Annotated in this window: 53 protein-coding genes (2 of these 53 running past the window's edge); 30 read left to right on the forward strand and 23 right to left on the reverse strand. The window is 57.7% G+C overall.

Annotation, left to right across the window (positions count from 1 at the left end; translation table 11 throughout):
* Positions 1–810, forward strand: the end of a protein-coding gene (locus tag ACFSE1_RS04185; protein ID WP_377396903.1) for a hypothetical protein. The gene continues 1041 nt to the left of window position 1, outside the view; the window shows 810 of its 1851 coding nt (coding positions 1042–1851); the start codon falls outside the window, past its left edge; the stop codon is at positions 808–810.
* 443 nt (positions 811–1253) lie between these two features.
* Positions 1254–2864 (forward strand): exodeoxyribonuclease VII large subunit, encoded by a 1611-nt coding sequence (gene xseA, locus ACFSE1_RS04190; protein WP_377396905.1) that lies wholly within the window; start codon positions 1254–1256, stop codon positions 2862–2864.
* Here the strand turns inward: xseA and ACFSE1_RS04195 are convergent.
* Positions 2861–3349 carry a MarR family winged helix-turn-helix transcriptional regulator gene (locus ACFSE1_RS04195; RefSeq protein ID WP_377396907.1) on the reverse strand — a complete coding sequence of 163 codons (489 nt, stop codon included), beginning with the start codon at positions 3347–3349 and terminating at the stop codon, positions 2861–2863. The two genes, xseA and ACFSE1_RS04195, sit on opposite strands and share 4 nt — an antisense overlap.
* Positions 3350–3428: 79 nt before the next feature.
* On the opposite strand from ACFSE1_RS04195, the gene ACFSE1_RS04200 reads away from it, so the two are divergent.
* On the forward strand, positions 3429–4283 hold the full coding sequence (locus ACFSE1_RS04200) for an EamA family transporter (protein ID WP_377396909.1): 855 nt from the start codon (positions 3429–3431) through the stop codon (positions 4281–4283).
* Between the two features lie 36 nt (positions 4284–4319).
* On the opposite strand, the gene ACFSE1_RS04205 is transcribed toward ACFSE1_RS04200, so the two are convergent.
* The 3 genes from ACFSE1_RS04205 to ACFSE1_RS04215 are packed head-to-tail and all read right to left on the reverse strand — an operon-like array spanning position 4320 to position 6466.
* Complete coding sequence (locus ACFSE1_RS04205; RefSeq protein WP_377396911.1) at positions 4320–5573, reverse strand: aminopeptidase; 1254 nt, start codon at positions 5571–5573, stop codon at positions 4320–4322.
* Positions 5574–5621: 48 nt separating this feature from the next.
* Positions 5622–6101, reverse strand: a complete 480-nt coding sequence (ybaK, locus tag ACFSE1_RS04210) for a Cys-tRNA(Pro) deacylase (protein WP_377396913.1) — start codon at positions 6099–6101, stop codon at positions 5622–5624.
* 14 nt (positions 6102–6115) lie between these two features.
* The gene (locus ACFSE1_RS04215; protein ID WP_377396915.1) at positions 6116–6466 is read right to left on the reverse strand and encodes an ArsC family reductase; all 351 of its coding nucleotides are present in this window, start codon (positions 6464–6466) and stop codon (positions 6116–6118) included.
* A gap of 166 nt (positions 6467–6632) precedes the next feature.
* On the opposite strand from ACFSE1_RS04215, the gene ACFSE1_RS04220 reads away from it, so the two are divergent.
* Entirely contained in the window at positions 6633–6797 is a 165-nt protein-coding gene (locus ACFSE1_RS04220; RefSeq protein ID WP_377396917.1) for a hypothetical protein, read from the forward strand.
* Positions 6798–6954: 157 nt separating this feature from the next.
* On the forward strand, positions 6955–8379 hold the full coding sequence (locus tag ACFSE1_RS04225) for a methyl-accepting chemotaxis protein (protein WP_377396919.1): 1425 nt from the start codon (positions 6955–6957) through the stop codon (positions 8377–8379).
* Between the two features lie 5 nt (positions 8380–8384).
* Here ACFSE1_RS04225 and ACFSE1_RS04230 read toward each other — a convergent pair whose 3' ends face one another.
* Positions 8385–9431 (reverse strand): LacI family transcriptional regulator, encoded by a 1047-nt coding sequence (locus ACFSE1_RS04230; RefSeq protein ID WP_377396921.1) that lies wholly within the window; start codon positions 9429–9431, stop codon positions 8385–8387.
* A gap of 40 nt (positions 9432–9471) precedes the next feature.
* Here ACFSE1_RS04230 and ACFSE1_RS04235 point away from each other — a divergent pair, with 40 nt between their 5' ends.
* From ACFSE1_RS04235 to ACFSE1_RS04325, 19 genes are all read left to right on the forward strand, one after another.
* Complete coding sequence (locus tag ACFSE1_RS04235; protein WP_377396923.1) at positions 9472–9792, forward strand: hypothetical protein; 321 nt, start codon at positions 9472–9474, stop codon at positions 9790–9792.
* A gap of 37 nt (positions 9793–9829) precedes the next feature.
* A complete protein-coding gene (locus ACFSE1_RS04240; RefSeq protein ID WP_377396925.1) occupies positions 9830–11065 on the forward strand; it encodes an ABC transporter substrate-binding protein in 1236 nt (411 codons plus the stop codon).
* A gap of 146 nt (positions 11066–11211) precedes the next feature.
* Entirely contained in the window at positions 11212–12114 is a 903-nt protein-coding gene (locus tag ACFSE1_RS04245) for a carbohydrate ABC transporter permease (protein WP_377396927.1), read from the forward strand.
* Positions 12107–13048 (forward strand): carbohydrate ABC transporter permease, encoded by a 942-nt coding sequence (locus ACFSE1_RS04250; RefSeq protein ID WP_377396929.1) that lies wholly within the window; start codon positions 12107–12109, stop codon positions 13046–13048. The genes ACFSE1_RS04245 and ACFSE1_RS04250 overlap by 8 nt, the downstream gene beginning before the upstream one ends.
* Before the next feature lie 5 nt (positions 13049–13053).
* The gene (locus ACFSE1_RS04255) at positions 13054–14142 is read left to right on the forward strand and encodes an ABC transporter ATP-binding protein (protein WP_377396931.1); all 1089 of its coding nucleotides are present in this window, start codon (positions 13054–13056) and stop codon (positions 14140–14142) included.
* 10 nt (positions 14143–14152) lie between these two features.
* Positions 14153–16597: a beta-mannosidase gene (locus ACFSE1_RS04260; RefSeq protein WP_377396933.1), complete on the forward strand. Its 2445-nt coding sequence runs from the start codon at positions 14153–14155 to the stop codon at positions 16595–16597.
* 37 nt (positions 16598–16634) lie between these two features.
* Positions 16635–17396 (forward strand): sugar phosphate isomerase/epimerase family protein, encoded by a 762-nt coding sequence (locus tag ACFSE1_RS04265; RefSeq protein WP_377396935.1) that lies wholly within the window; start codon positions 16635–16637, stop codon positions 17394–17396.
* Positions 17397–17422: 26 nt separating this feature from the next.
* Positions 17423–18556 carry a Gfo/Idh/MocA family protein gene (locus tag ACFSE1_RS04270; protein ID WP_377396937.1) on the forward strand — a complete coding sequence of 378 codons (1134 nt, stop codon included), beginning with the start codon at positions 17423–17425 and terminating at the stop codon, positions 18554–18556.
* A 63-nt stretch (positions 18557–18619) separates the two neighbouring features.
* Complete coding sequence (locus ACFSE1_RS04275; RefSeq protein WP_377396939.1) at positions 18620–20233, forward strand: glycoside hydrolase family 43 protein; 1614 nt, start codon at positions 18620–18622, stop codon at positions 20231–20233.
* 280 nt (positions 20234–20513) lie between these two features.
* The gene (locus ACFSE1_RS04280; RefSeq protein WP_377396941.1) at positions 20514–21644 is read left to right on the forward strand and encodes an 8-amino-7-oxononanoate synthase; all 1131 of its coding nucleotides are present in this window, start codon (positions 20514–20516) and stop codon (positions 21642–21644) included.
* On the forward strand, positions 21641–22282 hold the full coding sequence (gene bioD, locus ACFSE1_RS04285) for a dethiobiotin synthase (protein ID WP_377396943.1): 642 nt from the start codon (positions 21641–21643) through the stop codon (positions 22280–22282). The genes ACFSE1_RS04280 and bioD overlap by 4 nt, the downstream gene beginning before the upstream one ends.
* On the forward strand, positions 22282–23550 hold the full coding sequence (locus ACFSE1_RS04290; RefSeq protein ID WP_377396945.1) for an adenosylmethionine--8-amino-7-oxononanoate transaminase: 1269 nt from the start codon (positions 22282–22284) through the stop codon (positions 23548–23550). Before bioD ends, ACFSE1_RS04290 begins: the two co-directional genes overlap by 1 nt.
* Positions 23547–24536, forward strand: coding sequence for a beta-ketoacyl-ACP synthase III (locus tag ACFSE1_RS04295; protein ID WP_377396947.1), 990 nt, complete (start codon positions 23547–23549; stop codon positions 24534–24536). Before ACFSE1_RS04290 ends, ACFSE1_RS04295 begins: the two co-directional genes overlap by 4 nt.
* Before the next feature lie 458 nt (positions 24537–24994).
* Complete coding sequence (locus ACFSE1_RS04300; RefSeq protein ID WP_377396949.1) at positions 24995–25573, forward strand: type 2 periplasmic-binding domain-containing protein; 579 nt, start codon at positions 24995–24997, stop codon at positions 25571–25573.
* Positions 25574–25788: 215 nt separating this feature from the next.
* On the forward strand, positions 25789–26424 hold the full coding sequence (locus tag ACFSE1_RS04305; protein WP_377396951.1) for a LysE family translocator: 636 nt from the start codon (positions 25789–25791) through the stop codon (positions 26422–26424).
* A 130-nt stretch (positions 26425–26554) separates the two neighbouring features.
* Positions 26555–29002, forward strand: coding sequence for a non-ribosomal peptide synthetase (locus tag ACFSE1_RS04310; protein WP_377396953.1), 2448 nt, complete (start codon positions 26555–26557; stop codon positions 29000–29002).
* 111 nt (positions 29003–29113) lie between these two features.
* Positions 29114–29896, forward strand: coding sequence for an alpha/beta fold hydrolase (locus ACFSE1_RS04315; protein WP_377396955.1), 783 nt, complete (start codon positions 29114–29116; stop codon positions 29894–29896).
* Positions 29897–29921: 25 nt separating this feature from the next.
* A complete protein-coding gene (locus tag ACFSE1_RS04320) occupies positions 29922–30623 on the forward strand; it encodes an RraA family protein (protein ID WP_377396957.1) in 702 nt (233 codons plus the stop codon).
* Between the two features lie 13 nt (positions 30624–30636).
* Positions 30637–31896 (forward strand): cytochrome P450, encoded by a 1260-nt coding sequence (locus ACFSE1_RS04325; protein WP_377396959.1) that lies wholly within the window; start codon positions 30637–30639, stop codon positions 31894–31896.
* A gap of 101 nt (positions 31897–31997) precedes the next feature.
* Here the strand turns inward: ACFSE1_RS04325 and guaA are convergent, their stop codons facing one another.
* The 13 genes from guaA to ACFSE1_RS04390 all read right to left on the reverse strand — a co-directional run bounded on the left by guaA (position 31998) and on the right by ACFSE1_RS04390 (position 45447).
* On the reverse strand, positions 31998–33575 hold the full coding sequence (guaA, locus tag ACFSE1_RS04330) for a glutamine-hydrolyzing GMP synthase (protein ID WP_377396961.1): 1578 nt from the start codon (positions 33573–33575) through the stop codon (positions 31998–32000).
* 40 nt (positions 33576–33615) lie between these two features.
* Entirely contained in the window at positions 33616–34254 is a 639-nt protein-coding gene (locus ACFSE1_RS04335) for a 5'-methylthioadenosine/S-adenosylhomocysteine nucleosidase (RefSeq protein WP_377396963.1), read from the reverse strand.
* On the reverse strand, positions 34251–34700 hold the full coding sequence (locus tag ACFSE1_RS04340) for a PaaI family thioesterase (RefSeq protein ID WP_377396965.1): 450 nt from the start codon (positions 34698–34700) through the stop codon (positions 34251–34253). The genes ACFSE1_RS04335 and ACFSE1_RS04340 overlap by 4 nt, the downstream gene beginning before the upstream one ends.
* A gap of 64 nt (positions 34701–34764) precedes the next feature.
* A complete protein-coding gene (locus tag ACFSE1_RS04345; RefSeq protein WP_377396967.1) occupies positions 34765–35217 on the reverse strand; it encodes a TspO/MBR family protein in 453 nt (150 codons plus the stop codon).
* Between the two features lie 63 nt (positions 35218–35280).
* A complete protein-coding gene (locus tag ACFSE1_RS04350) occupies positions 35281–36360 on the reverse strand; it encodes a DUF1513 domain-containing protein (RefSeq protein WP_377396969.1) in 1080 nt (359 codons plus the stop codon).
* Between the two features lie 5 nt (positions 36361–36365).
* A complete protein-coding gene (locus tag ACFSE1_RS04355) occupies positions 36366–37472 on the reverse strand; it encodes an imelysin family protein (protein WP_377397235.1) in 1107 nt (368 codons plus the stop codon).
* Complete coding sequence (locus ACFSE1_RS04360) at positions 37472–39013, reverse strand: di-heme oxidoreductase family protein (RefSeq protein ID WP_377396971.1); 1542 nt, start codon at positions 39011–39013, stop codon at positions 37472–37474. The genes ACFSE1_RS04355 and ACFSE1_RS04360 overlap by 1 nt, the downstream gene beginning before the upstream one ends.
* A 48-nt stretch (positions 39014–39061) precedes the next feature.
* Entirely contained in the window at positions 39062–40336 is a 1275-nt protein-coding gene (locus ACFSE1_RS04365) for an imelysin family protein (protein ID WP_377396973.1), read from the reverse strand.
* A gap of 251 nt (positions 40337–40587) precedes the next feature.
* Positions 40588–41868 carry an RsmB/NOP family class I SAM-dependent RNA methyltransferase gene (locus ACFSE1_RS04370; RefSeq protein WP_377396975.1) on the reverse strand — a complete coding sequence of 427 codons (1281 nt, stop codon included), beginning with the start codon at positions 41866–41868 and terminating at the stop codon, positions 40588–40590.
* An 88-nt stretch (positions 41869–41956) separates the two neighbouring features.
* The gene (locus ACFSE1_RS04375) at positions 41957–42280 is read right to left on the reverse strand and encodes a septal ring lytic transglycosylase RlpA family protein (protein ID WP_377397238.1); all 324 of its coding nucleotides are present in this window, start codon (positions 42278–42280) and stop codon (positions 41957–41959) included.
* 433 nt (positions 42281–42713) lie between these two features.
* A complete protein-coding gene (locus tag ACFSE1_RS04380) occupies positions 42714–43586 on the reverse strand; it encodes an SDR family oxidoreductase (protein ID WP_377396977.1) in 873 nt (290 codons plus the stop codon).
* A complete protein-coding gene (gene queG / locus ACFSE1_RS04385) occupies positions 43587–44774 on the reverse strand; it encodes a tRNA epoxyqueuosine(34) reductase QueG (protein WP_377396979.1) in 1188 nt (395 codons plus the stop codon).
* Positions 44755–45447: a glutathione S-transferase family protein gene (locus ACFSE1_RS04390; RefSeq protein WP_377396981.1), complete on the reverse strand. Its 693-nt coding sequence runs from the start codon at positions 45445–45447 to the stop codon at positions 44755–44757. Before ACFSE1_RS04390 ends, queG begins: the two co-directional genes overlap by 20 nt.
* A 158-nt stretch (positions 45448–45605) precedes the next feature.
* Here ACFSE1_RS04390 and ACFSE1_RS04395 point away from each other — a divergent pair, with 158 nt between their 5' ends.
* On the forward strand, positions 45606–46412 hold the full coding sequence (locus tag ACFSE1_RS04395) for an undecaprenyl-diphosphate phosphatase (protein ID WP_377396983.1): 807 nt from the start codon (positions 45606–45608) through the stop codon (positions 46410–46412).
* Positions 46413–47067: 655 nt separating this feature from the next.
* On the opposite strand, the gene ACFSE1_RS04400 is transcribed toward ACFSE1_RS04395, so the two are convergent.
* The 5 genes from ACFSE1_RS04400 to dnaN all read right to left on the reverse strand — a co-directional run bounded on the left by ACFSE1_RS04400 (position 47068) and on the right by dnaN (position 51164).
* Positions 47068–48048 carry a complex I NDUFA9 subunit family protein gene (locus ACFSE1_RS04400; protein WP_377396985.1) on the reverse strand — a complete coding sequence of 327 codons (981 nt, stop codon included), beginning with the start codon at positions 48046–48048 and terminating at the stop codon, positions 47068–47070.
* Positions 48049–48199: 151 nt separating this feature from the next.
* On the reverse strand, positions 48200–48487 hold the full coding sequence (locus ACFSE1_RS04405; protein WP_377396987.1) for a DUF1330 domain-containing protein: 288 nt from the start codon (positions 48485–48487) through the stop codon (positions 48200–48202).
* 47 nt (positions 48488–48534) lie between these two features.
* The gene (gene pyrF, locus ACFSE1_RS04410) at positions 48535–49233 is read right to left on the reverse strand and encodes an orotidine-5'-phosphate decarboxylase (RefSeq protein ID WP_377396989.1); all 699 of its coding nucleotides are present in this window, start codon (positions 49231–49233) and stop codon (positions 48535–48537) included.
* A gap of 101 nt (positions 49234–49334) precedes the next feature.
* Positions 49335–49928, reverse strand: coding sequence for a phospholipid N-methyltransferase PmtA (gene pmtA, locus ACFSE1_RS04415; RefSeq protein ID WP_377396991.1), 594 nt, complete (start codon positions 49926–49928; stop codon positions 49335–49337).
* Positions 49929–50045: 117 nt separating this feature from the next.
* Positions 50046–51164 (reverse strand): DNA polymerase III subunit beta, encoded by a 1119-nt coding sequence (dnaN, locus tag ACFSE1_RS04420; RefSeq protein ID WP_377396993.1) that lies wholly within the window; start codon positions 51162–51164, stop codon positions 50046–50048.
* Positions 51165–51495: 331 nt separating this feature from the next.
* Between dnaN and ACFSE1_RS04425 the strand changes: the two genes are divergently transcribed.
* The 5 genes from ACFSE1_RS04425 to ugpA all read left to right on the forward strand — a co-directional run.
* Entirely contained in the window at positions 51496–53430 is a 1935-nt protein-coding gene (locus ACFSE1_RS04425) for a S9 family peptidase (RefSeq protein ID WP_377396995.1), read from the forward strand.
* An 85-nt stretch (positions 53431–53515) separates the two neighbouring features.
* Complete coding sequence (gene rsmI / locus ACFSE1_RS04430; protein WP_377396997.1) at positions 53516–54430, forward strand: 16S rRNA (cytidine(1402)-2'-O)-methyltransferase; 915 nt, start codon at positions 53516–53518, stop codon at positions 54428–54430.
* Positions 54420–54782: a YraN family protein gene (locus ACFSE1_RS04435; protein WP_377396999.1), complete on the forward strand. Its 363-nt coding sequence runs from the start codon at positions 54420–54422 to the stop codon at positions 54780–54782. The genes rsmI and ACFSE1_RS04435 overlap by 11 nt, the downstream gene beginning before the upstream one ends.
* Positions 54783–54906: 124 nt before the next feature.
* Positions 54907–56229 (forward strand): sn-glycerol-3-phosphate ABC transporter substrate-binding protein UgpB, encoded by a 1323-nt coding sequence (gene ugpB, locus ACFSE1_RS04440; RefSeq protein WP_377397001.1) that lies wholly within the window; start codon positions 54907–54909, stop codon positions 56227–56229.
* Between the two features lie 110 nt (positions 56230–56339).
* Positions 56340–56903, forward strand: the 5' portion of a protein-coding gene (ugpA, locus tag ACFSE1_RS04445) for a sn-glycerol-3-phosphate ABC transporter permease UgpA (protein ID WP_377397003.1). The gene runs 321 nt beyond the window's last position; only the first 564 of its 885 coding nucleotides appear in the window; its start codon is at positions 56340–56342; its stop codon lies beyond the right edge, outside the window.

Genomic DNA, 56903 nt, shown 5'->3' on the forward strand with positions numbered 1-56903 from the left:
GAAGCGCAACCTGCATTGTCGCAATTGCGGGTGGCGCCCGATACGTTTGGCGGCTTTTATGCGGTCGGTTTCTTCGCCATCATGGTGTGCATTTTCCGGATTCAGGATCGCGAACGGGTGGAAACGCATCTGGTGCTGCTGGCTCTGGTGGCGACCGCCTGGGCCATCTCGCTCATTCAGGTGCGCGGTGCTTTCATTTCTAATGCGCTCGCCATCCTGCCGCTCTCCCTCATCATCACGGATCTCAAGCGTAACTCGAACGCTGAGCCGGAAAACATGAATGCCGGCTTTGCCTATATCATCACGGTGCTGTGCGCAGTGCCTGTCGTTTGGGTCTTCTTCGGTGCAGTCAGCACGAAAGGTATTGGCAACGCGCTGACGCTGCGGGCTCTCACCAATGCAACGGCCACTGCTTCGGACACCGGCAGTTCCTGCCGGGATGTTGCCGATATGCGGGTGCTGGCAGCCATTCCGCCCGTTGTGGTGGCGGCCCCTTCGGACAGCGGCGCACAGATCTTGCGTTACACGCCGCACCGCGTTCTGACGGCGCCCTATCATCGCAATCAGTCGGGAATGCTGACGGAGCTACATATCGGCCTTGCCCAGCCAAAGGAGGCAGAGGCCTTCCTGCGCGGAGCGAAAGTGTCCGTTCTGGCCTTTTGCCCGAACGACGTGCAGACGATGAACCTTGCGCAGATGAAGCCGGATGGGCTCTATGCTCAGCTGGAAAAAGGAAATGTGCCAGCCTTTCTGCAACCGCTGCCAGCCGTTGAGGGACAGCGTTTTCAGCTTTATCGCGTCATACCGTGAGAACGAGGCAGGTCTCGGGTGTCTCTTCGCATCCCGCCTTTGCTGTGGAATACCACCAGCAGCAGGAGGACGCAAATGATTGCCCCATTGAAGCCTGCGATGGCCACCAACAGGCTCACAAGATTGAAGGATGCCTGTAAGACACTGGCCAGCACAAACACCCCAACGATACCAAGGCCGCTTGCCAACAGAGCCGCGACCGAACGACATAGAAGGGCAGAGCAGGCCAGTAGGGCGGCGAGAAAAAATAGCACATTAAGCTCCCTGGTGGCAAAAGATCATGCCATGCAAGATGCATAAGTCTCGCTGTATTTAAGAAGTTTCAAACCTGTATTGGCCGGCCGCATATCTTTCGCAGCAGGTTTAAGGAGCGGTGAACACGACAGGGCGATATGAGGAATTGCGCAGATGAAACTGCGAGGAAAATGCGGTAAGAGGAGTCCATGAACAGGCCTTTCTTCAGCGAGCAGCAAACCAATCTTGCCGAAATTTCGGTGTCAGAGCTTTCCGGTTCGATCAAACGAACTGTCGAGACAGCGTTTGACCATGTGCGGGTTCGCGGCGAGATTTCCGGTTATCGCGGTCCTCACTCCTCCGGCCATGCCTATTTTGCCTTGAAGGACGAGAAGGCGCGAATTGATGCCGTGATCTGGAAGGGCAGTTTTTCCAAGCTCAAATTCCGTCCTGAAGAGGGCATGGAGGTGATCGCCACGGGTAAGGTCACCACCTTTCCGGGGTCCTCCAAATATCAGATTGTCATCGAGACGCTGGAGCCCGCCGGTGCAGGCGCGCTGATGGCGCTGATCGAGGAGCGGAAGAGGAAACTCGCGGCGGAAGGGCTTTTCGATCCGGCCCGCAAGCGTCGTCTTCCCTTCATGCCGCAGGTGATCGGCGTGGTGACGTCTCCGACGGGCGCCGTCATCCGCGACATCCTGCATCGCATCACCGACCGCTTTCCGGTTCATGTGGTCGTATGGCCTGTGAAGGTGCAGGGCGAAGGCTCTGGCGATGAAGTGGCAAACGCCATTCGTGGCTTTAATACGCTGGATCCCCTGGGGCCTGTCCGACGTCCGGATATGTTGATCGTCGCCCGCGGCGGCGGCAGTCTTGAAGATCTCTGGGGCTTCAATGATGAGGCCGTTGTGCGGGCCGCGGCGGAAAGCGTCATTCCGCTGATTTCTGCTGTTGGCCACGAAACCGACTGGACGCTGATCGACTACGCAGCCGATGTGCGCGCACCAACGCCAACCGGCGCTGCAGAGATGGCCGTGCCGGTGAAGGCGGAGCTTGATGCCCAACTGGCAAATCTCACCGCACGTTTGCGTGGCTGCGCCTCCCGTCAGATGGATAATCGTCGCCAAGGTTTGCGCGCTCTTGTTCGTGCGCTGCCGTCGCTTGATCAGCTTCTGGCGCTTCCGCGTCGCCGTTTCGATGAGGCAAGTGCCGGATTAGGCCGTGGTCTGGAACGGACGGCGGTGGCCAAGCGTCACCATCTGGAACGGGTGCAGGCCGGTCTCCGGCTTGAGCTTCTCGTCAACCGCATAGCCGATAATCGCCGCCGGATTGCTGAACAGGTTATGCGCAAGGATCGCTGCCTTGAGCGGCTTCTCCTGAGCGAACGGGGCCGCGTTCAGAAGGCCGAGGCCCGCCTTTCCTCGCTACCCCAGCGGCTCAAGGGCCAGATAGAACGCGAGCAGTTGAAGCTGGCCGCGCTCATGCGTCACGCCGATACGGCTGTTGTCAATGCCATGGGACGCCGCAATTCTGCGCTCAGGGCGCATGACCGCATTCTTCAATCGCTATCTTACAAGAATGTCCTGAAGCGCGGCTATGCGGTGATCCGCGACGAGGATAACCGGCCTCTCACACGTGCAGACGATGTCTCGTCTGGTCAGGTACTCTCCATTGAATTCGCTGATGGTCGCGTGTCCGCCACAGCAGGCGAGGGCGCCCCGCCGCCGACCGCGCCAAGCAGTCAGGCCGTTGCGCCGCGCAAGCGCAGCGCGGCAAAGCCTTCCGGTGATCCGCCTCCAGAGCAGGGTAGCTTGTTCTAACTCTGCTCGAATGCGGACAGATAGGTCGCGAGGAGCCTGTCCAGAGCTGCGAATTCGTCCTGTGAGAGCATCCTGGTCAGTCGGTGCTGGTTTTCGACATGGGCAGTGACTGCCTCTTCGATCACGGCGAGGCCTTGGGACGTGAGACCTATGAGCACGCTGCGCCCATCCTGCGGATTGGGAATGCGCTGCACCAGCCCCTGTTTTTCAAGCTGGTCGATGCGGTTGGTCATTGTGCCGGAGGTCACCATGGTGGTTGCCAGCAGATCGCCGGGCGACAATCTGAAAGGCTCGCCGGATCTACGAAGTGTCGCCAGAACGTCAAAACTTGCGCGGTTGAGGGAGTGCTGAGCAAGAAGCGCCTCCAGTTCTCGGTCGAGATGCGCATAGAGACGGCCCAGACGGCCGAGTAGCCCCATGGGCGCGACATCAAGGTCGGGCCGCTCCCTGCGCCATTGCTGCAAAATCGTTTCGACGTGATCCATCAGCGCACTATCGGAGATTTTATCTTGACGTCAAGATTAATCCAGTTATCTTGACGTCAAGATAACTAGGTTCAAGAGCATGTCTCGTCTGACGGATACACTTGTCACCGCCATTGCACCTGCCGTTTGGGGATCAACCTATGCTGTGACGACACAGATGTTGCCGCCCGGACTGCCGCTGACGGTTGCGGCGCTGCGCGCCCTGCCTGCAGGGCTCTTGCTGCTCGTCATCGTGCGTCGTCTTCCCTGGGGCGCGTGGTGGTGGAAAAGCCTCATTCTTGGAGGGCTGAATTTTGCAGTCTTCTGGGGCTGTCTGTTCGTCTCGGCTTACCGTTTGCCCGGAGGTGTGGCCGCCACTGTCGGAGCCATTCAGCCGCTTATCGTGATTCTTCTGTCATCGCTCGTCTTGGGATCGAAAGTTAGAACCTTGTCCGTTTTCGCCGGGGTCATGGGCATCGGAGGGGTCGCACTTCTTGTCCTCACACCCAACGCTCATCTTGATTTCCTGGGCGTTGCGGCGGGGCTGGCAGGCGCGCTTTCCATGGCAACGGGCACTGTGATGACCCGCAAATGGCGACCGCCCGTGTCGCCGCTCACCTTCACCGCATGGCAGTTGACGGCGGGTGGCCTGCTGCTGCTGCCTCTGGCGCTAATCTTCGAACCCGCATTGCCGTTGCCTACGCCCATGAACCTGACAGGCTTCGTCTATCTCGGCATCATCGGCGGGGCGGTTACCTACATGATCTGGTTTCGCGGCATCTCGCGGATTGAGCCGTCGGCTGCTTCCGCACTGGGTTTTCTCAGTCCGGTCACTGCCGTCTTGCTGGGATGGTTCATCCTTGGGCAAGCCTTGGATGTGCAACAGGCCCTCGGTGTTGCCGTCGTGCTATTGAGCGTATGGCTCAGTCAGTGGGCACAGCTACAACAGAGATAAAATGCGCCTGCTTTAAGCAGGCGCATTTCCATTCAGTCAGGCCCATTCGCCCTTGCGCATCACGGGCGCGCGCGATCCGTCAGCGCGAATGCCGTCAATATCCACCTGATTGGAGCCAATCATCCAATCGATATGGATGAGCGACGAATTTCCGCCCTGTGCCTTGATCTGTTCCGGGGTAAGGGAGGCCCCGTTCAGGAAGCACTTCGAATAGCACTGGCCAAGCGCAATGTGGCAGGACGCATTCTCATCGAACAGCGTGTTGTAGAACAGGATACCCGAGGCCGAGATCGGGGAAGAATGCGGCACAAGCGCCACCTCACCGAGACGACGGGCGCCTTCATCCGTATCGAGCACCTTCTTCAGAACGTCTTCGCCTTTTGAAGCCTTGGCTTCCACAATGCGACCGGCTTCGAACCGAACCTGAATATTGTCGATTAGTGTGCCCTGATGCGAGAGCGGCTTGGTGGAGGAAACAGTGCCTTCCACTTTCAGCGCGTGCGGTGTGGTAAAGACCTCTTCGGTCGGAATGTTGGGATTGCACGTGATGCCGTTTTTGGCCTTCGATGCGCCGCCATGCCATTCGTGCCCCTCGGCCAGACCGACCGTCAGATCGGTGCCGGGGCCTGTGAAATGCAGGGCAGCAAAGCGCTCGCCGTTCAGCCAGCTGGAACGCTTTTTGAGGTTCGCATTGTGATCGGCCCAGGCCGCGACCGGATTGTCATTGTTGATGCGTGACGCCGAAAAGATCGCCTCCGCCAGACGGTACACCGCCTCCTCTTCCGCCACGTCCGGAAACACCTGTCTGGCCCAGGCCGGGTTTGGATAGGAGCAGATATGCCAGTTGATGTCGAAGTTGGAGATTTTCTCCAAGGCTGGCTTGTAGGCAATCGAGGTGGCGCGATTGGCGCGAGAGACCTTTTCCGGGTCTTCATTGGCCAGCATCATCGGGTTATCGCCGGAAATGGCAAGCCGCGCCGCCCCGCCTTCGTAGGCTTTCGCCATCCCCTCGTAGAGCCATCCGGCAGCCCTGTCGAAGCTGGCATCCTGCCCGTGGCGGAAGCGCGCCAGCGTTGTCTCCTCATCGGAATAGAAGGTGGAAACCAAGCCCGCGCCGCCCAGATAGGCATGTTTGGTGATCAAGCGCACCAGCGGAAGGGCGGCCAAAGGTGCCGTGATGACGAGATCCTGCCCCTGCTGCAGTTGAAGTCCAACCTTGACGGCAACCTCCGCCAGCTTTTCCAGCTTCACAGGGTCAACGGCATTTCTGATCTCGGTGTGTAGGGTCATGATCTGCTTCTCTTGGGTTCAGTCTCAGAGAAACAGATAGGCCGCCCTTCAATGGTCCGCAACAACCGAGGCGACAATGGCACCCAGAACGCGCACCGCATCCTGTGGTGACAGACGAATCTGAAGTCCGCGCTGGCCACCGTTCATATAGACCAGCGGCTCATCCATGGCCGCTTGCTCGATGGCAGTTGGCACCTTCTTTTTCTGGCCGAAGGGGCTTATGCCGCCCACCACGAAGCCGGTTGCCTTCTCCGCCACAGCAGGCTTCATCATGGCGGCGGACTTGCCCCCGAAGACAGCGGCAAGTTTCTTCATGGAAACTTCGCGATCGGATGGCACCACCACGCATACCGGCTTGCCATCGACCTCGGCCATAAGTGTCTTGAGAACTCTATGAGGCTCTTCGCCAATTGCCTCTGCCGCCTGCAAGCCTATGCGCTCGGCATTGGGATCGTAGTCATAGGTGTGAACCGTGAACGAGATTCCGGCCTGGGTGAGGGCCTGCGTGGCGCGCGTGGTCTTCGACATGGTGCAACCCAGCTTCATTTGCCCGCAAAGAGGGCTGCGTAGATGTCAGGCTTGAAGCCGACGGTGATGTCATCCTTGGCGACCAGAACGGGCCGCTTGATCAGGGAAGGCTGCGCCAGCATCAGATCGATGGCCTTGGTTCGATCCAGATTGGCCTTGTCTTCGTCCGAGAGCTTGCGGAATGTCGTGCCTGCCCGGTTGAGCAGCGTTTCCCAACCCTTTGCATCGACCCAGGCTTCCAGTTGCTGGCGATCGATGCCCGCAATCTTGTAATCGTGGAAGCTATGGGCAATTCCATTCTGCTCCAGCCAGACCCGCGCCTTCTTCATCGTGTCGCAGTTCTTGATTCCGTAAATCGTTGTCATATCCGCTCCTCAAGCCATCGGTCGAACACTGGATTTCGCCGTAACAATTATCAATTGGTAAAGCCTGTTGCTATCCATGCATGGGTTGCATGGCTCCCATCGCCTCTTGTGCATTGCAAAAAACCGGGGCGAGTCCGATATTTCAGATATCGAAAAGGAGATGACGATGTCTACGAATATCAACAGGATGCGCGGTGGTTTTATTGGTCGTGCCATCGCTGTTTTCGGTGCCGCTGCTTCTGCTTCTGCCGCCGTTGAGGCTGGTCGCAAGCCCAAGAAGCGCGATCTGGTAACGCTGGGGATCGACCCGGCGGCGTTTGACCGTACGTAATCATCTGCGACTGCAGATATTGCCGATACCGAGCCGCGCCTGTCGCGGCTCTTTTGTTATGTAACCTCACTCAGGTGGAGGTTGCATATAATAGGTAAGTTAAACCTAATATTAATCCTGCTGACACATGCTCGCTTACGGGAAACGGGAGTGTGTCGTGAGCGCTTTGTCTTTATCGCTTCGTCAGCCAGAAGCTGAAGAAACCCCTCTGCGGACTGCTGTTGCGCGTATCGCCACGGAAGCGTCGGATCTGGGGCTCCATCTGGTAGATATCGCTGGCGCAATTCAAGACACGGCTGCGCAATCTTCCGAGCAAGCCTCTTATCTTACGCGCATGACTGGAGCCGCCCAGTCTATCGCAGTTGCGAACCGCCAGATTGCCCAAACGCTTGGAGAAACCGATAGCCTGGCCAGCAGTGCTCGAGAAGTGCTCGGCGTCCAATCACAGCAATTGGATGGCTCGATTCAGGCCATTGATCACATGGTCACGGTTTCCCAAGGCATAGGTACCGAGATTCGATCCTTCTCCTCCTCCCTTGGAGAAGTTGCCCGTTTGGCGGAGGATATCGGCACCATCGCACGCCAAACCAATCTGCTTGCCTTGAATGCCGCAATCGAAGCAGCAAGGGCAGGCGAGGCCGGTAAGGGATTTGCTGTCGTTGCCGCTGAAGTGCGCGCCCTCTCCTTGCAGACGTCACAAACGACCTCTTCCATTCAGCAGACCCTTAAGACACTCAGCGAGCGGATCGAAACACTGATTGCGGCGGGCGAGGGTGCCAGAAACTCGGCTGAAGAAGTGCGCACCACCGCACAGCAGGTCAAAGGCTCCTTCCAGCAGGTGGAGGAGGTGATGACGCGAATTCTGAACAGTGCATCTTCTCTGGCTGGCACGACGGAAGATGTTGACCAGCGATGCAGCGAATTTGCCTCTACCATCGCAGTGACGGCCAATGCAGTCCTCAAGTCGAACGATCAGCTGCAGGCGACATCTTCAAGGGTGAACGAGGTGGTCAATATCTCGGAGCGAATGATTCAGGCCATTGCGACTACGGGCATGGAGACAAAAGATACGCCCTATATCAATCTTGCCATGCGGGTGGCTGCCGATATTGGTCGTCTTTTCGAGGAGAAGGTTCAGCAGGGCCGAATTGATCTGGGCTCCCTGTTCGACCGTCAGTACCAGCCCATCCAGGGCAGCGACCCCGTGCAATATCTAACCCGCTTTACCGCTTTCACCGATAGCGTACTTGCCTCCTTGCAGGAGGAGGTGGCAAGCAGCGACGAACGTATCGCCTTCTGTGCGGCGGTAGACGAGAACGGCTATCTGCCAACCCACAATGCCAAGTTCTCTCAGCCGCAGCGGCCTGGCGATGTAACATGGAACACGGCTAATAGCCGGAACCGCCGCATCTTCAATGACCGAGTGGGCCTTGCCGCCGGGCGCAGCAAGGCACCTTTCCTGCTCCAGACCTATCGACGCGATATGGGCGGAGGCAATTTTGTGCTGATGAAGGACATTTCGGCGCCGATTACTGTGAACGGCCGGCATTGGGGTGGATTACGGCTGGCTATTCGAGCCTGATCCTCTCAGCGGGTTCTTTCCGACCAGACAGGCCTGCTGATGCTCTGAAGCAGATCTGGGGCGATGCCATCAATGCGCGCGATGACCGCTTTTGCCAGTTCGCGACCGGCCTGACGCACATCTTCATTCACGGTCAGGATTTCGGGGCGAATCCAGTTGAGAAAATCTGCCGACTGCTTGGACACCATATCCAGATCGTGACCGAGGCGCTTACCGGCTGCCTCCAGCCCGGCCACAAGCGCAATGCTGGAACTGCCGCTGATGGACACGATGCCATCCGGCGGATCGCCGGAGCGCATGAGGCTCTCCATTGAAGACCGCAACGTCTCCAGCGGGGCCTCGCTCGTGACGCGCCCCATGGAAACCTCCCGTGCGCCAGTTTCTGCCAGCGCACGTTCAAAGCCAATTCGGCTATGTAAGTAATAGGACAGCCGTGCTGGCGGTGCGAGAAGTGCTATGTGGCGGCGCCCCTTTTCCACCAGCTTCTTCACTGCCTGATAGGTGTAGCTTTCATTATCGAAGTCGTGGAAGGGATGACAGATGCCCATGTCTGTCCGGCCATGGGTAGCGAAGGGAAAGCGCCGCTCCGTCATCAGGGCAACGCGGGGATCGTCAGGCGAGGTGCGCGAGATGATGACGCCGTCCGCCGAGCCGGTATCCAGAATATATCGAATAGGCACCATCGGGTCGCGGTGATGCACATGGGGCGTCAGTACGAGATGATATTGCGTGCCCGCCAGAACCTCGGAAATTCCGAACATCATCTGGCTCGTGAATCCCATAAGCTCTTCCTCGATGCTGAGGACCAGGGCGATCACATTGGTTTTTCCCGTGCGCAGACGAACGCCCGCACGGTTTGGCTGATAGCCGAGCTGGGCTGCGACGAGCCGAACACGCTCCTTGGTCTCGGTACCAATATCCGGCGCATCCTTCAACGCACGGGAAACCGTGGTGATGCCCAGACCGGTCATGAAGGCAATCGTCTTCAGGGTCGGCCGCGTACCTGCTGCCGCCACGAGGTCGGCTGATTTGGGTTGATTGCCTTCGTCCATAAGCTTCCACCGTTTGCGTGCCTCCTTATAGCCATCTCAGTTGCGTCTGGAAACGGCCTGTAAAGGGTTTCTAAGGGAAGTGCTCAATCACGAGAAACTGAAACGTTACAGTTTATTTCGCAAGCGATTTTTCACAGGCGAGAGACTGAGAAATCAATTTTTGATTGCACAACGCAAGCGCACAATTGTTGCTGCACAGCACAGGTTATGGAAAAATACCGGAAAAATACGCGGGAAAAACGCGAATTTTTTGTCGTTTTTGCCGCATTTTGCGGTTCAGGATGCAATTTTAGGTTTATTCGAAAAAGAGAGCAATTATTTATTAAGAAAAGCGGTTGCGCTTCATGCATGTTTGACATAGCTTTTTTACGGCAACGTTTCAGTGAGGGAGGAGACTCATGATTATGCGTGCTTTGAAAGCCGTTCTCGTGGCAGGCGTCATGCTGCCGGCAGTGCCTGCATCCGCGACAGATCTGGAGGTCACCCATTGGTGGACATCCGGTGGCGAAGCTGCAGCCGTGAAAGAACTCGCCAAGGCGTTTGACGCGACTGGCAATAAATGGGTTGATGGCGCTATTGCCGGTTCCGGCGGAACGGCGCGCCCCATTATGATCAGCCGCATTACGGGCGGTGATCCCATGGGTGCCACCCAGTTTAACCACGGCCGTCAGGCGCAGGAACTGGCTGAGGCGGGGCTGATGCGAGACCTGACCGAGGTGGCCGAAAAGGGCAAGTGGAAGGACATCATCAAGCCTGCCAGCCTGCTTGAAAGCTGCACCATCGACGGCAAGATCTATTGCGCGCCGGTGAATATCCACTCCTGGCAATGGCTCTGGCTTTCCAACGATGCCTTCAAGACAGCAGGCGTTGCAGTACCGAAGAACTGGGATGAATTCGTGGCCGCCGGTCCGGCCTTGCAGAAGGCGGGCATTCTGCCGCTGGCGCTGGGCGGTCAACCATGGCAGTCGTCCGGTGCCTTCGATACGCTCATCATCTCGCTGGGCGGCAAGGATCTTTACATGAAGATCTTCAAGGACAAGGATGCGGAAGCCGCGGCCGGTCCGGAAATGGCGAAGATCTTCAAGGCCGCGGATGATGCCCGCAAAATGGCCAAGGGCTCCAATGTTCAGGATTGGAACCAGGCCACCAACATGGTTGTCACTGGCAAGGCTGGTGGTCAAATCATGGGTGACTGGGCGCAGGGTGAATTCCAGCTGGCCGGAAAGAAGGCAGGAACAGATTACACATGCCTGCCGGGCCTTGGTGTAAACCAGTATCTGACAGCGGGTGGCGATGCCTTCTACTTCCCGCTTCTGAAGGATGAGGCAAAATCCAAGGCGCAGGAAGTGCTGGCTGAAACCATTGTGGATCCGAAGGTGCAGGTGGCTTTCAACCTGAAAAAGGGATCGCTGCCAGTGCGCGGGGATGTTGATCTCGCCTCCGCGAATGATTGCATGAAGAAGGGTCTGGATGTGCTTGCCAAGGGCAATATCCTCTCCAGCACCGACCAGCTTTTGTCGCCTGATACGCAAAAGCAGAAGGAAGATCTGTTCTCGCAGTTCTTCGCCAACGCATCCATGACGCCGGAAGCGGCTCAGAAGCGTTTCGCCGAAATTATTGCATCGGCGGATTGATCACCCCGCGGCGAGCCGGCCGTTCTTCCTCGGAAGAGGGGCCGGCTCTCCATCCCCAACAGGATGATGATGGCATCTGATCGCCCGCATTGGCGCAATCCCAATGCTCGCCCCCCTATGCCCGCTGATGAGGAGGATCTCTTTACATGACAATGCCTGCGCCGGCTGGCAGACCGAACCAGCTGTTTAGAAATTTGAATTCCAAGATCGCCCTGATCCCGATGATCCTTGTGGCATTGGTGGTGTTTCTCGGCGGAAGCATCTGGACGATTGTCTATTCCTTCACCCGCTCCAGCCTTCTACCACGCCTGCAATTCATCGGGCTTGATCAATATGAGCGGCTCTGGGCAGCTCCACGCTGGATCATGTCTATCCAGAACCTTGCGATCTACGGCGTATTGTCGTTGATTTTCAGTCTCGTCATCGGCTTTGTTCTGGCCGCCCTGATGGATCAGAAAATCCGCTTCGAAAATATCTTTCGCACCATCTTCCTTTATCCATTCGCGCTATCTTTCATCGTCACAGGCCTTGTCTGGCAATGGATTTTGAACCCGGAATTCGGCATCCAAGGTATCGTGCGCAGCCTCGGCTTTACCAATTTCCATTTCGACCCGCTCTACAATCCGGATATCGTTATCTACGGCATTCTGATCGCTGGCCTGTGGCAGGGAACAGGCCTTGTCATGTGCCTCATGCTGGCCGGTCTTCGCGGTATCGATGAAGACATATGGAAAGCATCGCGTGTGGACGGCATTCCCATGTGGCGCACCTACCTATTTATCGTCATCCCCATGATGCGTCCGGTCTTCATCACCACGCTCGTTCTCATCGCCAGCGGCATCGTGAAGGTCTACGACCTCGTGGTGGCCCAGACGAGCGGCGGCCCTGGCATAGCCTCCGAAGTGCCAGCCAAATACGTCTACGACTATATGTTCCAGGCTCAAAATCTGGGCCAAGGCTTTGCCGCCTCAACCATGATGCTGATTACCGTTGCCATTATCATCATCCCTTGGGCCTATCTCGAATTCGGAGGTAAAAAGCGTGGCTAATATCTCCACATTGAACAGCACGGCTGCCAGTTTCGATGCTGTGACGCCAGAGGTTGCAGGGCCAAGCGGACGCAAGCCGAAGAAGGTCCTCTCGCGCCGGAACATTATGCTCTATGGCACGCTCACCGTCGCTGCGCTTTATTACCTGCTGCCGCTTTACGTCATGGTCGTCACGTCCATGAAGGGTATGCCGGAAATCCGGCTCGGCAATATTTTCTCACCGCCCGTAGAAATTACCTTCGAGCCTTGGGCCAAAGCCTGGGCAAGCGCCTGCACGGGCCTCAATTGCGACGGTCTGTCCAGAGGTTTCTGGAATTCGGTTCGCATCCTTCTGCCCTCCGTGGTGGTCTCCATCGCCGTGGCATCCGTCAGCGGCTATGCGCTGTCGAACTGGAAGTTCAAAGGGTCGGAACTGTTTTTCTCCATTCTGATCGTGGGGGCCTTTATCCCCTATCAGGTCATGATTTACCCCATCGTTATCATCCTGCGTGAACTTGGGATCTATGGCACGCTATCCGGCCTTGTGATCGTGCACACCATCTTCGGCATGCCCATTCTGACGCTTCTGTTTCGCAACTACTTCGCCTCGCTGCCGGAGGAGTTGTTCAAGGCAGCGCGCATCGATGGGGCCGGGTTCTGGCAGATCTACTTCCGCATCATGCTGCCCATGGCACTGCCGATTTTCGTGGTCGCCATGATCCTGCAGGTCACCGGCATCTGGAACGACTTCCTCTTCGGTGTCGTGTTTACAAGGCCGGATAGTTATCCGATGACTGTGCAGCTCAACAACATCGTCAACTCCGTTCAGGGCGTGAAGGAATACAACGTCAACATGGCGGCAACGCTGCTCACAGGGGCCGTTCCGCTGATCGTTTACTTCATTTCCGGCAGATTGTTCGTCCGTGGCATCGCCGCCGGCGCAGTAAAGGGCTGATCTATATGGCCAATAGTGTTTCAATCCGTAACCTTTCACTTTCCTTTGGTGCGGTCACCGTTCTCAAGGATCTCAACCTCGATATCCACGATGGCGAGTTCCTGGTGCTGCTTGGTTCGTCCGGTTGTGGCAAATCCACTCTGCTGAATTGTATCGCTGGTCTGCTGGAGCCGACCGAGGGACAGATCTTCATCAAGGATCGCAACGTCACCTGGGAAGAGCCGAAAGACCGGGGTATTGGAATGGTGTTCCAGTCCTATGCGCTTTATCCGCAGATGACGGTGGAGAAGAACCTGTCCTTTGGTCTTCAGGTTGCGAAAGTGCCGAAGGCCGAGATCGACAAGCGCGTGGCACGTGCGGCTGAAATTCTGCAGATTGGCCCGCTGCTCAAGCGCCGCCCGGCAGCACTGTCTGGCGGCCAACGCCAGCGTGTCGCCATTGGGCGTGCGCTGGTGCGCGATGTCGATGTCTTCCTTTTCGATGAGCCGCTTTCAAATTTGGACGCTAAGCTGCGATCGGAATTGCGCGTCGAAATCAAGCGTCTTCACCAGAACCTGAAGAATACGATGATCTACGTCACGCATGACCAAATCGAGGCGCTGACGTTGGCGGATCGCATTGCCATCATGAAAAACGGCGTCATCCAGCAGTTGGATGATCCGATCGCAATCTACAACAAGCCGCGCAACTTGTTTGTTGCGGGATTCATCGGGTCTCCCTCCATGAACTTCCTGCGCGGCGAAATCGTGGATGCGGGTGGAAGACCGGCTTTCCGCACGAATGGCGTGGACTTCTCGCTGGACGGTTACCAGGCAAACGGACCTTTGACGACGGGCCGTAAGGTCGTGCTGGGTGTGCGTCCGGAGCATGTAGGCATCGATCAGCCGGAAGCGGCGCGGGAAAGCCATGAGGCCGTGGTCGATATCGAGGAGCCCATGGGCGCCGATAACCTTCTGTGGTTGAAGCATGCCGGTCACACAATGGCGGTCAGAATAGCAGGTGCCCGGCGCTATGCACCCGGTTCCAAGGTTCGCATGAGCTTCGACATGGGACTTGCATCGCTGTTCGATGCCGAGACCGAAGACCGCATTTAAGGATCCTGCCATGACTTCCAGCGTCGATCTTGCCGGCCAATGGCGGCTTTCCTCTCTGGATGAGGAAATGCAGGCCCTGATGCCGATACCGGGAGACGTTCACACTGCCCTCAAGAATGCGGGCCTGATACCGGACCCTTATTTCGGCCGCAACGAGCTGGATCTGCGCTGGATCGCCGATATGGACTGGCAGATCGAGCGGGATTTCACGCTCGAGGATGAGACGGGCGATTGGTATCTTGATATAACCGGCCTCGATACGGTTGCCAAGATCGAGATCAACGGCCAAACGGTGCTTGAGGCGGATAACTGCTTCAAACGATATCGTCCGGATGTCAGCCAGGCCCTTCGGCAAGGTGAAAATCGCATCCGCATTCTGTTCCATTCCAGCATCCGGGAAGGGGCGGAACGGCAGGCGAAGCAACCTTTCTACATTCCTTATTCAACCGCCAATTCGCCCATCCCGAATGGAAACCTGCTGCGCAAACCGCAATGCCACTTCGGTTGGGACTGGAACATCGCGCTTGCACCGCTTGGGCTATATGGAACGGTGCAGCTGCGACGTTTGGAACAGGCTCGCATTGAGCATGTGACAACGAGCCAACAGCATCACGGCGACACGGTTGATGTCACCGTCACGGTTGAGCTTCACGCGAAGACGCAAGGTACGATGCCAGTTCGCCTGATGCTTGGGGAGCAGGAGGTTGAACTGAATGTCGACGTTCAGGCCGGTCTTAGCTATGTAAGTCATGGCTTTCACATTGAGAGGCCGAAACTGTGGTGGCCTGCTGGCAGCGGGGAGCAAAACCTCTATCGGCTAACTGTCGAGACACCCACGGAATCCATCGTCCGAAAGATTGGTCTGCGAACTGTCGAGCTGCTGACGGACGCCGATGAAGCCGGAAGCCGCTTTGCGCTGCGCATCAACGGGCGCGAAATCTTCTGCCGGGGTGCCAACTGGATTCCAGCCGATGCCCTCTTCTCCCTGACCAGCCCGGAAAAAACGCGTGATCTGCTTCAGTCGGCGAAAGACGCCCATATGAACATGATCCGGGTTTGGGGTGGCGGCTTTTATGAGGACGACGGGTTTTATGAAACTTGCGATGAACTCGGTCTCATGGTGTGGCAGGATTTCCAGTTTGCCTGCAACCTCTACCCGTCCACGCCGGACTTCCTGAAAAATGTCGAGGAGGAGGTGGATTATCAGGTCCGCCGCCTGATCTCTCATCCTTCCATCGTGCTCTGGTGCGGTGATAACGAGCTGGTGGGCGCGCTCAACTGGTTCAAGGAATCGCTGGAGAACCGTGATCGCTATCTCGTTTCCTATGACCGCCTGAACCGCACGATCGAGCAGGCGCTGATGAAGGCCGCGCCGGATGCCATCTGGTGGCCGTCCAGCCCTGCCTCCGGCTATCTCGATTATGGTGATGCCTGGCATGCCGATGGCTCTGGCGACATGCATTACTGGTCCGTCTGGCATGAGAACAAGCCGTTCGAGGATTATCGCAAGGTCCGGCCCCGCTTTTGCTCGGAATTCGGCTTTCAGTCCTACACCTCTCTGCCTGTCATCCGCACCTATGCGGCAGAGAGCGATATGAACATCGCCTCGCCGGTGATGGAATTGCACCAGAAAAATGCGGGCGGGAATGAGCGGATTGCGGCCACCATGTTCCGCTACTTCCGCTTTCCGGAAGGCTTCGACAATTTCGTCTATCTGAGCCAGGTGCAGCAGGCGCTCGCCATCAAGACGGCGGTGGATTACTGGCGCTCGCTGAAACCCCACTGCATGGGCACGCTGTACTGGCAGTTGAATGACACCTGGCCGGTCGCTTCCTGGTCCAGCCTCGATTATGGCGGTGGATGGAAGGTTCTGCACTATGTGGCGCGGCGCTTCTTCCAGCCGGTCAATGTCGCTGCCATCCCGTCCGATGACGGAGCGGAAATTCGCTTCTCCGTCGTGAATGACACGCTGCATGATGTGACAGTCACGCTGAACCTGTCCCTCCTCACGCTGTCTGGCGAAAGACGTTTTCTGCGCAGCCTCGATGCTGTGTGCTCACCCGATGCAGCTGTCGTGGCAGTCCGTATGGACGCCGCAGAGATTGCATCCAATTGCCTGCTGGCCTGGAGCTTCACCGCCAGCAATGGCATGGGCGGAGAAGGGCATTACGTTCACGGAACCTATAAGGCGCTTGCGCTCCAGCCAGCCGGTCTTGGTCTTGATGTGCAGCCTGCTCTGACGGGAGGCTATGATCTCACAGTTCAAGCGGCGGGGCTTGCGCTTTACGTGCTGATCGAAAGCGATCAGCCGGGCCGCTTCTCCGACAATGCCTTCGATCTTGCAGCCGGAGAAATGCGGCGCATCACCTTTACCCCCCAAGAGCCAAATGCGGGAGCACCGAACTTCCGCCTTTACGATCTTCACGCCTGCTCGACGGGCAGGGCATTGATTTAATGACCAGCAAGGGCTCAATTTAGCCCGGGAGGATGACATGACCGAACTTGGCTTCCAGCTTTACAGCGCCCGGAATTTTCCGCCGCTTTCCGATATCTTCAAGAAGCTTGGTTCCGCAGGCTATGCGCATGTGGAGGGCTATGGCGGCATTTATGGCAGCATGGATGAAGCTGCCTTGAAGAGCCTGCGCGCCGATCTCGATGCCAATGGCCTGACCATGCCGACCGGGCATTTCGGGCTGGATATGCTGGAGAAGGAGCCAGCCCAGGCCATGCTGATTGCCAGAACGCTGGGCATGGAGGCAATCTACTGCCCCTATCTGATGCCGGATCAGCGCCCTGCTGATGCTGAAGGCTGGTATGCATTCGGCAAGCGGCTTGCCGAGGCGGGCAAGCGGTATCAGGATGCCGGTTACGTTTTCGGCTGGCATAACCACGATTTCGAGTTCCAGACGCTCTCCGATGGATCGACGCCGCAGGAGCAGATTTTTGCGGGCGGCCCCGATCTTGCCTGGGAGGCGGATATTGCCTGGGTCGTGCGGGGCAATGCGGATCCATTCGCCTGGATCGAAAAGGAAGCAAAACGCATCCGCGCAGTCCACGTGAAGGACATCGCGCCAGCTGGCGAAAACACCGATGAAGACGGCTGGGCTGACGTGGGCCACGGAACAGTGCCGTGGAAGGATCTGATGGCCAAGCTGCGCCAGACCTCGGCCAAGCACTTCATCGTGGAACATGACAATCCGAAGGATATCGACCGCCTGATCACGCGCTCGATTGCTTCCTTCAAAACCTACTGAAACTGATAGATTCCGGAGTGGCGCATATGGCCAAGGAACTCGGCGTCGGCATCATTGGATGCGGCAACATTTCCACCACCTATCTTTCGCTCGCCCCGCTCTTCAAAGGTTTGAAGATGCTGGCTGTCGCGGATATCAATCGCAATGCAGCGGAGCTTCGCGCCGAGGAATACGGCGTGACGGCGCAATCGGTCGAGGAATTGCTGGCGAATGATGAGCTGGATGTCATCGTCAACCTCACCATCCCCGCAACCCATTTTGCCGTTTCCAAGGCAATTCTGGAAGCGGGCAAGCATGTCTATTCTGAGAAGCCGCTGGTTCTCTCGCTGGAAGAAGGCGAGGAACTTCGGGCGCTTGCCAAGGCAAAGAACCTCGCCATTGGCTGCGCGCCGGATACCTTCCTCGGTGGCTCGCACCAGCTGGCACGCAAGACGATCGACGATGGCACGATTGGCCGCATCACTTCCGGCACCTGCCATGTCATGAGCCCCGGCATGGAGATGTGGCATCCCAATCCCGGCTTCTTCTTCCTGGCGGGCGGTGGCCCGATCCTCGATCTCGGGCCCTATTACATTGCCAACCTGATCAACCTTATCGGCCCGGTGAAACGCGTGGCAGCGCTCACTTCCATGGCAAGCCCCACGCGCACGGTAACGAGCCAGCCACTGGCGGGAACCGTCATTCCCGTTGAGACGCCCACGAACATCCACGCGCTTCTGGAATTCGTGAACGGTGCGACGATTACGCTGTCCGCCAGCTGGGATGTCTGGTCTCACCGCCATGCCAACATGGAACTCTATGGCACAGAGGGCTCGATCTATGTACCGGACCCGAATTTCTTCGGCGGGACGGTGGAGGCGAGCGGCCGCGACACCGACATCCAGCCTTTGGAAATGTGGGATCACCCCTTTGCCAAGGACAATCAGGAAAGCCCCCGCGGCCCCCGTGCCAATTACCGCACGGCAGGACTTGCCGATATGGCCATGGCGCTGATCGATGGGCGCGATCCCCGATGCTCCCTCGACCGCGCTTTGCATGGCATCGACGTGATGACCTCCATCCTCAAGAGCGGTGAAGAACGGCGCTTCATTGACATGACCACCAGCTGCACACAGCCGGCGGCACTGGGCATTGATGAAGCCCTGGCGCTTCTGCGCTGAGATGCAAGCACTGGCCCCCGACCGATAAGGGGGCCGGATCGCATGGAGAGGAGGAGAGTTCCCATGATCCGCAACCCGATATTGCCAGGCTTCAACCCTGATCCATCCATATGTCGTGTGGGTGAGGACTATTACATCGCCACCTCCACTTTCGAGTGGTATCCGGGTGTGCAGATCCACCATTCCCGCGATCTGGTGAACTGGCGGCTGGTGCGCCGTCCGCTGGAGCGCAAAAGCCAGCTGGATATGCGCGGAAACCCGGATAGCTGCGGCATCTGGGCGCCCTGCCTGTCCTATGCGGACGGCCTGTTCTGGCTCGTCTTCACCGATGTGAAGCGCTATGACGGCAACTTCAAGGACGCCCACAATTACATCGTGACGTCCCCGACCATCGAAGGCGAATGGTCCGATCCTGTCTACGTCAATTCATCGGGTTTCGATCCCTCGCTTTTCCATGATGACGATGGGCGTAAATGGTTCTTGAACATGCAGTGGAACCACCGCACGGAAAGCTATGGCGGTGCACCCAAAACACCTGCCTTTGATGGAATTCTTCTTCAGGAATGGGATGCAAAAACGGGACGTCTGAAAGGGCCCGTCAAGAACATCTTTGCCGGAAGTCCTTTGGGACTGGTGGAAGGGCCACACCTCTTCAAGCGGAATGGTTGGTACTATCTGACAACTGCTGAAGGCGGCACAGGTTACGATCATGCCGTCACCATGGCGCGATCCCGCCAGATTGATGGTCCTTACGAGATGCACCCGGATGTGTATCTCATCACTTCCAAGGATTCGCCCGATGCGGTGCTGCAAAGGGCCGGGCACGGTCAATACGTCGAGACCCCCGGCGGCGAGGCCTATCACACGCATCTCTGCGGCAGGCCGCTGGCTCCCAAGAGGCGCTGCACGCTGGGACGCGAAACCGCCATTCAGAAGTGTGTCTGGCGCGATGACTGGCTTTATCTCGCTCATGGTGGGCCTGTGCCCGCCGTGCATGTGCCAGCGCCGACCGATGTGGAGCCGGCACACGCTCCCGCGAGGATCGATTATCGTTTCGATGGACCCGAGCTGTCGCAGGATTTCCAATGGCTCCGCACCCCGGAGCCAGAGCGCTTGTTCTCTCTCACCGAACGGTCGGATGCCTTGAGGCTGTTCGGACGCGAAAGCATAGGCTCCTGGTTTGAGCAGGCGCTGGTTGCCCGCCGGCAGGAGCACCATAAGTTTTGTGCCGAGACGATGTTGGAATTCCAGCCGGAGACCTACCAGCAGGTTGCAGGCCTGACCCACTACTATAATCGCTACAAGTTCCACGCTGTCGTCGTGACTTTGCATGAGAAGCTTGGGCGCGTCGTAACGGTCTTCTCTTGCCCAGGTGATTTCCCGCATGGCCGCATGGGGTTTCCTGCCGGCAGTGGTGAAGCCATAGGCGACGGTCCGGTTCATCTGGCCATGGAAATCAAGGACAACGACCTGCAATTCTTCTATCGCGTGGGCGATGAGGCGGAATGGAAGGCGCTTGGTCCCGTGCTGGATGCCGGTGTCGTATCGGATGAAGGCGGTCGCGGAGAGCATGGCTCGTTCACCGGTGCCTTTGCGGGCATGGTGGCTTTCGATATTACGGGCCGGGCGAAACCGGCTGACTTCCTGAGCTTCACCTACCAGCCTCTCCAATCTTGAGCATGCGGGCGTGAAACGGGCGGGAGATAACGTTTCTCTCGCCCGCAGCCGGCTCACCGTCCGGCGCTGACACATCCGATCGACGCACGTCTCGCGTCTCCGCGCCGCCCCCGTCACAGACCCTAGAAAATAACTGAATTCCTCGTCGGGCTTCACCGGGCAGATTTTGTCCGTAGCGGCTTTCAAGCGTGTGGAGGAATTTTATCTATAAAAACGGATTGCGATCAGGATATTTGCGCAGTACGGATATGGAGGATCAATGTTTTATCTATAAAGTGCGATGATCGATCTCTATGCCTCGAAAATCAGAAGCCTGACTGTCCGGGATCGCCTTCGGATTCTGGAAAGGACAGGCGGTGCCGACTTCTCCTCCAATGATTACCTCGCCCTCTCGAATTCCAAGGCTTTGGCGGATCTGGTGGTGCAGGGGCTGGAGCAGGGTGTGCCCGTCGGCGCTTCCGGCTCAAGGCTGTTGCGCGGTCATCATGAGGAGCATGAGCTGCTGGAAGAAGAGGCGGCCCGCTTCTTCGGGGCGGCGCGGATGCTGTATTTCGGCAGCGGCTATGCCGCCAATCTTGCTGTTCTGTCCACACTGCCGCAGGCAGGAGACCTCATTCTCCATGATGCTCTCGTTCATGCGAGCGCTCATGATGGAATGCGTGCCAGCCGGGCCGAAATTCGAAGCGTTGCCCATAACGATGCCGATGCCTTTGAGGCGGCAATCAAGCAATGGCGGTTTGCGGGCCATGCCGGTCGCCCCTGGCTTGTTGTCGAAAGCCTCTATTCGATGGATGGCGATTGCGCGCCGCTGGAGGCTCTGGTGGACATTGCAGATCGATATCAGGCCTTCCTGATTGTGGATGAGGCCCATGCGACCGGTGTGTATGGTTCCGAAGGCCGCGGTTTGGCCTCGGCCTGGGAAGGGCGTGAAAACATCATCACCATCCATACCTGCGGCAAGGCGCTGGGCAGCCTTGGGGCGCTGGTCGGAGCCCATTCCGTTCTGTGCGAATACCTGATCAATCGCGCACGCCCGTTTATCTATGCCACAGCGCCGCCGCCCATTCAGGCCTATACCGTGAGACATGCCCTGAGGCTGATCCGTGAGGAACCGCAGCGACGGCTTAAACTCCTCGAGCAGGTGACGGCGACCCATTCCCTGTTCCGGCAGAAATTCGGCCATTCTCCTAGTGAAACGCAAATCCTGCCAGTGATGATCGGCGACGACAGGCGCGCCGTTGAACTGTCGAGGCAACTTGTCGAGGCGGGTTTCGATATCAGAGCCATTCGTCCGCCAACGGTTCCTGCCCGCACAGCGCGGTTGCGCATCACGCTCACTCTGAATGTGGATGCGAAGACCACCGGCGACATGCTGTCCTGTCTGGCAGACCTTCTGGAGAAAGCGATATGAAGCAGGCCTTTGTTGTGACCGGAACAGATACTGGCCTTGGCAAGACTGTCTTTTCGGCAGCGCTGGTTCAAGCCCTGAACGGCTTTTACTGGAAGCCGGTTCAAAGCGGCCTTGAGGAGGAGACAGATAGCGCAATCGTCGCGCGGCTGGCTGCCGTCAACACCTCGCGCATCCTCCCGGAAACATACAGGTTGAAGCTTCCTGCTTCACCGCATCGATCGGCCGAAGCGGAAGGGATGGAGATAGAGCCGGAACGACTAGCCGTGCCGCAGGTGGATGGCGCATTGGTGATTGAAGGGGCTGGCGGCCTTCTGGTGCCGCTTACTCGGAAGGTCACATTTGCGGATGTCTTTGCCCGATGGCGATTGCCTACGATCCTGTGTGCCCGCACAGCACTTGGCACGATCAATCACACATTGCTTTCGCTGGAAGCCATGCGCGCACGCAAGATTCCGGTGCTGGGCGTCGCCTTCATTGGTGACGAGGTGCCGGACACGCAAGCCATCATCGCGGAAATGGGTAGGGTGCGTGTCCTGGGGCGGCTTCCCGACCTTGCGCTGCTTTCGCCACAGACGCTGAGGCGCGCATTCCAGCAAGGTTTCGACCTTTCGGATTTCAAGGGGAGCGAGTGTCGATAATGTCTTCCTCATCCATCTGGCATCCCTTCACCCAGCATGCGCTGGAACCCGCCTTCGGCAAGATTGCCGCCACCGAAGGCGCCTATCTGATCGAGGAAAGCGGGCGGCGGGTGCTGGATGCCATTTCCTCCTGGTGGGTTATCACCCACGGCCATCGCCACCCGCTCATTGTGCAGGCTGTGCGCCATGCGCTGGATCGCTACGATCAGATCATCTTTGCCGAATACAGCCATGAACCTGCGGAGGAACTTGCTGACGAACTGGTCAGGATTTCACCGACGGGCCTGGAGCACGTCTTCTTCTCCGATAGCGGATCGACTGCCGTGGAAGTGGCACTCAAAATGGCCCTCGGTCACTTCCACAATCTGGGAATGCCTCGCTCCCGCATCGTTGTGATGGCGCACAGCTATCATGGCGACACGATTGGAACCATGTCTGCCGGCGAAAGAGGCGTCTTCAATGCCGCCTACCAGCCTCTGCTCTTCAGTGTCGACACAATCCCGTTTCCCGTCGCGGGCCAGGAACAGGCGACGCTCGATGAACTGGAGCGGCTGTGTCGCAGCGGAGAGGTTGCAGCACTGCTTGTTGAGCCGCTGGTTCTCGGTGCGGGCGGCATGAAGACCTATTCCGCCACTCTTCTGGCGCGCTTGCGAGAAATCACCAGCCATTATGATGTGCTTCTCATCGCCGATGAGGTCATGACCGGATGGGGGCGTACAGGGAGCCTCTTTGCCTGTGATCAGGCCGGTATTTCACCGGATATTCTCTGTCTCTCGAAGGGGATCACGGGTGGTGTTTTGCCGCTGGCGGTGACGCTGGCCAGCCCTGACATTTTCGCCTCGCATTATTCCGAAGATCGGCGCCGGACCTTTTTCCATTCCAGTTCCTACACCGCCAATCCGATAGCCTGTGCGGCTGCGGTTGCGAATTTGCAGATATGGCGAGACGAGCCGGTGATGTCGCGACTGGATTGGATTTCGGGCGAGCATGATCGCCGTCTGGTGCAGCTGTCTAAGCTGACCACTGTAGCGGAGACGCGTCAGGCCGGCACCATTGCCGCCATTGAACTGCGGGTGTCGGAAGGCGGCTATCTTGCCGAGATCGGACCGAAGCTTCGCAGGTTTTTTCGCGAACGTGGCCTTCTCATCCGGCCCCTTGGCAATGTCATCTACCTGATGCCGCCCTATTGTGTAACTGAAAGGGATCTTGATCTGGCCTATGGGGCCATGGAAGAAGCCATCCGGCTATTTGGTGGCGCAAGGCCATGATAGTCGGCAGTCGCTTTGCGGGTTTCGGACATTATGTACCGGAGCGTCGGGTGGATAATGCTGAGCTGGAGAGGCATTTTGGCCTTGAAGACGGGTGGATTGAAGCGCGCACCGGCATTCGTTCCCGTCGCTGGGCGCAGGACGGCGAGCGCCTGACGGATATGGCTGCGAATGCCGGGAAGGCTGCACTTGAGCAATCCGGATTTGCGCCGAAGGAGATGGGCTTTGTTCTTCTGGCAACCTCCACTCCCGACCATCTTCTGCCCCCATCTGCACCCCTGCTGGCGCATAAGCTGGGCATGGTCTCAAGTAGCGCCGTGGACCTCGCAGGCGCCTGTTCCGGTTTCCTTCAGGCATTGGTCATGGCCGATGCGCTGGTGCGAACGCAGGCAAAGCCGGTTCTTCTGGTGGCAGCCAATATTCTGAGCCGACGCATCAATTGGCAGGAGAGGGGCAGCACCATCCTGTTTGCCGATGCTGCCGGTGCCGTTGTTCTTGCCCCCTCCCTCGAAAGGCGGGGCCTGCTTGCCAGTGCCTTTGTTTCGGCAGGCGCGCATTACGATCTGATTGGCATTCCCGCTGGCGGCTCGGCGCACCCCTTCGATGCCGGAATGGAGCCTGCGGATGCGCGCATGACAATGCGAGATGGGCGCAAGGTCTTCACGCTGGCTGTAGACATGATGTGCAGCCTTGCGGAGCAGGCGCTTGGCGATGCCGGTCTGGCACGCGAACAAATCGATCGGTTTATCCCGCATCAGGCCAATGGCCGCATGATTGATGCCGTGACCGAGCGCTTGCGTCTGCCGCCTGAAAAGGCCGTTCGAAGCTTGACCGAGTTCGGCAACTCGTCGGCGGCAACCATTCCCCTCTCGCTATCTCTGTCTCAGCAGGAGCGACCCTTCAAGACGGGCGAGACGCTTCTCATGACTGCTGCAGGGGCTGGAATGTCTGCTTGCGCTGTGGTGTGGCAGGTTGCGCATTGCTGAAAGCGCCGACGGTGCGTCTTCGTGCCAAAGCATTCCGTTGAACACGGAGTCGCCTGAAATGCTCTGTCTCTTTGTTTTGAAGCAGTCCGCACGCGTGCTGTACGTGGGCGCGGAAAGGAGTGAGGCCGTGTTGTCTCCTGTGGACCGCGTGGATTGAGCAATTTTGAAGAATGCAATAGTATTTATGTTGACTTTCAGTAAATTCTGCGTATTGAATTTGTGTATTGAGCGTATATAAAGTGAATATTCAGTTCATTGAATTGAATTTATTCGAATTTCTTAAATATAGATCGGTTGATAGCGTCGTATTATTAGTATGATTTTATCCGGATTTTTTTCTGGGAGGATATGTAATTTCCGATTTCAGAAAATGGGATCATTCAGAAGGGCGGTCAATATAGTTCCTTGTCCGCAGCCGTATATCGCGCTGACGGTCAGAGTGTTCTCGTTGAGATGCGGTGCCGATCGATCATTCTCCGCAAACCAATTTAAACAATGGATTTCAAGTGCTGGACTCGATACGCGTTATTCATACTCTCGGCCCTGCTGGTACAAATCTCGCTGCCGCGGCAGCGGAATGGTTTTCTCGCAACAAGATCAAGGGCGACATCGAACTCTACGAAACTGTTGAATCCGCTATTGATCATATGCCGCGCGATCACTGCCATGCGCTGCTCACCTGCGCCGTTTATCCCAACTTGTATAATGTGGTTTTCAATAACCTTTCGCGGCTGAAGTTCATCGACAGCTTTATCTGGTCGACCTTTCCCATGTTGCTGGCGTCCCGGGATGGGCGGCCGCCGCGGGTTGTGTCGACCCACCCTGCGCCGCAGAGCCTTGTGCCTCAGGGGATGGAGCGGGTCATTACAACGAGCAATTCTCAGGCGGCCGTCGATTGCGCCAGCGGCAAGACCGACGGTTGCATCACGACCATGGCGGCGCTGGAAATGCACGGTCTGAAAATCGTGGAAAATTTCGGGCCTGTGCCCATGGTTTTCACTCTCCACGGCCAGGTTGCCGCTGAAGGAGTGTCATGACGGATCCGATCGATTTGCCAGCTGGCGGGGTGCCTCGAAACAAATACATGCCCCGCGCCAGAACTAGAGCACGTCCAGCAAAAGTGCGTTAGCGGTTTTGCGTCCGGACTGCGTAAAAACAAAGATACAGAGGATTTCAGGTGTCCCCGTTTTCACCGGAAATGCTCTAGCGGATCTCAACCCTTCAAGATGTAAAACACGGTGGAATGAAGACCATGGACATCGTCCAATCGTACTGGCCCGGCATCTTCCTCTCCTGCGCGACCTACGCCATTGCCGCGATGAGCCCTGGTCCTGCCATGATGGCCACAATGGGGGCCGCCATGGAATCCGGGCGCAAGGCCGGATTCGTGCTCGGGCTTGGTATCGTGGCCAGCTCCATGTTCTGGGGCCTTCTCTCGGTCTTCGGGCTCTCCACCCTATTGTTAACCTATCCCGGCGCAGTGTGGTTCATCCAGATCTTTGGATGCATCTACCTCTTGTATCTTGCCTACAAGACATTGCGTTCCGTTGTGTCGAGCAGCGAGTTGAAAGTCTCTTCCTCGGATCTCAGCAGTAAAGATGCTCTCAGTTTCTTTCTGCATGGATGCGCGTTGAACATCACAAATCCCAAGGCCATCATGACGTGGATAGCGATCATTTCCTTGGGATTGGCGCCGGATGCTCCCATCTGGGTTGTGTTCGCTGTCATCGGCGGCACAATGATTTTTGCCTTTGTTTTCTATTCGAGTATAGCGTTTCTGTTTTCCACTCAAAAAATGGTCAATCTATACGCCAAGGCCGGGCGATGGATTGATGGCTTCATGGGTCTATTCTTCATTTATGCAGCATTTGCTTTGCTGAGGCACTAGGGCATTTCCGGCAAAACCGGCATGACCTGAATTGCTCTATCTATTTGTTTTTTAAGAAGTTCAGACGCAGAAACCGCTGACGCGCTTTTGCTGGATGTGCTCCAATTATATTTTCATGGGATGGTGTGGCATGCGTAACGCATCGCGCGAGAGCTTGGCTTATTCGAAATCCAATTCGATGGAAGAGAGCGCTGCTTCGCTTCCCAGTGAGCGCACGGGGATCGCTATCTCGCATATGCCCGCAGATTGGGGAGGGGAGGCGGCGGTCTCCGATACAGTGCTGCAACTGACTGGCGATTTCAGCCGATCTGTCGCTTCCGAACTCACCGAGTCCTGGTTGAAGGGTGCCAGGTCTCTCTTGCCTGTCTTTGCGTTTACGCTCGCGACGTTCACCGATGCAACGGCCGTGTTGCTCCAGGTTGAAGTGGAAGGCGGTGCCCATCAGGCCGTTCAGATTGTCTATGACCTTGATGAAGCCAGCTCATTCAGTGCGATGGCCGCGCATACGGAAGTCCTGTTGTCGCGCGTGCTGCACGCTGTTGATGAAAGCAGGACCAAAAGCCTGCACGTGAGGGTCCTCGACAGCAATAGCGGTCAGGAGATCGATTTCCATTTCGCCGTTTCGGAACAAGGTTTGTCTGTCACCGTGAGTGCCGCGAGCGAGCAGTTGTTTGCGGGCTGGCTTGCGCATGTTTTCGAGTGTTTCGATTTCTATGGAACGCAATTTCAATGCGAGCCTATCGCGCCGCATTCCGCCATCAAACTCGTTCCTCCCCGGCAATGGGATGTGTTGAAGCAGATCAACGACACGGCCACGGATTATCCGCGTGACTCGGATCTGATCTCCATCCTGTTGGCCTCCAGCGCAAGCCATAGCGATGAAACGGCATTAATCGCAGGCGCGAAGCATACCACTTTCTCGGCGCTTCTGGCGCGGGCGCGTTCGATTGCCGCCTGGCTCACTTCCATCTGCGATCCGTCGGGCCGCGGCGTCGGTGTCGTGGTTGATCGCAATGAAAATGCCTATGCCATCTATATCGGGATCCTTATGGCTGGCGGGTATTACGTGCCCGTGTCTCCGAAAAACCCGGCGTCTAGAATCGGGCAGATATTTGCCGATGCGGATGTTTGTGTTGCCCTGATGTTGGATCGGGGCGAGGAGGTGCTGGACGGCGCCCATGCGCTTGATGCCATTCCGCTGGAAGCCGCCCCGCATTTTCAACCCCGGCAAAGGACGCCGGACAGCATCGCCTATGCCATCTACACGTCCGGCTCGACGGGCAAACCCAAAGGCGTTTTGGTCACCGACCGGAATGTCCTGCGATTTGCGATCAATGCGGCGCATATTACCTGGAAAGCCGAAGACCGGATGGGAGCCATTTCCAGCCACGGCTTCGACGCATCCACCTTCGAGATCTGGAGCGCCCTGCTCAACAACATTCCCATCGTGTGTCTGGGCAAGGATGCCATTACGGATCTCGAAGTGTTCGAAAAGATCGTGCAGGAGCAGCAGGTAACGGTGATGGTCATCACCAGCGCTTTGCTGACACACATTGTTTCAGCGAATATCGACGCGCTCGCCCCGCTTCGCTACCTGGTTTATGGCGGTGAATTGACGCCGATCGAGACCGTTCGACGGTTGCGGACAAGGTTTCCTGAGCTTGAGCTGATACATGCCTACGGGCCGACCGAGAATACGGTCCTTTCGACCTTCCATTCTGTCGAGGCTCTTCCGCCTGAACGCGTGCCAATCGGTCGGCCGCTCTCCAATTCCGGCGCCTGGGTGGTGGACGCTGGCTTCAGACCATTGCCCGTGGGTGCAAGAGGCATGCTGGTTGTGTCAGGCGATGGCGTGGCGCAGGGCTATATGAAGCGCCCCGAGGCGACAGCGAAACATTTCGTGCCTATGCCGGAACATCTTCGCCAGCGAGACGACGAGCGCGGATATATCACCGGGGATATTGCCCGCTGGAATGACCAGTTTGCGCTGGAATTTCTGGGGCGAGCCGACAACCAGATCAAGATCCGCGGCTTCCGTGTCGAACTCGACGAGATCCGCGCGATCCTGACCGGCCTGCCGGATGTCATCGATGCGGAGGTTATTCCGGTTGCCGCAGAGCATGGTGGAACTGCCGCGCTGGAGGCTTTCGTTGTGACGCAAGCGGCAAGCACCGAGCCCATCCGGGCGCGTTTGGCGCAGCATTTGCCAGATTACATGGTGCCAAGGGTCTTTCACAAAATCGAATCTCTGCCGTTCAATTCCTCAGGCAAGGTTGATCGACAAGCACTGGCAACACTGCGGAGTGCCGCGCCATCGAGCGAAGCACTGGATGCCCGTAACGACACGGATCGGCGTTTGCTGGAGATCTGGAAGAGGCTTTTCGGCGTGCCGTCCCTCTCCATTGACGACAGTTACACCTCGCTAGGCGGCCACTCGATGATGATGGTGGAAATGGCAGACATGGTGTTTGACGAGTTCAACCTCGACATTGCGCTGACAGATCTGGTGGTGCTTACCACGGTCAGACAAGTCAGTGACGTGCTGGCCCAGCAGATGAAACAAGCTGAACTGTCATGAAACCGCTGCCGATAGCGCCCACCTGCAGCATTGGCGCGGGCGCCTGTTTCCGCAGCCTCAGATGCAACCGGCCTGCGTAAGCAGTCACGCACAGATCGAGTCATTCGTTCAATGTTGAAAAATCTCTCATCCGGCACACAAGGAACATGGCTTGCCATTCCAGGCGTGGGTTCCTTCAGTGCATCCTTCGATCCCATCGCCAGGTCGTTGAGCGCGCTGGGGATCGGTCTTGTTGCCGTCGAACTCATGGAGGTCTTCAAGGGCAGTCCGGCGCTGCAGCATGTCGATCATCTGGCGGATCTGATTGTCAGCGCGGTTCCGACCCTGGCTTTGGGTGAAACATGTACTGTCCTCGGCCACTCATTCGGTGGCCGGATCGCCTACGAGCTGGGGAGAAGACGCTCGCTGCAGGGCCTTTCATCCCGCATTATCATGATCGATGCGCTGCCCAGGAACCTTGACGGCAAAAGTGAGCCAGAGGGTACAACGCTTTCTGATGGATCGCTTCTTCGCTGGTATGTCTCCACATTTCCGGAGGCCTTTGCACGCAGATTTGCGGATCTTGCGGATGCTGACCTTGCAGCTGCGCTGGTATCGTCCAGAATCTTCCGCAAGGACGATATTGCCGGTTTCATCGATGCGATGAGACGTCAGATAAGTGCGCATAACGCTTACGCGCCTGATGTTGCGGTTTCGCAAGAGGTCAGGCTGGATGTCATCCTTCCCGATGCGGGTTCGTTTGCCTCTACGGATCAAGCGCTCATCCAGAAAATCCTGAACCAGACGGCTGCCAATTGGACGGTGCATCCCGCCCGAGGCGATCACTATTCAATTCTGAAAACACCGGAACAAATACTGGCTGCAACAGAATTATCGAATGCAGATCGAATTTAAGAAAACATATTCAAAGGTATAAACAATGGACGAAAATGCCGGTGAGCAGAGGATTGATCTGGACGATCTATCCAGGAAACTCCACGCGGGAACAATAGCTGACGTTCTTGACGGAAAGGGCTTCTGGGGCGTGCTGCCATCGCAGGTGGTCGGCAAGGCAAACACACGGCCGGTACTTGGAAAAGCGTGTACCGTGCGATGGGCGCCTCTTCGAAAGCCTTCCAGCATCATGGCGCCGCAGGGGTCCACCTGGGATGCCGTAGCCGACTTCCTGCTTCCGAATATTGAGGACGGTACGGGCAGAATCTACGTGGCAGGGGTGGAGGATGGCTTGCTGACCGAATATGCCTTGGCGGGCGGTTTCAGTTGCGGGCATTTTCAGCGCATTGGCTTCGAGGCCATGGTCCTTGGCGGTGCCGTGCGGGATGCGCATGCTGTTGAACTTCTAACCATTCCCGTCTGGGCGACCAATTACGCGCCCGCCGATACCCAGGGCAATTATCAGGTCAAGGAAACGGGAACATGGTGCCGGATCGGCAACGTGACGGTGAATGAGGGTGATTGGATCTTTGCCGATCAGACCGGCATCATCTGCATTCCAAGCGCGCTGTTCAGCGAGGTGATCAGCCTGTGCCTTGCCGTTGAAAGCACGGAGCAGGAGATTGAGCGGCGTGTCGCAGCGGGCGAACGTCTTTACGACATCGTCAAATCGCTCGGCAGATTGTAAAGGCGCGCTGCTCATGGTTGCGTTGATTGATCGCTCGAGGAGCGTCGATATTGTTGATCCGGCCTTCATGGCCGATCCCTATCCAGACATGGCAAGATGGCGTCGCGAGGGCGGCGTGCACTGGATCGAGTCCCAGCATGCCTGGTGCTTGACCAGATACAAGGACGTCCGGCAGGCGCTGATGGATCAGGCAGCGCTATCCAACGACGTGATGCGGCCATTCATACGGTATGCCGGTCGCAGCAACAGCGTGATGAAGCATTTCGAGGAGTGGCTGACCTTTCTGGACCAGCCAATGCATGGGCGGATTCGCAGTGGCATCAATGCAGCCTTTCTGCCCGCCGCGATCGAGACTATGCGGCCTCTCATTCAGGAAAAAGTGGCCGCGCTGGTTTCGCAGATGCTGGACAAGTCTGATGAGCCGGACTTCGTGAAGGATTTCGCAGCCTTTCTGCCAGCCTATGTCATTGGTGGAATGCTGGGTGTGCCCGATGAAGACCTGCAACGCCTTGCCCAATGGTCCGACAAGCTGGTTCGGTTTGTCTTTATATCCATGGGCGAAAACGGCTTGAACAGGTTTTTCGGTGTCATCGAAGTGCTTGAGGAGATGAGGGACTATTTCAAGGAACTCATTGCAAAACGTCATGATTGCCAGGGTGATCTAGTGATCGACGCGCTGATCGCGGCGTCACGTGGGGGAGCGATCAGCGATCACGAAGTTGTATCGACCTGTATGCTGCTTGTTCTTGCAGGCAATGATGCGACCACAATGCATTTGACCAATTCGATAAGGGCGCTTTTCCTGCATCCGGACCAGCGCAGTGTCTTGCTGGATCGCCGCCATGACCTGGCTTTCCTGCGCAATGCCATTCGCGAGTTGATGCGGTGGGATAGTGCAAGTTTCCTGGTGATCCGAACCGCAAGAAACGATTATGCAGTTGGCGAAACCATCATTCCTGCCGGGGGGCGGATCTATCTGTGCCTTGCCTCCGCCAATCGGGATGAGACTGTCTTCGAAAATCCGGACATGCTTGATCTGAAGCGTGAAGAGGCCCGGAAAGTCATCACTTTAGGGCAGGGTATTCATACCTGTCTGGGAAGTCACCTTATCTATCTCATCAGTGAGATCGCCTATCCCATCATTCTCGAAAAGCTCGATGGCTGGGAGCTTGCCAATGTGCCATTGGAGTTTACGGATCTGACGGCGTTCAGAAGTTCACGTAGTCTACCTTTGAGATATCGCGCCAATCACCTCTCAAAGGTCTCGGCATGACGAAAACGGTGTAACAAAAAAGCCTGCCCTCGATCTGTCGAGGGCAGGCTTATGACATTGATCGCTATCCGGTCCGACGGATCAGACGCAATCTATCCAACTCACTCCCACTCGATCGTGCCCGGTGGCTTCGAGGTCACATCATAGACCACGCGGTTGATGCCGCGCACTTCGTTAATGATGCGGGTTGCCGTGCGGCCCAGGAAGTTCATGTCGTAGGGATAGAAATCCGCCGTCATGCCATCGACGGAGGTAACGGCACGCAGGGCGCATACGAAATCATAGGTGCGGTAATCCCCCATGACGCCGACGGTCTGCACCGGCAGCAAGACGGCAAATGCCTGCCAGATCGTATCGTAGAGACCGGCCTTGCGAATTTCGTCCAGATAAATGGCGTCTGCCTTGCGAAGGATATCGAGCTTCTCCCGTGTCACCGCACCGGGGCACCGGATGGCAAGGCCCGGGCCGGGGAAGGGGTGGCGACCAATGAAGCTGTCCGGCAGGCCAAGTTCGCGGCCAAGCGCGCGCACTTCATCCTTGAACAGTTCGCGCAAGGGCTCCACCAGCTGCATGTTCATGCGCTCGGGCAAGCCGCCCACATTATGGTGGCTCTTGATCGTGACGGAAGGACCGCCAGAGAAGGAGACGCTCTCGATTACATCGGGATAGAGCGTGCCCTGTGCCAGGAACTTCGGCGCGCCCTTGCCGTCGCTGGCAATCTTGGCAGCTTCCGCTTCGAACACTTCAATGAAGAGACGGCCAATCGTCTTGCGCTTCACTTCCGGATCAGTCACGCCAGCGAGCTCGGTAAGGAAGAGGTCGGACGCGTCCACGTGAATCAGCGGAATGTGGTAGTGGTCACGGAACATGCCGACGACCTGCTCACTCTCGCCCATGCGCATCAGGCCGTGATCGACGTAAACGCATGTCAGCTGATCGCCAATGGCTTCGTGGATCAGAACGGCTGCCACGGAGGAATCCACTCCGCCGGAGAGCGCGCAGAGCACGCGCCCATCGCCAACCTGTTCCTTGATCTTGCGGATCATTTCCGCACGATAGGCAGACATGGTCCAATCGGATTTGAGGCCAACGATCTTGTGCACGAAGTTGGACAGGAGCTTCGCGCCATCGGGTGTGTGCACCACTTCCGGATGGAACATGGTGGAATAGTAGCGGCGCTTTTCATCGGCTGCGATGGCGAAAGGCGCATTTTCGGAGGTCGCAATCACCTCGAAGCCTTCCGGCAGCTTGGTGACGCGGTCACCATGGCTCATCCAGACGGGATAGCGTCCGCCGACATCCCAGAAACCTTCAAACAGAGGGCTTGCCGCCTTGATCTCCACGTCGGCGCGGCCGAATTCCGCTGCATGGCCACCTTCAACAACGCCGCCCAGCTGGGTGCAAAGCGTTTGCTGGCCGTAGCAGATGCCGAGGATCGGAACGCCGGAATCGAAGACTTCCTGCGGAGCGCGCGGGCTTCCTTCGGCGGTCACGGAGGCAGGGCCGCCGGAGAAGATGACGCCCTTCGGCTGCATCTTCTGGAATGCGCCTTGCGCATTCTGGAATGGATGGATTTCGCAATAGACCCCGGCTTCGCGGATACGGCGCGCAATCAGCTGCGTCACCTGGCTGCCGAAATCGATGATGAGGATGCTGTCGGGATGGGCTGTCTGGGTCATGGCGAGCCTTTAAAGAAAACCGGCCGTTTTTGCAACTGCGTCAAAGGCTCAAATCGCCGGAAACGAGGGCCTGCGTCAAGCGATCGACAGCCTTTGCCAGCTTTTCGTCGATGACATGCAGATATTCGGTCCAATCGCTGACCTGGCGCAGCTCCGCTTTGCCATCCGAAATGCCCCGAAGTCCGATGAGGGGAAGCTGAAAGGCATGGCAGGCGCGCAGGATCGCGAAGGTTTCCATCTCCACCAGATCTGCCTCGATACCGTCATAGCCGGCGCCGGACACGATATTGGCGCCGGTGGAGAGGGACGCGACAGGAACGCCCGGAATGCGGTGAGGAAGATCGATGATGGCTGGCAGATCGAGAAGCGGAGTCCGCCCTTTTTCGAAGCCAAGCGGTGAGGCATCCATATCGCGGTAAGCCACGGAGGAGATCTGATAGACTTCCGTTTGCTCGAGAATGCGTGAGCCTGCGGAGCCAAGGCAGACGACGAGATCCGGCAGGTCCTTGCGCGCGGCGAGTTCGGACAATGTCTTGGTGAGGGTCACGGCGGCTTCAACAGGGCCGATGCCAGTGATCAGCGGCGAAATTCGTGCCTGTAGATGAGGCCCATATTCGGGATTGGCCGCCATCACAAACAGCAGGCGCTTGCCTGCGACACTCTTCAGTTCAAAGCTCATCCGGTCACATCCTCGCGCCCACGGATCACCATCATGCTTCCGCTCATCGAGGCAATCAGCTTGGCAGGGCCATTGCTCAGGGCATAGGCCCGGCCATCTGCAACGATGATGGTAGAGCCCGGCTTGGTAATTTCGCCGCGAAACAGAAAACGATCCCCACGGCCCGGCGACATCAGGTTCACCTTGAACTCGATGGTGAGGATGGAGGCTTCCGGATCGATCACGGTATAGGCCGCATAGCCGCAGGCTGCATCCAGTGCAGCGGAGATGACGCCAGCATGAAGAAAACCGTGCTGCTGCGTCAGCTTTGGGTTGAAGGGCATTTCGATTTCGACCATGGCATGTTCCACCCTGGTCAATTCGGCTCCGAGCGTGCGCATGAACTGCTGTCGCTCATAGCTGCGTGTCACCCGCTCCCTGAAATCGCCTGGGTCTGTCTCGTCCATGTCTCGCCCCTTTTCGCGGGTGCGAAATTGGCATGGGCGCGCAGGCGCTGCAAGGTCAGACAGATCAGTTTAGCAGGTATAGCGAGATGTTGAGCACGCTGGCAAAGCCTACCCAGGCCAGATAGGGAAGGAAGAGAAGCGCGCTGATCCTGTCCCGCGTCCAGCTTTTGCCGATGAATACGATGATGGCAATCAGCATCGGAATGATGACGATGAGGCCAAGCATCGTGCTCTCCATGCCGAAGAAGGCAGGCGACCACAGGAAGTTGAGTGCCATCTGGCCGAACCAGACATGCATGCGCGAGGATGAGGGGGCCTCCAGCCAGGTGCGCGCGCCAGCAATGCCGATAAGTACGTAAAGCGTGGTCCAGACCGGACCGAAGATCCAGTTGGGCGGATTGAAGGAGGGCTTGTTCAACGATTGATACCAATCGCCTGGAACATTGTTGATGCCAATGAGAGCGCCGAGACCGGCGACCGCAACCACGAAAATGAGATAGATCACAATCCGCTTCATGCAACGCGATGTAGGGCGGTTCAAACCTTTTGGCCAGAGGCCGGAAACGGCCTTCGTATCTTTTCAACCCAGTCGTATGAGGTGTTGATCCCAGGCGAGATTGGAACGGGTCGCTGCAAGGGTTCCCCTGTAGGAGGAAACGGCGATGCCCTCAGCCGAGGGAGCAATCCCTGCGGCATCCGGCACGCTTTCTTCCGCCAGCACGCGACCGCTCACCGCATCCAGAATGACGGCGGCTCCGCCCTTCGGCGATGCCAGCCCGACGAGCCGCTCCTTTCGGTTGATGGCAATCGCGCCAACATAATTTGCCAGCCTTTCCGTAGTCTCTCGCGGCAGATTGACAAATGAAAGATCCTCGCCAAGCGAGAAGTGACCGGCCAAAGGCGGGTGGTCGTTGCGGCCGCCCTCATATTGGCAGGCGAACCAGATGCGGCCACCCACATCGATATCGAGATGTCGCGTCGAAAGCTGGCTCAGATGCGATGGCATGCCGTGACGCTGGATGAGCGCGCCATCCTTTGCATCCAGAATGGCAAGGGAGGGCTGCATATGGTCGAGGTTAAGCTTTGTTCGGCCAAAATCCGGGTGAGTCTCTATGCCGCCATTGGCAATCACGAGAAAGCGGCCATCGTCGCTGACAGTCATGTCATGGGTGCCGATGCCGCCCGCATCGAACTCGCCGATCCGGGCAAAGCCGTTGGTCGCATCGTAGAGGCCAATCACGCCGCGTTTGCCGTCAAAGTCATTTTCGCTGGCATAGAGCAGCCTGCCATCCGGTGAGAAATGCCCGTGACCGTAGAAGTGGCGGTCTGCCGGGGTGTGGATGATGACTGGCTCCGCTTTCCCGGTCGCGTCGAAGATCATCGCAAAGGTGCCGGGACGCCGCGCGAAGGCAACACCGCGCCCGGTGGCCTTGCAGAAGGCCAGTCCGTGAGCGCGGGATGGCAACAAGGTTCGATCGATCACTTCGCCGCGCTCGCTGATGATGGCAAGGCCGAAGCTTCCATCCGGCGCACGGAAGCCGGATGCAAACACGGCATCGGCTCTTTCCACCGCGAAGAGTTGCCGAGGGGTCAGGGCGCTCAGAAACCCGATGCCCGCGGCCCTGATGAAGCTGCGCCGGTCGATGGGCACTGTGCGCATGCGGGTCAGTCTCCGTCGGAAAAGGAGAAGCCTGCACCCAGGCCGAGCCCGCCGCCCAGATTGTCATTCAGCCGGATGATGAGGTCGCGGCTGTTCAGCAGGGCAAAATCCAGCTTCTGGCGGTCTTCAGGGTTCGTCACGGCCTTTTCCACGTCGGGATCGATCCTGCTGATCGTATTGATCAGCGACTTCAGGACGAAATCGATGGAGGAGACGATGGATTGCTGGTCCTCGTTCAGAAGAGTGGCAATGCCGGATTCGTCCAGCATGGTCTGAACGCCTTCGAGGTTTTCCGTGAGCATGGCAAAGGAAAGGCCGGAGCGCCAGAAGAGCGCCTGACGCGGGAAGGCCTGCGCCTCCGGTCCCTTATAGAAGGTTTCGATGCGCTGATCGCGCAGCGCTTCCGAGGCGTGAACGAGAATGCCAAGCACCGCAGTGACCGCTTCTTCATTGGTGCGAAAGGCTGCACTGTCCGGCCCGGGATTTTTCCAGTCCCGAGCTATTCCGTCGCCACCGTTCCAGGCCTGAACCAGCTCGGTGCCGATCCGCTGGATATTGCCCGCAATGGCAAGGCCGTAGCGGCAACGATAGCTATCCGCTTTCGTGGCAACCTCTTCCCAACCGGTACCGTGGAGAACAAATTCCAGCGCACCGAGTCCTTGAACCGCTACGCTTTTGCCCGCGAGCGTGGCAGGGGAGGTGGCCGTCTCATCTGCTGAGGCAAGCAGTGCCTGCACCTGACGCAGGCCAAGGCCTTTCTTGTCTGGGTAAAACAGCACACGCTCAAACCGGTTTTGCTCAAGCACTGGTCCAACGCGCACGATCTCGATCCGGCCCCAGCTTCTGGCTGTACGGGCAAAGGCATCCCGCGCCTGTTCCAGATTGGTTTGCGATGGCATTGAACAAAGCTGCATCATCCGGTCTGTCAACTGGCCGGCCTTGTCGGTGAAGTCGCGGTAGCCGGGTTCTATGACCTTCTCGATGGTCGCTTCCATCAGCGCGACTGTCTTTTCACGTGTCAAAACCGGCGGCGGAGATGGATTGGCGTCCTGCGCCGGAGAGCTGCCGACAGCCAGAAGGGTCATGCCCAGAGCAAACAGGAAGATGCGCATCATAGCGACTCCAGAAAGGTCAAAAGCGCCTCTCGATCCTGTCGAGCCGACGCGGCGAAAGCATTGCGGGCCGTTTCTGCCTCTCCGCCATGCCATAAGATGGCTTCGGTCAGATTGCGTGCCCGCCCGTCATGCAGGAAGAAGCTGTGTCCGCTGACGGTTTTTGTCAGCCCGATCCCCCAGAGCGGCGGCGTGCGCCACTCACGGCCTGAGGCGGAGCCAACGCTTTGGCCATCTGCCAGTCCTTCGCCCATATCATGCAGCAGGAAATCGGAATAGGGCCAGATGAGCTGGAAGGCCTGTGCCTTGTCCAGCGCATCGCGGCGAGTGACAAATTTGGGCAGGTGGCAACTGACGCAGCCAAGCTGGTAAAACACCTGCTTGCCCTGCAAGACCGCTGGTGCATCGACGTTGCGCCGTTGCGGCACTGCCAGTTGCTGCGAATAGAAGGTGACGAGATCCAGGATAGGATCTGGCGCTTCGGTATCGCCCAAGCGGGGCTGGACGCCATTCGGCAGCGACAGGCATTGGGTTTCTGCTGCCGTGCAATCGCCGTTCGGGTTTGGCCTGTCCGGTGTGGAAATGCCCATGTCTGCGGAAAAAGCTGCCGCCACCTGATCGCGCACCGTTGCATTCTGTGCCTTGAAGCCGAAACGGCCGAGCGCCAGTTCCCCGCTTCTATGATCGCGCACTACCGCCGCGCGGCCCGAAATGCCATCGCCATTCCTGTCGTCCGGATCGGCATTTGCCAGAATATCGGCTTCGGAAATCGCTTCGATCAAACCCATGCCCGACATCGGAGGGGCAATGCGGGGTGATAGTGTGACATCCGGTTCAAGCGGGCCATAGGCAAGGTTCGTTACGGAGTAGCGCGGCTTGCGCAGTGATATCCTTGTACCATCGGCGAGGGTAACGGGAGTTTCGTCATAGGCGACTCGCATTTCCCCCTCGGCTGCAAGCCCTGGCGCTGCCAGATCCTGCAATTGCTCACCGTAAACGGCGTCTGGAAAGTTCAGAACCTCCCCGCGCTCGATGCGGGCCTTTTCATCCGGTGTGCGGGCAGGGCGTGCAAGCCGGATGAGCATGGAGATATGGTCGCTGGAGCCCTCGGGCGGATGGCCACGGCCGTCCCGCACGTGGCAGCTGATACAGGACCTCGCATTGTAGAGCGGGCCCAAGCCATCGGAGGCTTGCGTGGAGGAGGGGGAGGCGACCCAAAGCTTGGTGAAGAGGGCATTCCCGAGCTTGAATTCGTGCTGTTGATCGAAGTCGAGGTTGGCGGAAAATTGCGAGAAGGCATTCTGATCGGCGGCTGCAAGCGAGGTTGCCGCGCCACCAGACATGGCTTCAAAGGCTTCCGCCTTGGCAAAGTCCCTCGCCGGTTGAACAACCTGCCTCACCCGAGCCAGATCCGCGGGCGACAGATCCGAGCGCTGTCTCCACCGCTCCGGCACGTCTTCCTGCGCCAAGGCGCTGGAAAGCATGGTCAGGGCCGAAAGGGCTGTGGCACAGCAAGCGGAGCGGAGAGAGGTGCGGCGCATCGAAACGTCAGGGCCGCGCGGTACAAACCGGGCGGCCCTGCCTTTGACTTATTGGAAGACAGCGTTCGGATTGTCGAGGCTGTCTGAACCTTCCAGTTTGATGGTTCCGAGATCCAGCGCGGCAATCACCCGCTCGATGGATTTCGTCTGGTCAATCAGGCCATCAATGGCTGCTTGAACCGCGGCATTGCCTTCCTTGTTGCCCTCACCGATCATCTGGTCATAGGCTTCGACCTTCTGGGCGCGGTCTGCAATCGCCTTCATCGCCGATACGGTCTTGTCCAGCTTGCCGGACAATTCCGTATCGAGAGCAGCATCCTTTGCCTTCACAAGGTCATGCAAGGAAGGGCCGGTCATCTTTGTGCCGTCAACGCGGGTATAGGTGCCGTTATAAGCTTCCTGGATGCCGAGCGCATCGTTGAGATGGGCATTATGCGTATTGTCCGAGAAGCAATCCTGCTCTTCCTCGGGATCATGCAGCAGAAGGCCAAGCTTCATGCGTTCGCCAGCGAGTTCGCCGTAGGAGAGTGAGCCCATGCCGGTGACGATGGCCGTGAGACCGGCCTTCGGATCGGCAGTGACGGCCTTGAAAGCCTCGCCATCCGGTGCCCAGGCGACAACCATTTCCTGCAAATCCTGAACGAGAAGTGTGGATGCCGACTTCAGGTAATCGGCCCGACGGTCGCAATTGCCGTGGGTGCAATTGGCCTTGTCATAATCGGTATAGGGGCGGTTGCCAGCACCGGGGCCTGTGCCGTTCAGGTCTTGTCCCCACAGCAGGAACTCGATGGCATGATAGCCGGTTGCCACATTGGCTTCCACCTCACCGGCCTCATGCAGGCTGCGGATCAGTTCGGGCGTGATCTTCGAGGCGTCGATCTCCTCGCCATTCACCGAAAGCTTGGGATTGGCGATGATGTTGGCCGTGTAGAAGGCGTTGGAATCGCTTTCCGTGCCGTAGGCGGCATCGACATAGTCGATCAGCCCTTCATCCAGAGGCCAGGCGTTTACCTTGCCTTCCCAATCGTCAACAATCGGGTTTCCGAAGCGATAGACCTCAGTGTGAAGGTAGGGCACGCGTGCGGCAATCCAGGCTGCACGGGCCGCTTTTAAGGTCTCGTCCGAAGGCTTGGCGATGAGGTTGTCGATGGCCTTGTCCAGTGCCTTTGCGGTGTTCAAGGCATCTTCGAACTTGGCATGGCCCACGGTCGCGTAATGCTTCACGACCTCCAACGGCTCCGCGGCTCTGGCGGGAATGGCCGCAAACGCCACGGATGCAGCCAGGGCGGCCAGACTTGAGTTGATGAATGTACGGCGGAGCATGTCCCCTCCTTAAGAGCAATTGCGGATCGAATGTCCAATCCCGCTTTTCCGATGGAAGGCGGTAAAAGAAAGACAGGCTTTCCACCCCCGGGAATTACCGGCTTTCTCCACCGCGTCGGGCGAAGTCATTGCGCAAAATAAAACTAGTGTCAAATGATCTAGATTAGAGGCGCGCAAATGATTCGCTAAAATTGACGACCGTCAATCCGCGCGCCTGGGCTCTGCTCTTATGCCTGTCTCTCGCTCTGCGTTCAGGCCATGCGTTTCATCTTGCAGAAGAAGAAACCGTCCGTATCGGTACTTGCAGGTGTCAGCGTCAAGGTCTTGTCATTGGCGCTGTGCGGCTGGGGGGCATTGTCACCAAACAGCGTTTTCCAATCGGCAAGCGCGGACTGGACCTCGAAATGGGGATTGCGTTCCAGGAAACGTGCGATCTGTCGATCGTTTTCCTCCGGCAGAACCGAGCAGGTAACATAGACGAGCGTGCCGCCCGGGCGCACATAGGCGGAGGCTGATGTCATCGCATCCTGCTGCTGGTCCAGCCGTTCCTCGATATTGCGGGGCGTGATGCGCCACTTCGTATCGGGGCGGCGTCTCCAGGTGCCTGTGCCGGTGCAGGGGGCATCCACCAGAACGATGTCCAGCTTCTCCTTGAGGCTGTCCATGTCCTTGATGTTGTCGTGAACCTGCACGTTGCGCGTACCAGCCCGCCGCAAGCGCTCGATAATCGGAGCCAGGCGCTTGCGATCAGCATCGTAGGCGTGGACCTGTCCCTTGTTGTTCATCGATGCGGAAAGCGCGAGCGTTTTTCCGCCGCCGCCTGCGCAATAATCCAGAACCTGTTGTCCTTCCTTGGGAAGAACCAGATCGGCAACGATCTGCGAACCCTCGTCCTGCACTTCGAACCAGCCCTTCTGGAAGGAAAGCTCTGCCGTAACATTGGGAAGCCTGGATGCGCCATCGCCAGCCGGAATGCGGATGCCTTGCCGCGCAATGCGCGTTGCGCCAGCATTTGAGCGTTCAAGCGCCTTGATGACCTTTTCGCGATTGGCCTTCAAGGTATTGGCCCGGAGATCGAGTGTCGGGCGGCCTGCCATGGCCTGTGCCTCTTTCAGCCACTCTTCGGCGAAACAGGCTTCGAAGCTCGACACCAGCCATTCGGGAATATCGCCCTGCACATGAGCCGGCGCTTGTGATAGCTGGCGGCTCTGCAGAGCGGAGAGATCCGGTGCGGCGGGCGCAAACTTGTCGTCCGCCAATTCTACCTCAAGCGTCTCCGGGGTGAAGCCCCATTGCCGCAGGAGAACCGCATAAACGAGAGCCGTTTCGCTTTCATCGTCCATCAACCAGGCATGCGACAGGCGCATGCGCAATGCGTCATAGACGATATTGCCGATGGCAGCGCGATCGCCGGACCCGGCAAAGCGATGGGCAAGGCCCCAGTCCTTCAGTGCATCGGCGACCGGGCGCTTGCGTGCCTCGATATCCGCCAATACTTCGATGGCAGCAGCCATCCGTCCGCCCAATCGCATGTCCTGATCTCCTTGCTTTCAAAGGCGCGTGTAACCGTGAAAGCCGTTCAGGGCAAGCCGCAGGCCATGGGCGGACCCTTCCGGAAGGTCAGCCGATCACCTCGTAACAGACATTGGCCGTGCCGGAAGCGACCATGCCGATGTTCTGTGCGGCTGCCTTCGAGAGATCAATAACCCGTCCCTTGATGAATGGGCCGCGGTCGTTGATGCGCACAATCACGGTCTTGCCGTTGCGCTTGTTGGTAACCTTCACCTTGGTGCCGAAGCTGAGCGAGCGGTGAGCTGCAGTCATTTTCGCAGCGTTCATACGTTCGCCGGATGCCGTCTTGGAGCCGAGAGCATACCAGGAGGCGTGTCCACAACCTGGCGCAGCATGTGCTGCAGTGGTGCTCAAGAGTGAGAGAGATGCGATGGCAACCGCGGCGAAAGTTGAGCGTTTAGCGTTCTTCAAATCCTGTTGTCCCCTGTGAACCCAGTGCTGAATTTCGTGTGGGCTGGCTTAGGCAGGGGCAAAAAAGGCGAAAAAGTGGGCTTTGAGTTCACGCAATATTTCAGCGTGTAACATTCGTGATGGTTAGCTGCCTAATGATAGATTGCTATGAATACGCAAAAAATAAGCAAAATCAGCTAGTTTTAGGAATGGCATTCCAAGCTTGGCGCGGATGCTGATTCGAGCGAAAATCGTGAAGAAAAATTTTTATCGCCAAAGAGAAATGACTGCCTCATTTGGACAAATTTTGTGGCGCTTTGTCATGAATGTTAAAATTTCCCGATCAACAAAGATGGCTAGGAAGGAATTTCCTGCCTACGGGAGCGACTTGCGCGGGCCAGAAAAGCGCCCGTATTCACGCGCGCCAGCGTCCATCGTCCCAGAGCTGCCGAAGCGAAACGCGATAATCGGGATAACGGAAACTAAATCCCAGGTTGCGAATTTTTTCGTTCGAAACCCGCTTGTTCTCCCCATAGAAAGACCGCGCCATGGGTGACAGTTCAGCGGTCTCGAAGGCCTGTTCGGGCGGCGGTGCGACGCCCATGATGCGTGCCGCTTCGGTAACGACATCCTGCGGCGGGGCGGGCTCGTGATCGGTGACATTGAATATGCCGTCCGCCTTGCGATCTGCGAGAAACCGGGTTGCACGAGCGATGTCCTCGACGCGAATGCGATTGAAGACCTGGCCCGGCTTGACCAGACGGCGGGCATTGCCCTCCGCAAGATTGATGAAACCGTTGCGACCGGGGCCATAAATGCCTGATAGCCGCAGGATCGCCAGCGGCAGGGCGTCTCGCATCGCAGCAGTTATCCAGCCATCCTCGGCAGCCACACGCTCACGCGAGCGTGCAGAGACGGGTTTGCAGAGGGTGTCTTCGTCCACCCAGCCGCCCTCATGGTCTCCGTAGACGCCCACGGTGGACAAATAGGCACACCATTCGAGCTTCGGCATCAAATCGAGAAGCCTGTCTCCCGACAGCATCAGCACAGGATCTCCTGCCGATCCCGGTGCAATCGACTGGATGAGGTGCGTGGTTTCGCGGAGTTCCGTCCGCAGCCCGTCGGAAATGGCATGTCCATCGAAGAGGAAGGGGCGAATGGCGCTCTGGCGCAAGTGGGCCGCCTTGTCTTCACTCCGCGTCGTTCCGGCAACGCTTGCCCCCGCAGAGAGCAGCTCGGCGCCGATTGCCTGACCGGAATAACCCGCTCCGAAGATCATTACCCGCATCTAGCCCACTCCCAATTTCCATTCATGTTCGACGTCACTGTCTTCGTCCGGTTGGCGGATTTCAGCAAGAGCCAGAAACTCCTGTTTTGTCAGAAGGCGGGAAAGAGCCCAGATTGCCATGGCGCGCACAACGGGAGAGGGATCCTGCAAGAGGCGCCGACAGGGCGCAATCAGCGAGGCGTTACCACTATTGCCGGCCGCAATCAGCACGTTGCGGATAAAGCGGTCGCGCCCGATGCGCTTGACCGGCGAACCACTGAACAGGCTGCGAAAGGCGGCATCATCCAGCGCCAGAAGCGAGGCGATGCTCGGCTCCTTCAGGTCCTCGCGCGCCCGCAGCTTCATCTCGGATGCTTCCGCCGCGAACTTGTTCCAGGGGCAGGCCGCAAGACAATCGTCGCAGCCATAAATGCGATTGCCGATCCTCTCGCGAAGATCGGGATCGATGCGGCCCTTGTGCTCGATCGTGAGATAGGAAATGCAGCGCCGCGCATCGATCTGATAGGGCGCCGGGAAGGCGTTCGTCGGGCAGGCGTCCAGACAGGCGCGGCAGGAGCCGCAGTGATCCCGCTCGCGCTCGTCTATCTCCAGGTCCGCCGTCGTGAACATGCTGCCGAGGAAGAGCCATGATCCGAAACTGCGGCTGACCAGATTGGTGTGCTTTCCCTGCCAGCCGAGCCCCGCTGCTTCCCCCAGCGGCTTTTCCATCACCGGAGCCGTATCGACGAAGACTTTGACATCCTCGCCTGCACGGGCGGCAAAACGCGTGGCGATTTCCTTGAGTTTTCCCTTGATGATGTCGTGATAATCGCGATTGCGCGCATAGACCGAAATGGCGGCACGATCCTTTCGCGCCAGAAGCGCGCGCGGATCCTCGTCAGGCCCGTAATTCATGCCGAACATGACAATGGAGCGCACATCGGACCACAGCACACGTGGGTCCGCCCGGCGCTCCAATGTTTCTTCCATCCAGCTCATCGTGCCGTGCCGGCCGGCCTCCACGAAAGCTGCCAATCTGGCTGGGGCCTGAGGAATGGCGCTGGGAAGGGTGATCCGACAGAGATCGAAGCCCTGCAGGCGGGCTTCATCACGGATGAAGCCGGTCAGCTTGCGCCGCCGCTCTTCTATCTTGTGCAGTTGGCGATCCGTCTGGTGCGCCTGCTCCTGCTCAGAAATCGAGGTCCGCATAATGAGATACCGGCGTAATGCCGCGGATGCGCTCAGCCAGGAGTGGCCGGAACGATGGGCGCGACTTCAGCCTCTGATACCACTCCTTGGCAACCGGTGTCTCCTGCCAATCGATCTCGCCCAGATAATCGAGAACCGAAAGCGAGGCGGCTGCAGCGAGATCCGCATAGGAAAGACGCTCACCCGCCAGCCAGGTGCGGGATCCGGCAAGCCAGGACAGATATTTCATATGCTGGCGAATATTGCCGCGCGCGGTGCGCAGGACCTTGGAATCCGGTGCGCCGCCGCCTTGCGCAGGCGTCATCTGCAGTTTGTAGACACGTTCGCGTGTGAGCGGCCGTGTCACATCCTGTTCCATCTTTTGCAGGAACCACTCCGTCAGGCGACGGATCTCTGCTCTCTGGAAGGGATCTTCAGCGAAGAGCCGCTTGTCCCGTTTCAGCACGCCATGCGTTTCATCCAGGAATTCGAACAGCACGGTCGGGCCGCATAGCGCCCGCATGCTGTCGTCCACATAGACCGGCAGCGTGCCCGCAGGATTGATCGCCAGGAACTCACGACGCTTCTCCCACGTCTGTTCCTCGACGAAGTCCGTCTGAAAGCCATATTCGGCCAGTATCAGCCGCACGAATCGCGAGGCAGACGACATAGGATGATGATAGAGCGTTGGCATTGATACTCGAATATAAAGATTGCTGTTATAAGCCTGAGTCGATCAGGATCACCAAAGCCGGAATGTGGCTGACATATGGCAGCCAGTCCGATTTGCTAGCTCGAAGTTGCTGATTTCCCCTCAATATAGTTCCCATCCCCGTTAATAAAGGATCAAGAATGGCGGACCACTCCCTCCTAAGCGCCTTCCTTCTTGGTGTTATCGAAGGAATCACGGAATTCCTTCCGATCTCCAGCACCGGTCACCTCATCATTGCAGAGCAATGGCTGGGCCAGCGTTCCGACACCTTCAACATTGTTATCCAGGCAGGCGCGATCCTGGCGGTCACGATTATTTATTGGCGGCGGCTGATGGATCTGGCTCTTGGCTGGCGCGAGCCGAAGAACTTCCAATATGCTGCAAAGCTCATGCTCGCTTTCCTGATTACCGCTGTCCTTGGCCTGATCGTCAAGAAGATGGGCTTCGAGCTGCCTGAGAACGCAAGCCCCATCGCCTGGGCTCTCGTCATTGGCGGTATCTGGATGATTGTTGCGGAATGGGCTGCTGCCAAGCGTCCACAAAGCACGGAAATCACCTGGCTGGTTGCCGTTCTGGTTGGCATTGCGCAGGTGATTGCTGGCGTTTTCCCTGGCACGTCGCGCTCTGCCTCCACTATCTTCATTGCCATGCTGGCTGGAACGGGCAATCGCGCAGCGGCCACCGAATTCGCTTTCCTGGTTGGCATTCCAACCATGTATGCGGCCAGCGGCTATCAGCTTCTGAAAACCGTCAACGAAAACGGCTTTGCTGGCGAAGACTGGGCCTCGCTTGGCGTTGCCTTCGTCACGTCCACGGTGGTTGCCTTCATCGCGGTGAAGTGGCTGCTTTCCTACATCCAGACGAATCGCTTCACCGTGTTTGCCATCTACCGCATCATCCTCGGTATTGCGCTTCTGGGCATGGCCTATTCGGGCATCATTGCCTGACACTTTGAAACAGAAATGGCCGGTCGCGTGACCGGCCATTTGTTAAGAAGCATTCTAAAAAGCAATCCATGACGGTGCACTCCTTGGGAGCAAGTGCGCCGGTTTTCGTGTCACGGTGCTGAAAAGCGCCCGTGTGGGCGCTCGCACATGAAGCTTAGTGACGGATCGAGCCGGTTGCGCAGGGATCAACCCCATAGGCGGGAGCGCAGTCGCTCTTGTTCGCAGCCACGGTACCGGGCGCAAGGAAAGAGCCTGCCAGAATTACGAGTGCCGCACACGCAAAAAAAAGTGCGATGGACTTGCCCATGGGGGAATGCCTTTCGGAGGATGGGGAGTGAGTCACGGCCAATTTCAAACCTTAGAACCGGCGCGGGTTTACGAGCCGTATGGTGAAGATTCAATAGAAGAGTTTGTTGAACTGCAGGTTAACGCAACTCAATTTTCCGTTGCGTCTTTTTGGTCACAAGTCAGAATACGAAACAGGCAGGATTGCGCCCTGCCTGTCGCATCAGATCTCAAGCGACGTTAGATCGCGCCCAGTAAAGCTGCGTCAGTGGCTTTGCCAAACGAGGTGTGTCAAAGCCGTGGCCTGCACCGTGAGGAGCTATACTCAAGGGCCGTGAAGCACCTCGCCAACGGCAAGATGGCTGCCCGATCAGGCAGCCTTGCCGGTATTGGTGAACTGGCCCTGTACGCGGTACTGCACCAGATAGCTCGGCAGAATCGTATCCACCAGCGTCGGACGGATGCCGAAAGCTGCCAAGGTGCGGCCTTCCTGCTCGGCTTCCTTGGAAACCACATTATCCTTTTTCAGCAGTGTTACCTGATCGCTGGTCAGCGGCGGCGTGATGAGGGGGATCATCGAGGCAATGCTGCCGATCATGGACGCAACGCCGAAGGGCAGGGAAACCAGCGGGCGCTTGCGATAGGTCACGCGCAACACCGTCTCAAGACATTCCTTGAAGGTAAGGACCTCCGGGCCGCCCAATTCGTAAATCTGGCCCTTCTTGACCTTGCCATCCACCGACTGCGCCACGGCTTCCGCAACGTCTTCCACGTAAACCGGCTGGAACTTCGTCTTTCCGCCGCCGATCAGCGGCAGGAAGGGCATAGTGCGCGCCATATCCGCAAACTTGTTGAAGAAGTTGTCTTCCTTGCCGAAAATGATGGAGGGGCGCAGAATGATCGCGTCCTGGATGATGGACAGGATTGCGTCTTCGGCGCGGCCCTTGCTGCGGGCATAGGAAGAGGTCGATTTCGCATCAGCGCCGAGCGCAGAAATGTGCGTGAGGCTTGCACCAGCGGCCCGTGCTGCTTCGGCCACGGCCTTGGCGCCAAATTCCTGCACGGAGTCAAAGGAATTCTTGCCGCTTTCAAACAGAATGCCAACGCAGTTCACGACATGGTCGGAACCGGCAACGGCCTGATCGATCGACTTGCGGTAGCGCAGGTTGGCTTGAACGAGCTGGATTTGCCCGACATAGCCTGCCGGACGCAGGAAGCCGGCCAGATCGGGGCGACGGACAGCAACGCGAACACGATAGCCGCGCTTTGCCAGCGCCCGAACCACATGCCTGCCGACAAAGCCCGAGCCCCCGAACACGGTGACGAGCGGCGGAAGATTGGACATGGTCATGGAAGTGCTCCGAAAGCCAAGGAGTGATATGTTTTTCTTAGTCTCTAGCCCAAAGCGGAGGGCAGGTGAAGTCTTGGCGCGCACTCATCGCCTGCTCCACTGCATTTTCTCTGCCATGAACGGTCAAGTCAGGTTAAACGGTTAAGTAGGGTTAAATGCCCTCGACGACCAGCATTTCCGCATCGGCCACTTCCTGGCGGATCTTGGCTGCCACCTGATATTCGGGGGAATTGTAGCAATCCACCGCGTGTTGCAGGGATGGGAATTCGATCACCACATTGCGGGCGCGGGCGGTGCCTTCCAGGCGCGCATATTCACCACCCCGTGCCAGAAAGTTTGCACCATATTTTTCGAATGCCGGTTTCGCGGCTGCTACATAATCCTTGTAGCGCTCGGGGTCGCGAACATCCACGCGTGCGATCCAGTAACCCTTGGGCATGTCGTCCTCCAAATATCTGTCAGTGCTCATTCAGATGATGAGAACAGTCAAAGTGCAAGCGACATTTCGTTCAGGATTGCTTTTGCCGCAGCCACGGGGTCAGTCGCCTTGACGACAGGACGCCCAACCACCAGATGGCTGGAGCCGTTGCGGATGGCATCGCCGGGCGTCACGACACGCTTCTGGTCGCCTGCGTCAGAACCGGCGGGGCGAATGCCGGGTGTGACAAGTGCCATATTCGGGCCGATGATCTGGCGCACGGCAGCGGATTCCTCTGCAGAGCATACAATGCCCCCCATGCCTGCCGTCCGCGCCTGTTCCGCCCGCCGGATAACCAAGGAGCGTGGATCGGTATCGTAGCCCGCTTCCTTCAGGTCTGCATCATCCATGGAGGTCAGAACGGTCACGCCGAGGAGGCATAGATTGGAACCCCTGGCCGCATCAACGGCAGCGCGCATCGCCTTCGGGTAAGCGTGCAGCGTCAGCATATTGACGCCCATCTTCGCGACATTCTCGACCCCGTGGGCAACGGTGTTGTCGATATCGAGAAGTTTCATGTCGAGAAAGACGGATTTTCCGTCGCGCAGCAGATCACGCGCCAGTTCCAACCCGCCAATGAAGGCAAGCTGGTAGCCGATCTTGTAGAAGGAGACGGTATCGGAAAGCTTGGCGACCAGCGCCTCAGCCTCTGCGATGGTGGGAACATCCAGGCCCACGATCAGGCGTTCGCGTGCGGCTGCGCTCATACTATCTCTCCCTCGGCTGAATTTGATGGGCTTGCAACTCGCACGGAAGGCGCGATGCTGCAAGCCGCTTTTATTCGGCAGAGAGTTTGACAGGCGCCGGATTACGGGCGCGTGTAAGTCCAGAGCTGTGCTGGCGGCAGGTTGCGCACGACGAAATCGTAATGCCGGATGCGATAGCGGTCGGGCCGGGCAATGATCGGCGAGACCGGACCATAGGTGATCTGCATCACCGGGCGTCCATGAGGCATGCGATCCAGCAGGTCTTCCAGAAGCCAGATCCGCTTTTCCATGGGGAAACTCAGCATGGGAATGGCCGAGATGACGGCATCGAACTGGCGGCCCTTGAAGTCTCCGAGGATTTCGTCGAGCTCGAAAGCATCGCCGTTGATGAACCGAACGCCATCGAACGTTTTGATCAGGTGCTGATAAAAATCCGTCGAATATTCAATCGAGACGAGATCTTCCGGCTTGATGCCCCGCTCGAGGATGGCTTTGGTGATGATACCAGTGCCGGGGCCAAGTTCCAGAACGGGCAGGCCGGATTGCGGATTGATGACGCTGGCCATGCGGCGGGCTGTCACACTGGAGGTCGGCAGGATTGCGCCCACCTGTTTCGGGCCTTCCATCCATCCTTTGAAGAAACGAATTTCCTCATCGAACTTCCGGCCAAGCCGTTCTTTCAGACGCAATTCCATCGGTAACTCCTCCATAATATGGTCAGTTCATCGCGCCCTCATGGCGCAAAATCAAGAAAAAATGTCGCAAATATACGGCAGATAAAGAAAAGGACCGCCGAAGCGGTCCTAAGAATGTTACACGCGCATAGGCATCAGCACGTAAAGTGCGTCATCTCCCGCCGTGTCTCGAACCAGGGTCGGCGAGCCGGCATCTGCCAGCAGGAAGATGGCATCTTCGCCGGAAAGCTGGGCGGTTATATCCAGAAGGTATTTGGCGTTGAAGCCGATTTCCATCGGATCGCTCTCATAGCCAACGGCCACCTCTTCCGTGGCGCTGCCCGAATCCGGATTGTTGACGGTCAAAAGCAACTGGCCTTCGGAAAGCGCCAGCTTCACGGCGCGTCCGCGCTCGGATGAAATGGTCGAAACACGATCGACAGCCTTGGTGAAGCTCTGGCAATCGACCCGCATTTCCTTATCGTTTCCGGTCGGGATCACGCGCTGGTAGTCGGGGAAAGTGCCATCGATCAGCTTTGAAGTCATCACGATCCCGCCAATCGTCAGGCGGATTTTCGCGTCCGATACTTCAACCGTGACCATAGCTTCCGGGTCGTCCACCAGCTTTTGCAATTCGCCAACGGTCTTGCGGGGGATGATGATGCCGGGCATGCCTTCCGAACCGGAAGGCGCCTCGATATCGGCGCGGGCTAGACGGTGGCCGTCTGTTGCCACGGCGCGCAGCTTGAGCTGGCCCTCGGTTTCGATCGTGTGGAAGAATATGCCGTTCAGGTAGTAACGGGTTTCTTCCGTTGAGATCGCAAACTGCGTGCGGTCGATCAGCATCTTCAGATCGGTGGCCTTGATCTTGAAGCTGTGCGTAAAGCTTCCGGCGGTCAAATCCGGAAAGTCGGATTCCGGCAGGCATTGCAGCGAGAACTTCGAACGGCCGGATTGAACCGTCATCGTGCCGCCATCCGGGTTCACGGCCAGCAGAACCTCGGATCCATCCGGCAGCTTGCGAACGATTTCGTAAAGCAGATGTGCGGGAACAGTGGTCGCGCCAGCCTGTTCCACCATGGCTGGCAGTTCCTCGGTGATTTCCAGATCGAGGTCTGTCGCCTTCAGCGCCAGATCGTTGCCGGAAGCCCGTAGCAATACGTTGGAGAGGATCGGAATGGTGTTGCGCCGCTCCACGACACGATGAACATGGTTCAACGATTTCAGGAGGTTGGACCGCTCAAGAGTAATACGCATTGGACGCTACCGCTTTCGACCGTACCGGCTCCCGGGAAGGGGCCGCATGTTATTCTTGTCCGTCAAGCTGGTCGGACGGATGTGGATCGGCAAAATGGCAGAGTTTCCAAGTAAAAGGCAAGAGGGGCCTCCGATTCTTGAGGGGAGTTCAAGCGTGATCAGGACATGTTCACAGCTTTCCACATGGCAAGGCGCAGGGTAAGCATAGGTCTTGGGCTCATCCCTGGTGGCAAGCGTCACGCTTTCCTGCACCGGCAGTTGCCGCTTTGGGCCGATCTGAAAAACATTGCTTGAAGTCCGATTTGACCTGAAAATTTGAGAGGCTCTCCTCATGGCCGAAACATCGCTCATTCCTCGTAAGCTGCTCTTTGGCAACCCGCATGCTTTCGGGGCGCAGCTGTCACCCGATGGCCAATGGCTGAGCTGGATCGCGCCAGTCGATGGTGTCCTCAATATCTGGATTGCGCCAACCCATGATATGGGGGCTGCCCAGCCGCTGACACGCACGACCGGAAGGCCGATCTGGTGGCAGGAATGGACGGTGGACGGTCGCTTCATCATGTTCGTCAATGATGAAAACGGAGATGAAAACGACCATGTTTTCATCGTCGATCCGAAATCCGGTCATGTGCGGGATCTCACGCCGATCAAGGGCGTCAATGCTCAGGTTTTGCACTGGTCTCGAAAATTTCCCAACAGGCTCGTCATCGGCCTCAATGATCGCGATGCCCGCTGGCATGACCTCTACAGCGTCGATGTTGAAACGGGTGAGCGGGAACTGCTCTGGCTCAACACTCAGGAGTTTGCCACCATCGGCCTGGATTGGGATTTCCGCCCGCGTTATGGCCGATCCACCACAGATGATGGCAGAACGCGCTTCTGGCAGATTGAAAACGAAACCGTCCGGCACTGGATGGATGTCTCCCATCTCGACGGATGGCTGACATGGCCCATCCTCTTTCACGCTGACAACAGGCGTTTGCTGATGAAAACCTGTGTCGGTCGCGAGACTGCCGCTTTCACCTGGCTGGATACGGAAAGTGGTGAGGAAACGGTCATTGCCGAACATCCTCGTTTCGATGCTCACCGGGTGATGCTGCATCCCGCAACACATGATGTGGAAGCAGTCTCCATTGCAGCTACGCGCATGGAGTGGGTCGGCGTGACATCGGCGGTTGAAGAAGATCTTGCCCTTCTTCAAGCCAAATTGCCAGATTTCGAAATTAGTATCGGCAGTCGCTCCGATGATAATCGTCGCTGGATCGTAGAGGCGCATACGGCACAGCAGGCGGCGACCAGCTTTCTCTATGATCGCGATAGTGGGACCCTGACCGAACTCTTCCGTGCCCGTCCGGAACTTGATGCATATCGGCTGGCACCGATGCGGTCCATCGAAGCCAGATCACGTGATGGCCTGGATCTGTTTTCCTATCTGACACTACCGGCGTCTGTGCAGGGTGAACGTCCTGCAAAGCCGCTGCCGATGGTGTTGTTGGTGCATGGTGGCCCTTGGGGGCGGGATTTCTACGGCTACCGTGGTGATCATCAATGGCTGGCGGATCGCGGCTATGCGGTGCTGTCGGTAAATTACCGAGGGTCGACCGGCTTTGGGAAATCCTTTGTCGCCGCAAGCGAGAAACAGCATGCCGCCAGGATGCACGATGATCTGATCGACATGGTGAACTGGGCAATCCGCGAAGGCATTGCAGACCCGGCAAAGATTGCGATCCACGGCGGTTCCTATGGGGGCTATGCCTCCTTCGTTGGTGCCACCTTCACGCCTGATGTCTTTTGCTGCAGCGTACCCGTCGTCGGCATCAGCAACCTGCAGACCTTGCTGGAATCCATGCCGCCCTATTGGGCTGGTTTTGCCGAGTTCATGTATCGAAGCTATGGCGACCCGCGCACGGAAGAAGGACGCGCGCTTCTGGCCGAGCGTTCGCCGATCCACAAGGTCGATCAGATCGCCAAGCCGATGCTGATTTTCCATGGTGCCAATGATGTGCGCTGTAAGGTTGCCGAAAGCGATAGCATTGTTGCCGCCATGCAGGCCAAAGGCATTCCAGTTACCTATGTGGTCTATCCCGATGAGGGGCATGGCTTCCACAAACCCGGCAATCGCATTGCCTATATTGCCATGGCGGAAGCCTTCTTTGCCCGGCATCTTGGTGGAGGATTCGAGCCTTTCGGCGACGATCTCGATCAATCCAGCCACGAGATCCGGGCTGGCGGTGAGATTTTCGACCTTGCCGACACGGGTCGATGAGGGGTAGCTGCAAAGGCTTGCCGCCTTACCTTTGGGGAGGGGCGGAACCCGCTGCCGGAATATGGCTGCACAACAGAAGGCAAGGATGATCGTGACGGAAGAGCGTCGAGCTGAGGAAAAGACCTATCGCGTGGGCAATGTCGCCATTCCGGCGCGGCCTGTGGAGCCGGCGCTTTATCTTGTGGCGACACCTATCGGCAATCTGGGTGATATCACGCTGCGTGCGCTGGAAACACTGGCGGGCGTAGATGTGCTGGCCTGCGAGGATACGCGTGTGACACGCGTTCTCCTGGATCGTTTCGGCATTTCCGCACGTCCTTACGCCTACCACGAGCACAATGCCAATGAGGCAGGCCCGAAGCTTCTGGCCGCACTGGAGGCAGGAAAATCCGTCGCTCTCGTCTCCGATGCCGGTACGCCGCTGGTGTCGGATCCAGGCTATCGTCTCGGTCAGCTTGCCATCGAGGCGGGCTTCAAGGTGGTGCCCATTCCGGGGGCCTCTGCGCCACTGGCAGCGCTGGTGGGCTCTGGTCTGCCGTCCGATGCATTTCTCTTTGCAGGCTTTCTGCCGGTGAAGGAAAAGGGCAAGCGGGACAGGCTTGCCGAACTCGCCAAGATCCCGGCGACCCTCATTTTCTTCGAATCTCCGCACCGGATCGCGGATACGGTCGCCATTGCCGCCGATGTGCTGGGTCCAACGCGTGCTGCCTGTGTGTGCCGTGAGCTGACCAAAACGTTTGAGGAATTTCGGCGCGGTAGCCTGGGAGAGCTGGCGGCTTCTTATGAGAATGCCACGGTGAAGGGGGAAATCGTCTTCGTCGTTGGCCCGCCCGCCTATGATGATGTACCGGCTGCTGTGGATGTGGACATCATGCTGCGGGAACTTGCAGCCTCCATGCCTGCCACGAAGGCGGCAGCCGAAGCTGCAAGGCTGACCGGACTTTCCCGCAAGGACCTCTATCAGCGGCTGATCGAGCTGAAGGACAGCAATGAAGGCTAGGTTCCGCAACCGCAAACATGCGGAGCGGCGAGGGCGCTGGTCCGAATATTGGGCGGCACTTTTCCTGATGGCAAAGGGCTACCGCATCCTGAACCTGCGTTACAAGACCCGCAGCGGTGAGATCGACCTGGTTGCCCGCAAGGGAAGCCTCGTTATCTTCGTCGAGGTGAAGGCGCGGCAACACCTCCAAGGTGCGCTGGATGCCGTCAGCTTTCGCAGTCAGAACCGCATACGCGCAGCCAGTGACCACTGGATGTCGCGCCGCAAGGATGCTGCCACTCTCTCACAGCGATATGACATAATTGCTGTCCTGCCCTGGCGTTTTCCAAGACATTTTGTCGATGCTTTCTGAAAATTGCATGGCTGTGCATTTTAGGTCGGTTTGTTACAGTTCTGTCATATATGCGTAACCCACGTGTCACAGTAGGCCGCTAATCAGCCCTCATCCTAACCAACGGGAAAGAGGGATGATCCCCATGTTCAAAAAGCTCAGCCTCGCCGCAACGGCGCTTGCTCTGTCTGCAACAACCTCGCTCGCTGCAACCGAGATCACCTGGTGGCACGCCATGGGCGGTGAGCTCGGCAAGAAGGTCGATGAGATCGCCGCGAAGTTCAACGAGAGCCAGAGCGAATACAAGGTCGTGCCTGTTTACAAGGGCACCTATCCTGAAACGCTGACCGCCGCGATTGCTGCCTTCCGTGCCAATCAGCAGCCTGCCATCGTTCAGGTTTTCGAAGTTGGCACCGGCACGATGATGGCTGCCAAGGGCGCCGTCTATCCGGTCTACAAGCTGATGAAGGATGAAGGCGAGCCTTTCGACACCAAGTCCTTCCTGGCTCCGGTCGTCGGCTACTATTCCGATACGCAGGGCAACATCCTGTCCCTGCCCTTCAATTCTTCGACGCCGATCATGTATTACAACAAGGATGTCTTCAAGAAGGCTGGCCTTGATCCGGAAGTCGCCCCGAAGACCTGGAAGGAAGTCGAGGAATTCTCCAAGAAGATCGTTACCTCCGGCGCTGCAAAGTGTGGCTTTACCTCTGCCTGGATCACCTGGGTTCAGACGGAAAACTTCTCCGCTTTGCATGACCAGCCTTACGGCACGTTGGAAAACGGCTTTGGCGGTCTCAAGAGCGAGTTCACCTTCAATGGTCCGGTTCAGGTCAAGCATTGGGCTAACCTGAAGAAGTGGCAGGATGAGGGGCTCTTCAAGTATGGCGGTCCGGTTGGCGGCGATAATGCTGCAACCATGTTCTTCTCGCAGGAATGCGCCATCACCATGAACTCGTCGGGTGGCCGCGCTGCCGTCATCAACAATGCCAAGGATTTCAAGGTGGGCTTCGCGCCGCTGCCTTACTATGACGATGTCATCAAGGAGCCGAAGAACTCCATCATCGGCGGTGCAACGCTGTGGGTTCTGAACGGCAAGGACAAGGCGACCTACAAGGGCGTTGCCAAGTTCTTCACCTACCTTTCCAAGCCGGAAGTACAGGCAGACTGGCACCAGTACACAGGTTATCTGCCGATCACCAATGCTGCTTACGAGCTTGGCAAGAGCCAGGGCTACTACGAAAAGAACCCGGGTTCTGACGTTTCGATCAAGCAGATCATGCGTGGCACTCCAAGCGCCAACTCCAAGGGCCTTCGCTTCGGCAACTATACGCAGGAGCGTACCGTTATCGATGAAGAGTTCCAGGCGCTTCTGGCTGGCAAGAAGGACGCCAAGCAGGCTCTCGACAGCGCTGTCGAGCGTGGCAACAAGCTGCTGCGCGAATTCGAAAAGGCCAATGCAAACTGATTGCATCGCCTGATGCGGAAGGGGCCCGGCGTCTTGCCGGGTTCCTTTTTCGTGCATATGCCCCGAGGGATTGAAGGGGCCTGCCACCTATCCAGCCGAAAGCACGGCCAATGAATACCAAACGCACAACCTTCGACAGCCGCCTGTTGCCGTACCTTCTGGTCGCGCCGCAGCTTTTCATCACGCTGATCTTCTTCATCTGGCCAGCGGCCCAGGCCGTCAAATCCTCCTTTGAGCGTGAAGATCCCTTCGGTCTGGCAACGACTTTCGTTGGCCTCGCTCACTATGGCGAATTGCTTCAGGATCCGAACTATGTCGACGCGATCCTGCGGACGGCGGTTTTTGCTGTCTGCGTTACAGCGCTGTCCATGTTTCTGGGCCTAGCATTTGCAGCTGCGGTCGAACGGCTCACGCGCACGGCCAAGGTCTATACGACGCTTCTCGTCTGGCCCTATGCGGTGGCGCCCGTCGTTGCGGGTATTCTGTGGTGGTTTCTGTTCAATACGTCCACCGGCCTGATGCCCTTCTTCCTGGAGCGGCTTGGCATCCATTGGGATCATGACCTGAACGGTACCGATGCGATGATTCTGATCATCATTGCCGCTGCCTGGAAGCAGATTTCCTATAATTTCCTGTTCTTCCTGGCGGGGCTGCAATCGGTTCCACATGCCCTG

The sequence above is a fragment of the Affinirhizobium helianthi genome (genome assembly GCF_042680945.1).
In the GTDB taxonomy this organism is placed as follows: domain Bacteria; phylum Pseudomonadota; class Alphaproteobacteria; order Rhizobiales; family Rhizobiaceae; genus Neorhizobium; species Neorhizobium helianthi.

Excerpts from the sequence above, each read along its gene's own strand:
- pmtA (WP_377396991.1), bottom strand. The coding sequence starts at position 49,928 with ATGGAATTGCGTCTGAAAGAACGGCTTGGCCGGAAGTTCGATGAGGAA.
- rsmI (WP_377396997.1), top strand. The coding sequence starts at position 53,516 with ATGATCGTGACGGAAGAGCGTCGAGCTGAGGAAAAGACCTATCGCGTG.
- ACFSE1_RS04435 (WP_377396999.1), top strand. The coding sequence starts at position 54,420 with ATGAAGGCTAGGTTCCGCAACCGCAAACATGCGGAGCGGCGAGGGCGC.
- dnaN (WP_377396993.1), bottom strand. The coding sequence starts at position 51,164 with ATGCGTATTACTCTTGAGCGGTCCAACCTCCTGAAATCGTTGAACCAT.
- ACFSE1_RS04370 (WP_377396975.1), bottom strand. The coding sequence starts at position 41,868 with ATGCGATTGGGCGGACGGATGGCTGCTGCCATCGAAGTATTGGCGGAT.
- ACFSE1_RS04350 (WP_377396969.1), bottom strand. The coding sequence starts at position 36,360 with ATGCGCACAGTGCCCATCGACCGGCGCAGCTTCATCAGGGCCGCGGGC.
- ACFSE1_RS04345 (WP_377396967.1), bottom strand. The coding sequence starts at position 35,217 with ATGAAGCGGATTGTGATCTATCTCATTTTCGTGGTTGCGGTCGCCGGT.
- guaA (WP_377396961.1), bottom strand. The coding sequence starts at position 33,575 with ATGACCCAGACAGCCCATCCCGACAGCATCCTCATCATCGATTTCGGC.
- ACFSE1_RS04390 (WP_377396981.1), bottom strand. The coding sequence starts at position 45,447 with ATGCCAACGCTCTATCATCATCCTATGTCGTCTGCCTCGCGATTCGTG.
- ACFSE1_RS04340 (WP_377396965.1), bottom strand. The coding sequence starts at position 34,700 with ATGGACGAGACAGACCCAGGCGATTTCAGGGAGCGGGTGACACGCAGC.
- ACFSE1_RS04425 (WP_377396995.1), top strand. The coding sequence starts at position 51,496 with ATGGCCGAAACATCGCTCATTCCTCGTAAGCTGCTCTTTGGCAACCCG.
- ACFSE1_RS04255 (WP_377396931.1), top strand. The coding sequence starts at position 13,054 with ATGGCCAATAGTGTTTCAATCCGTAACCTTTCACTTTCCTTTGGTGCG.
- ACFSE1_RS04270 (WP_377396937.1), top strand. The coding sequence starts at position 17,423 with ATGGCCAAGGAACTCGGCGTCGGCATCATTGGATGCGGCAACATTTCC.
- ACFSE1_RS04200 (WP_377396909.1), top strand. The coding sequence starts at position 3,429 with ATGTCTCGTCTGACGGATACACTTGTCACCGCCATTGCACCTGCCGTT.
- ACFSE1_RS04220 (WP_377396917.1), top strand. The coding sequence starts at position 6,633 with ATGTCTACGAATATCAACAGGATGCGCGGTGGTTTTATTGGTCGTGCC.
- ACFSE1_RS04355 (WP_377397235.1), bottom strand. The coding sequence starts at position 37,472 with ATGCGCATCTTCCTGTTTGCTCTGGGCATGACCCTTCTGGCTGTCGGC.
- ACFSE1_RS04400 (WP_377396985.1), bottom strand. The coding sequence starts at position 48,048 with ATGACCATGTCCAATCTTCCGCCGCTCGTCACCGTGTTCGGGGGCTCG.
- queG (WP_377396979.1), bottom strand. The coding sequence starts at position 44,774 with ATGCGGACCTCGATTTCTGAGCAGGAGCAGGCGCACCAGACGGATCGC.
- ACFSE1_RS04265 (WP_377396935.1), top strand. The coding sequence starts at position 16,635 with ATGACCGAACTTGGCTTCCAGCTTTACAGCGCCCGGAATTTTCCGCCG.
- ACFSE1_RS04260 (WP_377396933.1), top strand. The coding sequence starts at position 14,153 with ATGACTTCCAGCGTCGATCTTGCCGGCCAATGGCGGCTTTCCTCTCTG.
- ugpB (WP_377397001.1), top strand. The coding sequence starts at position 54,907 with ATGTTCAAAAAGCTCAGCCTCGCCGCAACGGCGCTTGCTCTGTCTGCA.
- ACFSE1_RS04275 (WP_377396939.1), top strand. The coding sequence starts at position 18,620 with ATGATCCGCAACCCGATATTGCCAGGCTTCAACCCTGATCCATCCATA.
- ybaK (WP_377396913.1), bottom strand. The coding sequence starts at position 6,101 with ATGTCGAAGACCACGCGCGCCACGCAGGCCCTCACCCAGGCCGGAATC.
- ACFSE1_RS04240 (WP_377396925.1), top strand. The coding sequence starts at position 9,830 with ATGATTATGCGTGCTTTGAAAGCCGTTCTCGTGGCAGGCGTCATGCTG.
- ACFSE1_RS04280 (WP_377396941.1), top strand. The coding sequence starts at position 20,514 with ATGATCGATCTCTATGCCTCGAAAATCAGAAGCCTGACTGTCCGGGAT.
- ACFSE1_RS04335 (WP_377396963.1), bottom strand. The coding sequence starts at position 34,254 with ATGAGCTTTGAACTGAAGAGTGTCGCAGGCAAGCGCCTGCTGTTTGTG.
- ACFSE1_RS04325 (WP_377396959.1), top strand. The coding sequence starts at position 30,637 with ATGGTTGCGTTGATTGATCGCTCGAGGAGCGTCGATATTGTTGATCCG.
- ACFSE1_RS04290 (WP_377396945.1), top strand. The coding sequence starts at position 22,282 with ATGTCTTCCTCATCCATCTGGCATCCCTTCACCCAGCATGCGCTGGAA.
- ACFSE1_RS04215 (WP_377396915.1), bottom strand. The coding sequence starts at position 6,466 with ATGACAACGATTTACGGAATCAAGAACTGCGACACGATGAAGAAGGCG.
- bioD (WP_377396943.1), top strand. The coding sequence starts at position 21,641 with ATGAAGCAGGCCTTTGTTGTGACCGGAACAGATACTGGCCTTGGCAAG.
- ACFSE1_RS04360 (WP_377396971.1), bottom strand. The coding sequence starts at position 39,013 with ATGCGCCGCACCTCTCTCCGCTCCGCTTGCTGTGCCACAGCCCTTTCG.
- ACFSE1_RS04230 (WP_377396921.1), bottom strand. The coding sequence starts at position 9,431 with ATGGACGAAGGCAATCAACCCAAATCAGCCGACCTCGTGGCGGCAGCA.
- xseA (WP_377396905.1), top strand. The coding sequence starts at position 1,254 with ATGAACAGGCCTTTCTTCAGCGAGCAGCAAACCAATCTTGCCGAAATT.
- ACFSE1_RS04205 (WP_377396911.1), bottom strand. The coding sequence starts at position 5,573 with ATGACCCTACACACCGAGATCAGAAATGCCGTTGACCCTGTGAAGCTG.
- ACFSE1_RS04320 (WP_377396957.1), top strand. The coding sequence starts at position 29,922 with ATGGACGAAAATGCCGGTGAGCAGAGGATTGATCTGGACGATCTATCC.
- ACFSE1_RS04315 (WP_377396955.1), top strand. The coding sequence starts at position 29,114 with ATGTTGAAAAATCTCTCATCCGGCACACAAGGAACATGGCTTGCCATT.
- ACFSE1_RS04405 (WP_377396987.1), bottom strand. The coding sequence starts at position 48,487 with ATGCCCAAGGGTTACTGGATCGCACGCGTGGATGTTCGCGACCCCGAG.
- ACFSE1_RS04195 (WP_377396907.1), bottom strand. The coding sequence starts at position 3,349 with ATGGATCACGTCGAAACGATTTTGCAGCAATGGCGCAGGGAGCGGCCC.
- ACFSE1_RS04380 (WP_377396977.1), bottom strand. The coding sequence starts at position 43,586 with ATGCGGGTAATGATCTTCGGAGCGGGTTATTCCGGTCAGGCAATCGGC.
- ACFSE1_RS04305 (WP_377396951.1), top strand. The coding sequence starts at position 25,789 with ATGGACATCGTCCAATCGTACTGGCCCGGCATCTTCCTCTCCTGCGCG.
- ACFSE1_RS04245 (WP_377396927.1), top strand. The coding sequence starts at position 11,212 with ATGACAATGCCTGCGCCGGCTGGCAGACCGAACCAGCTGTTTAGAAAT.
- ACFSE1_RS04295 (WP_377396947.1), top strand. The coding sequence starts at position 23,547 with ATGATAGTCGGCAGTCGCTTTGCGGGTTTCGGACATTATGTACCGGAG.
- ACFSE1_RS04395 (WP_377396983.1), top strand. The coding sequence starts at position 45,606 with ATGGCGGACCACTCCCTCCTAAGCGCCTTCCTTCTTGGTGTTATCGAA.
- pyrF (WP_377396989.1), bottom strand. The coding sequence starts at position 49,233 with ATGAGCGCAGCCGCACGCGAACGCCTGATCGTGGGCCTGGATGTTCCC.
- ACFSE1_RS04365 (WP_377396973.1), bottom strand. The coding sequence starts at position 40,336 with ATGCTCCGCCGTACATTCATCAACTCAAGTCTGGCCGCCCTGGCTGCA.
- ACFSE1_RS04310 (WP_377396953.1), top strand. The coding sequence starts at position 26,555 with ATGCGTAACGCATCGCGCGAGAGCTTGGCTTATTCGAAATCCAATTCG.